Annotated in this window: 57 protein-coding genes; 19 read left to right on the top strand and 38 right to left on the bottom strand. The window is 64.1% G+C overall.

Features of this window, described 5'->3' with window-relative positions:
- Window positions 1–6: 6 nt before the first annotated feature.
- Entirely contained in the window at window positions 7–852 is an 846-nt protein-coding gene (locus C8E02_RS15405) for a universal stress protein (RefSeq protein ID WP_120812184.1), read from the top strand.
- A 103-nt stretch (window positions 853–955) separates the two neighbouring features.
- On the opposite strand, the gene ntrC is transcribed toward C8E02_RS15405, so the two are convergent.
- The 4 genes from ntrC to glnA form a co-directional block, all read right to left on the bottom strand.
- Complete coding sequence (gene ntrC / locus C8E02_RS15400) at window positions 956–2,407, bottom strand: nitrogen regulation protein NR(I) (RefSeq protein WP_120812182.1); 1,452 nt, start codon at window positions 2,405–2,407, stop codon at window positions 956–958.
- Between the two features lie 22 nt (window positions 2,408–2,429).
- Entirely contained in the window at window positions 2,430–3,494 is a 1,065-nt protein-coding gene (glnL, locus tag C8E02_RS15395; protein ID WP_082133840.1) for a nitrogen regulation protein NR(II), read from the bottom strand.
- 120 nt (window positions 3,495–3,614) lie between these two features.
- Complete coding sequence (locus C8E02_RS15390; RefSeq protein ID WP_120812178.1) at window positions 3,615–4,082, bottom strand: DUF4124 domain-containing protein; 468 nt, start codon at window positions 4,080–4,082, stop codon at window positions 3,615–3,617.
- 211 nt (window positions 4,083–4,293) lie between these two features.
- A complete protein-coding gene (gene glnA / locus C8E02_RS15385) occupies window positions 4,294–5,712 on the bottom strand; it encodes a type I glutamate--ammonia ligase (RefSeq protein WP_047966240.1) in 1,419 nt (472 codons plus the stop codon).
- A 316-nt stretch (window positions 5,713–6,028) separates the two neighbouring features.
- Here glnA and C8E02_RS15380 point away from each other — a divergent pair, with 316 nt between their 5' ends.
- From C8E02_RS15380 to C8E02_RS15355, 6 genes are all read left to right on the top strand, one after another.
- On the top strand, window positions 6,029–6,478 hold the full coding sequence (locus tag C8E02_RS15380; protein WP_047966239.1) for a rhodanese-like domain-containing protein: 450 nt from the start codon (window positions 6,029–6,031) through the stop codon (window positions 6,476–6,478).
- Window positions 6,479–6,578: 100 nt separating this feature from the next.
- Entirely contained in the window at window positions 6,579–7,400 is an 822-nt protein-coding gene (gene aroE / locus C8E02_RS15375; protein ID WP_120812175.1) for a shikimate dehydrogenase, read from the top strand.
- 3 nt (window positions 7,401–7,403) lie between these two features.
- Window positions 7,404–8,087: a monofunctional biosynthetic peptidoglycan transglycosylase gene (mtgA, locus tag C8E02_RS15370; RefSeq protein WP_120812173.1), complete on the top strand. Its 684-nt coding sequence runs from the start codon at window positions 7,404–7,406 to the stop codon at window positions 8,085–8,087.
- 205 nt (window positions 8,088–8,292) lie between these two features.
- Window positions 8,293–9,735, top strand: coding sequence for a magnesium transporter (gene mgtE / locus C8E02_RS15365; RefSeq protein ID WP_047966236.1), 1,443 nt, complete (start codon window positions 8,293–8,295; stop codon window positions 9,733–9,735).
- A gap of 3 nt (window positions 9,736–9,738) precedes the next feature.
- A complete protein-coding gene (gene prmC, locus C8E02_RS15360) occupies window positions 9,739–10,554 on the top strand; it encodes a peptide chain release factor N(5)-glutamine methyltransferase (RefSeq protein WP_120812170.1) in 816 nt (271 codons plus the stop codon).
- Window positions 10,555–10,583: 29 nt separating this feature from the next.
- Window positions 10,584–11,276 (top strand): phosphatase PAP2 family protein, encoded by a 693-nt coding sequence (locus C8E02_RS15355; protein ID WP_120812167.1) that lies wholly within the window; start codon window positions 10,584–10,586, stop codon window positions 11,274–11,276.
- A gap of 31 nt (window positions 11,277–11,307) precedes the next feature.
- Here C8E02_RS15355 and C8E02_RS15350 read toward each other — a convergent pair whose 3' ends face one another.
- Window positions 11,308–11,787, bottom strand: coding sequence for an FKBP-type peptidyl-prolyl cis-trans isomerase (locus tag C8E02_RS15350; protein WP_047966234.1), 480 nt, complete (start codon window positions 11,785–11,787; stop codon window positions 11,308–11,310).
- A 128-nt stretch (window positions 11,788–11,915) separates the two neighbouring features.
- On the opposite strand from C8E02_RS15350, the gene C8E02_RS15345 reads away from it, so the two are divergent.
- Together C8E02_RS15345 and C8E02_RS15340 are read left to right on the top strand one after the other, a co-directional pair.
- Entirely contained in the window at window positions 11,916–13,043 is a 1,128-nt protein-coding gene (locus C8E02_RS15345; protein WP_120812164.1) for a cupin domain-containing protein, read from the top strand.
- Window positions 13,044–13,306: 263 nt separating this feature from the next.
- A complete protein-coding gene (locus C8E02_RS15340) occupies window positions 13,307–13,501 on the top strand; it encodes a hypothetical protein (RefSeq protein ID WP_082133648.1) in 195 nt (64 codons plus the stop codon).
- 123 nt (window positions 13,502–13,624) lie between these two features.
- Here the strand turns inward: C8E02_RS15340 and bamC are convergent, their stop codons facing one another.
- The gene (gene bamC, locus C8E02_RS15335) at window positions 13,625–14,767 is read right to left on the bottom strand and encodes an outer membrane protein assembly factor BamC (protein WP_211329263.1); all 1,143 of its coding nucleotides are present in this window, start codon (window positions 14,765–14,767) and stop codon (window positions 13,625–13,627) included.
- A gap of 12 nt (window positions 14,768–14,779) precedes the next feature.
- On the bottom strand, window positions 14,780–15,655 hold the full coding sequence (gene dapA / locus C8E02_RS15330; RefSeq protein ID WP_120812162.1) for a 4-hydroxy-tetrahydrodipicolinate synthase: 876 nt from the start codon (window positions 15,653–15,655) through the stop codon (window positions 14,780–14,782).
- A gap of 170 nt (window positions 15,656–15,825) precedes the next feature.
- Between dapA and C8E02_RS15325 the strand changes: the two genes are divergently transcribed.
- A complete protein-coding gene (locus tag C8E02_RS15325) occupies window positions 15,826–17,457 on the top strand; it encodes an ABC-F family ATPase (protein WP_047966230.1) in 1,632 nt (543 codons plus the stop codon).
- Between the two features lie 297 nt (window positions 17,458–17,754).
- On the top strand, window positions 17,755–18,495 hold the full coding sequence (gene fabG / locus C8E02_RS15320; protein WP_120812159.1) for a 3-oxoacyl-ACP reductase FabG: 741 nt from the start codon (window positions 17,755–17,757) through the stop codon (window positions 18,493–18,495).
- Between the two features lie 93 nt (window positions 18,496–18,588).
- Here the strand turns inward: fabG and C8E02_RS15315 are convergent, their stop codons facing one another.
- Genes C8E02_RS15315 through minC form a run of 4 tightly spaced genes read right to left on the bottom strand, consistent with a single transcriptional unit; the run spans window position 18,589 to window position 21,338 of the window.
- Window positions 18,589–19,518, bottom strand: a complete 930-nt coding sequence (locus tag C8E02_RS15315; RefSeq protein WP_120812156.1) for a LysR substrate-binding domain-containing protein — start codon at window positions 19,516–19,518, stop codon at window positions 18,589–18,591.
- Between the two features lie 4 nt (window positions 19,519–19,522).
- A complete protein-coding gene (minE, locus tag C8E02_RS15310) occupies window positions 19,523–19,783 on the bottom strand; it encodes a cell division topological specificity factor MinE (protein WP_047966227.1) in 261 nt (86 codons plus the stop codon).
- Window positions 19,784–19,785: 2 nt separating this feature from the next.
- Window positions 19,786–20,598: a septum site-determining protein MinD gene (minD, locus tag C8E02_RS15305; protein ID WP_047966226.1), complete on the bottom strand. Its 813-nt coding sequence runs from the start codon at window positions 20,596–20,598 to the stop codon at window positions 19,786–19,788.
- Window positions 20,599–20,627: 29 nt separating this feature from the next.
- Window positions 20,628–21,338 (bottom strand): septum site-determining protein MinC, encoded by a 711-nt coding sequence (minC, locus tag C8E02_RS15300; RefSeq protein WP_120812154.1) that lies wholly within the window; start codon window positions 21,336–21,338, stop codon window positions 20,628–20,630.
- 372 nt (window positions 21,339–21,710) lie between these two features.
- On the opposite strand from minC, the gene C8E02_RS15295 reads away from it, so the two are divergent.
- Both C8E02_RS15295 and C8E02_RS17685 read left to right on the top strand, forming a co-directional pair.
- Window positions 21,711–22,283, top strand: coding sequence for a phasin family protein (locus C8E02_RS15295; protein ID WP_047966224.1), 573 nt, complete (start codon window positions 21,711–21,713; stop codon window positions 22,281–22,283).
- 823 nt (window positions 22,284–23,106) lie between these two features.
- Window positions 23,107–23,622, top strand: coding sequence for a hypothetical protein (locus C8E02_RS17685; RefSeq protein ID WP_245961174.1), 516 nt, complete (start codon window positions 23,107–23,109; stop codon window positions 23,620–23,622).
- Between the two features lie 71 nt (window positions 23,623–23,693).
- Here C8E02_RS17685 and ettA read toward each other — a convergent pair whose 3' ends face one another.
- The 10 genes from ettA to xseA form a co-directional block, all read right to left on the bottom strand.
- Window positions 23,694–25,361 carry an energy-dependent translational throttle protein EttA gene (ettA, locus tag C8E02_RS15285; RefSeq protein ID WP_047966222.1) on the bottom strand — a complete coding sequence of 556 codons (1,668 nt, stop codon included), beginning with the start codon at window positions 25,359–25,361 and terminating at the stop codon, window positions 23,694–23,696.
- 103 nt (window positions 25,362–25,464) lie between these two features.
- Entirely contained in the window at window positions 25,465–25,950 is a 486-nt protein-coding gene (locus tag C8E02_RS15280) for a DUF456 domain-containing protein (RefSeq protein WP_047966221.1), read from the bottom strand.
- A 101-nt stretch (window positions 25,951–26,051) separates the two neighbouring features.
- Complete coding sequence (gene ppk1 / locus C8E02_RS15275) at window positions 26,052–28,109, bottom strand: polyphosphate kinase 1 (protein WP_120812149.1); 2,058 nt, start codon at window positions 28,107–28,109, stop codon at window positions 26,052–26,054.
- A gap of 63 nt (window positions 28,110–28,172) precedes the next feature.
- On the bottom strand, window positions 28,173–28,442 hold the full coding sequence (locus C8E02_RS15270; protein ID WP_047966219.1) for an oxidative damage protection protein: 270 nt from the start codon (window positions 28,440–28,442) through the stop codon (window positions 28,173–28,175).
- 88 nt (window positions 28,443–28,530) lie between these two features.
- A complete protein-coding gene (gene argA / locus C8E02_RS15265; RefSeq protein ID WP_047966218.1) occupies window positions 28,531–29,838 on the bottom strand; it encodes an amino-acid N-acetyltransferase in 1,308 nt (435 codons plus the stop codon).
- Window positions 29,839–30,045: 207 nt separating this feature from the next.
- Entirely contained in the window at window positions 30,046–31,449 is a 1,404-nt protein-coding gene (locus tag C8E02_RS15260) for a S41 family peptidase (RefSeq protein ID WP_120812147.1), read from the bottom strand.
- Window positions 31,450–31,472: 23 nt separating this feature from the next.
- Entirely contained in the window at window positions 31,473–32,771 is a 1,299-nt protein-coding gene (locus tag C8E02_RS15255) for a murein hydrolase activator EnvC family protein (protein ID WP_120812145.1), read from the bottom strand.
- On the bottom strand, window positions 32,768–34,294 hold the full coding sequence (gene gpmI, locus C8E02_RS15250) for a 2,3-bisphosphoglycerate-independent phosphoglycerate mutase (RefSeq protein WP_120812232.1): 1,527 nt from the start codon (window positions 34,292–34,294) through the stop codon (window positions 32,768–32,770). The genes C8E02_RS15255 and gpmI overlap by 4 nt, the downstream gene beginning before the upstream one ends.
- Before the next feature lie 107 nt (window positions 34,295–34,401).
- Complete coding sequence (locus tag C8E02_RS15245) at window positions 34,402–34,872, bottom strand: DUF4442 domain-containing protein (protein ID WP_120812140.1); 471 nt, start codon at window positions 34,870–34,872, stop codon at window positions 34,402–34,404.
- A 142-nt stretch (window positions 34,873–35,014) separates the two neighbouring features.
- Window positions 35,015–36,370, bottom strand: coding sequence for an exodeoxyribonuclease VII large subunit (gene xseA, locus C8E02_RS15240; protein WP_120812138.1), 1,356 nt, complete (start codon window positions 36,368–36,370; stop codon window positions 35,015–35,017).
- Window positions 36,371–36,733: 363 nt separating this feature from the next.
- On the opposite strand from xseA, the gene C8E02_RS15235 reads away from it, so the two are divergent.
- The 6 genes from C8E02_RS15235 to adk are packed head-to-tail and all read left to right on the top strand — an operon-like array spanning window position 36,734 to window position 40,411.
- Window positions 36,734–37,345, top strand: coding sequence for a MotA/TolQ/ExbB proton channel family protein (locus C8E02_RS15235; protein ID WP_120812135.1), 612 nt, complete (start codon window positions 36,734–36,736; stop codon window positions 37,343–37,345).
- 11 nt (window positions 37,346–37,356) lie between these two features.
- A complete protein-coding gene (locus C8E02_RS15230; RefSeq protein WP_120812132.1) occupies window positions 37,357–37,779 on the top strand; it encodes an ExbD/TolR family protein in 423 nt (140 codons plus the stop codon).
- A gap of 38 nt (window positions 37,780–37,817) precedes the next feature.
- Window positions 37,818–38,792, top strand: coding sequence for a tetraacyldisaccharide 4'-kinase (lpxK, locus tag C8E02_RS15225; RefSeq protein WP_245961173.1), 975 nt, complete (start codon window positions 37,818–37,820; stop codon window positions 38,790–38,792).
- On the top strand, window positions 38,773–38,955 hold the full coding sequence (locus tag C8E02_RS15220; RefSeq protein ID WP_047966211.1) for a Trm112 family protein: 183 nt from the start codon (window positions 38,773–38,775) through the stop codon (window positions 38,953–38,955). The genes lpxK and C8E02_RS15220 overlap by 20 nt, the downstream gene beginning before the upstream one ends.
- The gene (gene kdsB / locus C8E02_RS15215; protein WP_120812127.1) at window positions 38,952–39,722 is read left to right on the top strand and encodes a 3-deoxy-manno-octulosonate cytidylyltransferase; all 771 of its coding nucleotides are present in this window, start codon (window positions 38,952–38,954) and stop codon (window positions 39,720–39,722) included. Before C8E02_RS15220 ends, kdsB begins: the two co-directional genes overlap by 4 nt.
- Window positions 39,723–39,754: 32 nt before the next feature.
- Window positions 39,755–40,411 (top strand): adenylate kinase, encoded by a 657-nt coding sequence (adk, locus tag C8E02_RS15210; RefSeq protein WP_047966209.1) that lies wholly within the window; start codon window positions 39,755–39,757, stop codon window positions 40,409–40,411.
- Between the two features lie 70 nt (window positions 40,412–40,481).
- On the opposite strand, the gene C8E02_RS15205 is transcribed toward adk, so the two are convergent.
- The 17 genes from C8E02_RS15205 to C8E02_RS15125 all read right to left on the bottom strand — a co-directional run bounded on the left by C8E02_RS15205 (window position 40,482) and on the right by C8E02_RS15125 (window position 55,105).
- A complete protein-coding gene (locus C8E02_RS15205; protein ID WP_120812124.1) occupies window positions 40,482–42,062 on the bottom strand; it encodes a DUF3369 domain-containing protein in 1,581 nt (526 codons plus the stop codon).
- 15 nt (window positions 42,063–42,077) lie between these two features.
- Window positions 42,078–43,607 carry a sensor histidine kinase gene (locus C8E02_RS15200; RefSeq protein WP_170152175.1) on the bottom strand — a complete coding sequence of 510 codons (1,530 nt, stop codon included), beginning with the start codon at window positions 43,605–43,607 and terminating at the stop codon, window positions 42,078–42,080.
- Window positions 43,608–43,685: 78 nt separating this feature from the next.
- Window positions 43,686–44,585 carry a DMT family transporter gene (locus C8E02_RS15195; RefSeq protein WP_120812118.1) on the bottom strand — a complete coding sequence of 300 codons (900 nt, stop codon included), beginning with the start codon at window positions 44,583–44,585 and terminating at the stop codon, window positions 43,686–43,688.
- Window positions 44,582–46,099 (bottom strand): NAD(P)H-hydrate dehydratase, encoded by a 1,518-nt coding sequence (locus C8E02_RS15190; protein WP_120812115.1) that lies wholly within the window; start codon window positions 46,097–46,099, stop codon window positions 44,582–44,584. The genes C8E02_RS15195 and C8E02_RS15190 overlap by 4 nt, the downstream gene beginning before the upstream one ends.
- Window positions 46,086–46,712, bottom strand: coding sequence for a flavin prenyltransferase UbiX (locus C8E02_RS15185; protein WP_120812112.1), 627 nt, complete (start codon window positions 46,710–46,712; stop codon window positions 46,086–46,088). Before C8E02_RS15185 ends, C8E02_RS15190 begins: the two co-directional genes overlap by 14 nt.
- Window positions 46,699–47,226 carry a Gx transporter family protein gene (locus tag C8E02_RS15180; protein WP_120812110.1) on the bottom strand — a complete coding sequence of 176 codons (528 nt, stop codon included), beginning with the start codon at window positions 47,224–47,226 and terminating at the stop codon, window positions 46,699–46,701. Before C8E02_RS15180 ends, C8E02_RS15185 begins: the two co-directional genes overlap by 14 nt.
- On the bottom strand, window positions 47,207–47,569 hold the full coding sequence (locus tag C8E02_RS15175) for a NusG domain II-containing protein (RefSeq protein WP_120812107.1): 363 nt from the start codon (window positions 47,567–47,569) through the stop codon (window positions 47,207–47,209). The genes C8E02_RS15180 and C8E02_RS15175 overlap by 20 nt, the downstream gene beginning before the upstream one ends.
- 7 nt (window positions 47,570–47,576) lie before the next feature.
- The gene (gene rapZ / locus C8E02_RS15170; RefSeq protein WP_120812104.1) at window positions 47,577–48,419 is read right to left on the bottom strand and encodes an RNase adapter RapZ; all 843 of its coding nucleotides are present in this window, start codon (window positions 48,417–48,419) and stop codon (window positions 47,577–47,579) included.
- Entirely contained in the window at window positions 48,400–49,356 is a 957-nt protein-coding gene (hprK, locus tag C8E02_RS15165) for an HPr(Ser) kinase/phosphatase (protein WP_047966200.1), read from the bottom strand. The genes rapZ and hprK overlap by 20 nt, the downstream gene beginning before the upstream one ends.
- Window positions 49,349–49,813 (bottom strand): PTS IIA-like nitrogen regulatory protein PtsN, encoded by a 465-nt coding sequence (ptsN, locus tag C8E02_RS15160; RefSeq protein WP_047966199.1) that lies wholly within the window; start codon window positions 49,811–49,813, stop codon window positions 49,349–49,351. The genes hprK and ptsN overlap by 8 nt, the downstream gene beginning before the upstream one ends.
- Before the next feature lie 162 nt (window positions 49,814–49,975).
- Window positions 49,976–50,296, bottom strand: coding sequence for a ribosome hibernation-promoting factor, HPF/YfiA family (gene hpf, locus C8E02_RS15155; RefSeq protein ID WP_047966198.1), 321 nt, complete (start codon window positions 50,294–50,296; stop codon window positions 49,976–49,978).
- Window positions 50,297–50,358: 62 nt separating this feature from the next.
- On the bottom strand, window positions 50,359–51,804 hold the full coding sequence (locus C8E02_RS15150) for an RNA polymerase factor sigma-54 (RefSeq protein ID WP_120812102.1): 1,446 nt from the start codon (window positions 51,802–51,804) through the stop codon (window positions 50,359–50,361).
- 3 nt (window positions 51,805–51,807) lie between these two features.
- Window positions 51,808–52,536, bottom strand: coding sequence for an LPS export ABC transporter ATP-binding protein (gene lptB, locus C8E02_RS15145; RefSeq protein ID WP_047966196.1), 729 nt, complete (start codon window positions 52,534–52,536; stop codon window positions 51,808–51,810).
- Window positions 52,533–53,042 carry a lipopolysaccharide transport periplasmic protein LptA gene (lptA, locus tag C8E02_RS15140; protein WP_047966195.1) on the bottom strand — a complete coding sequence of 170 codons (510 nt, stop codon included), beginning with the start codon at window positions 53,040–53,042 and terminating at the stop codon, window positions 52,533–52,535. Before lptA ends, lptB begins: the two co-directional genes overlap by 4 nt.
- Complete coding sequence (gene lptC / locus C8E02_RS15135; RefSeq protein WP_120812099.1) at window positions 53,032–53,595, bottom strand: LPS export ABC transporter periplasmic protein LptC; 564 nt, start codon at window positions 53,593–53,595, stop codon at window positions 53,032–53,034. Before lptC ends, lptA begins: the two co-directional genes overlap by 11 nt.
- Entirely contained in the window at window positions 53,592–54,116 is a 525-nt protein-coding gene (gene kdsC / locus C8E02_RS15130; protein ID WP_047966193.1) for a 3-deoxy-manno-octulosonate-8-phosphatase KdsC, read from the bottom strand. The genes lptC and kdsC overlap by 4 nt, the downstream gene beginning before the upstream one ends.
- 8 nt (window positions 54,117–54,124) lie before the next feature.
- Entirely contained in the window at window positions 54,125–55,105 is a 981-nt protein-coding gene (locus C8E02_RS15125; protein WP_120812098.1) for a KpsF/GutQ family sugar-phosphate isomerase, read from the bottom strand.
- Between the last annotated feature and the right edge of the window lie 25 nt (window positions 55,106–55,130).

Genomic DNA, 55,130 nt, shown 5'->3' with positions numbered 1-55,130 from the left:
GCGGTGATGATGAAAAAAATTCTGCTGGTGCTGGATAGCGGCGACAGCGCGCTGCTGGCGCGTGACTATGCGCTGCAGCTGGCCAAACGGCACCAGTGCGCACTGACGGCGCTGGCGCTGATCGACGGTGCCCCGCTGCTGGAAGGCGAGGCGATGCCGCCGGGGGGCTTTGCCTACCGCATGGCGCGCGACGCCAGCATGGAGCAGCGCTGGCTGGACAATGCCCGTGGCCTGCTGGACGGGGTGCGCGATCAGGCTGGCGAGCTGGATGTGGCGCTGGCCAGCGTGCTGGCCGAGGATGGCCGCCCGGAAGACGAGCTGGTCCGGCATGCGCCGCTGCACGATCTGCTGGTGGTGTCCACCGACAGTCACCTCGGCGAGAGCGAGCGCCCGCACGACAGCCGCTGGCTGGAAAACTACCTGCTGAACCCGGCGCGGCCGATGCTGCTGTTCTCGGCCGATACCGTGCTGCCAGAGCATCCGCGTTGCGTGGTGCTGGCCTACGACGGCAGCCCGTGCGCCGCCCGTGCGCTGCAGCAGTTCGTGTTCCTCGGCCTCGCGCATGACCTGCCGCGCAAGGTGATCGCCAATCACACCGATCCACAGGAAGCCGAGCGTCTGGCCTGCGAAGGCGCCGCCTATCTCGCCGGCCACGGCCTGCCGTCGGAGCCGGTGGCGCTGACCGCGCGCGGTTCCAATTCGCAGATCCTGATTGCCGCTGCAGACAGCCACGGTGCCGCGCTGCTGGTGATGGGCGCCTTCGGCCACAACAGCTGGAAGGAGCGCCTGTTCGGCTCCACCACCCGCACGCTGATGAAACACTGCCACGTGCCGCTGCTGATGTTCCACTGAGCGGCTGCCGCGGCAACGAAAAAGCCACCGTCAACGACGGTGGCTTTTTTCATGCGCGGGTGGGCTGCGGCTGGCGGCCGCCGTCAGCGCGGCGGCAAACGGCTCATTCGCCGTGTTCCAGCCCCAGTTCCTGGATCTTGCGCGTCAGCGTGTTGCGGCCCCAGCCCAGCAGGTTGGCCGCTTCCACCTTGCGCCCGCCGGTGTGGGCGAGGCCGCTCCGGATGCAGGTGCTTTCAAAGCGGGCGGTGAGGTCGTCGATGATGCCGGTTTCGCCTGCGGCCAACCTTTGTGCCACCTCGCGCGCCAGCAGCATGGTCCAGTCGCCCGCAAGCGTCGGCAGCACGCCGCTGCCATCGCCGGCGGGCGGCAGCTCGATGGCGCCGCCGCTGCCGGCGACCAGCTCGGGGCGGAATTCCGGCGGCAGGTCCTGCATTTCCACCGACTGCCCCGGTGCCATCACCGTGATCCACTGGCACAGGTTTTCCAGCTGGCGCACGTTGCCGGGGAAGGCGTAGTGCTGTACCAGCGCCATCGCCGCCTCGGACAGTCGCTTCGGCTCCACGCCAAGGTTGGCCGCACTGCGCGCCAGGAAGTGGCGCACCAGCAGCGGGATGTCCTCGCTGCGCTCGCGTAGCGGCGGCAGGCGCAGGCGGATCACGTTGAGGCGGTGGAACAGGTCCTCGCGGAACTGGCCGAGCTTGACGCGCTCTTCCAGGTGCTGGTGGGTGGCGGCGATCACGCGCACATTGGCCTTGATCGGGGTGTGGCCGCCGACGCGGTAGAAGTGGCCGTCGGACAGCACGCGCAAGAGCCGCGTCTGCAGTTCGGTCGGCATGTCGCCGATCTCGTCGAGGAACAGGGTGCCGCCTTCCGCTTCCTCGAAGCGGCCGCGGCGGGTGCCCAGCGCGCCGGTGAAGGCGCCTTTCTCGTGGCCGAACAGCTCCGACTCCAGCAAGTCCTTCGGAATGGCCGCGGTGTTGAGCGCGATGAAGGGCTTGGCCGAGCGCACCGAGTGGCGGTGCAGCGCCTCGGCGACGCGCTCCTTGCCGGTACCGGATTCGCCGGTGATCAGCACGGTGACGCTGGATTGCGACAGGCGGCCGATGGCGCGGAACACGTCCTGCATCGCCGGTGCCTGGCCCAGCAGCGCCGGCATCGCCTCGGCGTCCTCGCTGGCCGCCTCGCTGCTGCGGCTCTCCGCCAGCGCGCGCTCGATCAGCGCTACCGCCTGGTCGACGTCGAAGGGCTTGGGCAGGTATTCGAAGGCACCGCCCTGGAACGCCGCCACCGCCGAGTCGAGATCGGAGTGTGCGGTCATGATGATCACCGGCAGTGCCGAATGCTCCTGCTTGACCTTGCCGAGGAATTTCAGGCCGTCGGTGCCCGGCATGCGGATGTCGCTGATGATCACGCTGGGGGTGGCGTCGTACAGCGCGTTGAGCGCGTCGTCCGCGCTGGAGAAGCTCTGGTAGGCGATACCGCTGCGCGCCAGCGATTTTTCCAGTACCCAGCGAATCGCCTTGTCGTCGTCAATGATCCAGACCGCTTGCGTCATGCTTGTTCGCCTTGAAGTAGTTTTATTGGTCCGGGCCGAATGGCATCAGTACCGTAAAGCAGGTGTTGCCCGGACGGGATTCGAATTCGATGGTGCCGCCGTGCTGGTGTACGAAGGTCTGCGCCAGCGTCAGGCCAAGGCCGGTGCCCTCGGCGCGGCCGGTGACCAGCGGGTAGAACACGTGGTCGCGGATGTCGTCGGGGATGCCGGGGCCGTTGTCGATGACTTGCAATTTCAGTGCCAGGTTGTGGCGCTTGCGGGCGAGGGTGACCTGGCGCGCGACGCGGGTGCGCAGGATGATCTCGCCGTTGCCCTTCATCGCCTGTACCGCGTTCTTGGCGATGTTGAGTACCACCTGGATCAGCTGTTCCTTGTCGGCGGCCAGCATCGGCAGGCTGACGTCGTAGTCGCGGCGTACCGTCAGCCCCTGCGGGTACTCGGCCAGCAGGATGCTGCGCACCCGCTCCAGCACTTCGTGGATGTTGACGTCGCTTGCGATGTGGCGGCGGTGCGGTGCCAGTAGGCGGTCGACCAGATGCTGCAAGCGCAGCGCTTCTTCGCGGATCACGCCGGTGTATTCCAGCAGCTCGGGGCGGTCGGCGATCTCGTGCTCCAGCAATTGCGCCGCGCCGCGAATGCCGCCGAGTGGGTTCTTGATCTCGTGCGCCAGGTTGCGGATCAGCTCGCGGTTGGCCTGTTGCTGCAGCAGCAGCCGCTCCTCGTTGGCGATGCGCAGCTGCTGGTCGATCGGGCGCAACTCGACCAGTGCCAGCCGAGGCGGGCTGTCGATCGGGGTCACGGTGAGGCCGATGTGTAGCGGGATGTCGCCTTCCGGCATCAGCTCCAGGTCGTGCTCGATATAGCTGCCGGCATGATCCAGCGCCATCTGCACCGCGTTTTTCAGTGCGCGCGCGTCATGGAACAGCGCGTACAGCGAGTGCTTCTGCAGCTCCTTGCGGCCAACCTTGAGCAGGCTTTCGCAGGCCGGGTTGGCGAACAGCAGCTGGCCGTTGCGTTCGACGATCATCACCGGCGTTTCCAGCAATTCCAGACCGGCGTACTGCTGCGGATAGTTTTGGTAGGTCATGGTGGGCATTCCACGTTGCTTGTACTGGCTTTAGCAAGAAACAAGCCCGGATGGGCGCGGTCTGGCGACCGCAATGCGGAATAGTTTGCCCTGTTTTGGTGCGTTCGTGTCGCTTTGGTGCTAGTTGCCGTCGCCGGCGTTGCCCAGCTCCTGTTTCAGCGCCGCAATATTGCGCTCGCGGTCGGTGACCGCGTCGCGCAGGCGCTGAAGTTGGGCAGGCGTGGTGCCGGCTTTTTTGCCGGCGTCCTGCAGGCTTTGCCGCGCCTCGCCCAGCGCGCGCTGCTCGTTATCGAGCTCGGTCTGCAGGATGCGGCGGCGGCCGGCGTCGCGCTGGCGCTGGGTGCCGCTGTCGACCGATGGAATGTGCGCCGGGGCGGCGGCGCTGGCCGGGCGCGGGCTGCTGGCGCGGGGCGTCGCCGGTGGCGCGTCATCGGTGGCGGGGGTGACCAGCACCGCGCGCGCGCCGCGCATCGGCACGTTGGTGAAGGTGACGTGGCCATCCTTGTCGACGTGTTTGTAGATGGTGGCGGCGCTGGCCGTCGTGGCAGCGCTGCACAGCAGCAGGGAAGCGAGAAGCGGGCGCAGCATGGCGTCACCAGGTAAGAACGGACCAGCGCCGATGATAGTGAAAGTTGCGCGTCGCGTCAGCGCGGCGGCGCATTAAATTGCCGGCGGCGGTGGCCACGGCGTGCGGCCAACGTTGGCCGCAATCCTTGACCGCCGCAATGAAAAACCCGCAGCGCCAAAGGCACTGCGGGTCGGTGCGACGGTTCCGGATTGCACCGGAACGGGTGTCAGCTTACAGCGAGTAGTACATCGCGAATTCTACCGGGTGGGTAGTCATGCGAGTCAGGTTCACTTCCTTCATCTTCAACTCGATGTAGGCGTCGATCCACTCGTTGGAGAACACACCGCCACGGGTCAGGAACTCGCGGTCGGCGTCCAGTGCGGCTAGAGCCTCATCCAGCGACGCGCACACGGTCGGGATCAGCTTGTCTTCTTCCGGCGGCAGGTCGTACAGGTTCTTGTCGGCAGCATCGCCCGGGTGGATCTTGTTCTGGATACCGTCCAGGCCGGCCATCATCAGCGCGGCGAAGCACAGGTACGGGTTGGCCAGCGGATCCGGGAAGCGCGCCTCGATACGACGGCCTTTCGGGTTGGCCACGTGCGGGATGCGGATGGAAGCGGAACGGTTCTTGGCGGAGTAGGCCAGTTTCACCGGTGCTTCGTAGTGCGGAACCAGACGCTTGTAGGAGTTGGTGCCCGGGTTGGTGATCGCGTTCAGTGCCTTGGCGTGCTTGATGATACCGCCGATGTAATACAGGGCGATGTCGGACAGGCCGGCGTAGCCGTCACCGGCGAACAGGTTCTTGCCGTCTTTCCAGATCGACTGGTGCACGTGCATGCCGGAACCGTTGTCGCCAACGATAGGCTTAGGCATGAAGGTCGCGGTCTTGCCGTAGCTGTGCGCCACGTTGTGTACCACGTACTTCAGGATCTGGGTCCAGTCGGCACGCTGGGTCAGGGTGCTGAACTTGGTGCCGATTTCGTTCTGGCCGGCGGTGGCCACTTCGTGGTGGTGAACTTCAACCGGTACGCCCAGTTCTTCCAGCAGCAGCACCATGGCCGAGCGGATGTCTTGCGAGGAGTCAACCGGTGGAACCGGGAAGTAGCCGCCCTTCACGCCAGGACGGTGGCCGGTGTTGCCGCCTTCGAACTCTTCAGCGGAAGCCCAGGCCGCTTCTTCGGCCTTGATCTTCACGAAGCAGCCGGACATATCGGTGCCCCAGGTGATGCTGTCGAAGATGAAGAATTCCGGTTCCGGACCGAAGTAGGCGGTGTCGCCAATGCCGGAAGCCTTCAGGTAGGCTTCGGCGCGCTTGGCCACCGAACGCGGGCAGCGGTCGTAGCCTTTGCCGTCGGCCGGGTCGATCACGTCGCAGGACATGAACACGGTCGGTTCGTCGAAGAACGGGTCGATCTTGGCAGTGGCAGGGTCAGCCATCAGCAGCATGTCGGAGGCCTGGATGCCTTTCCAGCCGGCGATGGAGGAGCCGTCGAACGCGTGGCCGTTCTCGAACCATGCGTCGGCATCGTCCAGCAGCACGTGAGCAGGAATGGTCACGTGTTGTTCTTTACCCATTGTGTCGGTAAAGCGCAGGTCGACAAATTTTACGTCGTTTTCGGTGATGAGCTTGACTACGTCTGCAACCGCCATGGTGATCTCCTAAATGAGCTAGCTAAGTGCATCAATCTGGATGGCACAAATTTATGTACCGGGGTAAAAGCATGAAGCGTGCCAGCCGTAAGCGGGCGTGGGAAAGCCCATTTTGCCACATTTGCCGGCGCCTGCCGTGCCGCTGTTGCACGACAGTGGTGCCATTATTGTGCAAATCGCACCAAGCTGGTGCCTGATGGCGCCGATGCCCGCTTTTGGACCGCGCTTGCGGTGCCGGCCGCGTGATGACAGTCGTTGAACACTGCATTACTGTAACGGTCTGATCATTATTAGCGCGTTACACAGGAGCCTCCCCATGACAGTAGAAACCATTTTGGCAACAGCACAGTCGCGCGGCAGTGAACTGGGGCTGACCTACAGCGGCGCGCTGACGCCGCCGGAGGCGTGGGCGGTGCGCCAGTCGCTGCCACAGGCGGTGATCGTCGATGTGCGCAGCGCGGCGGAATGGCAGTTTGTCGGCGTGATTCCGGAGGCGGTGCGCGTCGAGTTGCGTGCCTACCCCGGCATGGTGCCGAACGCCGCCTTTGTCAGCCAGCTGCAGCAGCAGGTCGGCAAGGACAAGACCGTGCTGTTCATCTGTCGCTCCGGCGCGCGCTCGGACGAGGCGGCAAGGTTGGCCGCAGAGGCAGGTTATGCCGAGGTTTACAATATTCTGGAAGGTTTCGAGGGCGATCGCGATGCCGAGCAGCATCGCGGCCGCGTCAATGGCTGGAAGGCGCACGGCCTGCCGTGGATTCAGGGTTGAGCCACGGCTTGCAGTTTCCGGCCTGACAAGGCAAAGTGTGTTTTTGGTCGAGCGGCTGCCACCGGCTTTGCCTTATTCCTATCCTGAAGAGATGTAAATCATGACTGATCGTTACGCCGTGATCGGCAATCCCATATCGCACAGCCAGTCGCCGTTCATTCATGCCGAATTCGCCCAGGCCACCGGGCAGGACATGAATTACGAAAAGCTGTTTGCCGAGCTCGGCCAGTTCGTGCCGGTGGTGCAGGCCTTCTTCGCCAATGGCGGCAAGGGCCTCAATGTGACGCTGCCGTTCAAGGGTGACGCGTTCCGCTTTGCCGACGAGGTGACCGAGGCGGCGCGTCTGGCCGAGGCGGTCAACACCCTGACGCTGCGCGATGGCCGGATCTATGGCGACAATACCGACGGCACCGGCCTGGTGCGCGACATCGTCGACAACCTCGACGTGCCGGTGACCGGCCAGCGCGTGCTGCTGCTGGGTGCCGGTGGCGCGGTGCGCGGCGTGCTGCAGCCGCTGCTGGCGCAGCAGCCGCAGGCGCTGACCATTGCCAACCGCACCGTGATCAAGGCGGAATCGCTGGCCTACCAGTTCCGCGCGCTGGGCGACATCGAGGCGGTCGGTTACGATGCGCTGCAAGGCCGCCAGTTCGACATCGTCATCAACGGCACCTCGACCAGCCTGTCCAACGAGCTGCCGCCGATCCCGGCCGGCATCTTCAGTGGCCGCTCGCTGGCCTACGACATGGTGTACAGCCGCGGCCTGACGCCGTTCCTGCGTCGCGCGCAGTCCGAGAATGCCGGCATGCTGGCCGACGGCCTCGGCATGCTGGTGGAGCAGGCGGCGGAATCGTTCCGCATCTGGCGCGACATCCAGCCGGCCACGCGCAAGGTCACCAATATGCTGCGCGAGGTGCTGGCCTGAGTCATGCGCTGGTTCCTTAAGATCGGAGCGGTCGTACTGACCGCTCTTTTTTTGTACTACCTGTGGATCTTCGGCCATATCGTCTACTGGCGGCATGCCAATCCGTCGAGCAGCTCGTTCATGGACGCGCAGCTGTCGCGGCTGCAGGAAGACGATCCCGATGCCGAACTGCGCCATCGCTGGGTTGCGTATGACCGCATCTCCGGCAACCTGAAGCGGGCGGTGATCGCGGCCGAGGACGCCAAGTTTGTCGACCACGAAGGCTTCGACTGGGAAGGCATCGAGGTCGCCTTCGAAAAGAACCTGAAGCAGGGGCGCATCGTCGCCGGTGGTTCCACCATCAGCCAGCAGCTGGCGAAGAACCTGTTCCTGTCCAGCAAGAAGACACCGTGGCGCAAGATAGACGAGGCGTTCATCACCGTGATGCTGGAGGCGGTGCTCGACAAGCGCCGCATCCTGGAAATCTACCTCAACGTGATCGAGTGGGGTGACGGCGTGTTCGGCGCCGAGGCCGCCGCGCGTCACTACTACCGCACCTCTGCTGCCCGGCTGTCGAGCGGACAGGCGGCCAAGCTGGCGGCGATGGTGCCAAACCCGCGCTACTACGACAGCCACCGCAATGCCCAGGGTCTGGCCCGCAAGACCCGCATCATCCAGCGCCGCATGTCGCAGGCGCTCGCTCCCTGAGCCGGTGACGGCCGGCCGTCGCGGTGGCTGGCTGTCACATTCGCATGCTACAATTTCGGCTTCTTTCGTGATCGCTGCGATACGCGCAGCTGAAACGCATGGACTTACCCAGTTATCTCATAACCACCACTACCTTTTTGGCTAGTCAATAACCCCGCCTGTTACCGGATTGCACTCGCTCCGCCACGGGCGGCAGGAGACGTGCATGACGGTTATCGACAAAAAACAACCAACCGATCGTCTGCAGGATAACCTCAACCAGGTACAGCGCCTCATCGAGCGCCAGCGACTGGTCGAGGACCTCGTACATCGCCAGGACATGCCCAAGCATGACCTGGTGGAATCGCTCGTCCACAAGCAGAACCTGGTCGAGCTGGAACACAAGCTCGAATCGTTGCACCCGGCGGATATCGCCTACATCCTCGAAGCCCTGCCGCTGGACGACCGCCTGCTGGTGTGGGATCTGGTCGACAGCGAGGATGAAGGCGAAATCCTGCTGGAAGTGTCCGACGCGGTACGCGAATCGCTGATCGAGTCGATGGAGCAGCACGAGCTGGTCGCCGCCGCCGAACAGCTGGACGCCGACGACCTCGCCGACCTAGCACCGGACCTGCCGCGGCAGGTGGTGTACGAGGTGATGGGCGGCCTCGACGAAGAAGAGCGCCAGCAGCTGCAATCGGCACTATCCTATGAAGAGGGACAGGTCGGCGCGCTGATGGACTACGAGCTGGTCAAGATCCGCCCGGACGTCAGCTGCGAAGTGGTGCTGCGCTACCTGCGCCGCTTCGACGAATTGCCGAGCCAGACCGACAAGATTTTCGTGGTCGACGAAGACGGCGTGCTCAAGGGCGTGCTGCCGGTGCGCCGCCTGCTGGTGTGCGATCCGGAGCGGCTGGTGGAGGAGGTGATGGCGACCGAGGTGGTCAGCTTCCATCCCGACGAGGACGCCGCCGATGCCGCACTGGCGTTCGAGCGCTATGACCTGGTGACCGCGCCGGTGGTCGATGAGCACGGCGTGCTGGTCGGCCGCCTCACCGTCGACGAGATGGTGGATGTGATCCGCGAGGAGTCGGAGACCGAGGCGTTGAACCTCGCCGGCCTGAAGGAAGAGGAAGACCTGTTCGCGCCGGTGATCGATTCGGTGAAAAACCGCTGGGCGTGGCTGGCGATCAACCTGTGTACCGCCTTCGTTGCCAGCCGCGTGATCGGCGCTTTCGAAGGCTCGATCGAGAGGCTGGTGGCGCTGGCGGCGCTGATGCCGATCGTCGCCGGCATCGGCGGCAACTCCGGCAACCAGACCATCACCATGATCGTGCGGGCGCTGGCGATGGGGCAGTTGCAGCCGGGGCAGGCGCAGCGCCTGTGGCGCAAGGAGCTGGGCGTCAGCGTCATCAACGGCCTGGTGTGGGGCTCGGCGCTGGGCGTGCTGGCGTGGCTGCTGTACGGCAATTTCTCGCTGGGGCTGGTGATGCTGGCGGCCACCACCCTCAACCTGATGCTGGCGGCGTCGATGGGGGTGCTGATCCCGACCATGATGGAGCGTTTCGGCAAGGATCCGGCGGTCGGCTCCAGCGTGCTGATTACCGCCTGTACCGATTCCGGCGGCTTTTTCATTTTTCTCGGCCTCGCCAGCCTGTTCCTGCTCTAGACCATGAAGACGATCAACGAGGCCTTGCGCCATTTCGAACTGCCCCGCCTGGAGGCGCGGTTGTTGCTGTCGGCGGTGACCGGTTTCAGTCACGCCGAGCTGGTGTCGTTCGCCCCCGATGAGCTGACCGCGCAGCAGTGGCAGGCGTTTGCCGCGCTGGCGCAGCGGCGGCTGGCCGGCGAGCCGGTGGCCTACCTGCTCGGCGAACGCGAGTTCTACGGCCGCCCGTTCAGCGTCAGCCCGGCGGTGCTGATCCCGCGCCCGGAAACCGAACACCTGGTCGACGCGGCACTGCACAAGGTTGGCCGCAACCGTCGTGCGCGGGTAGTCGATCTCGGTACCGGCAGTGGCGCCATCGCGGTGACGCTGGCTCTGGAGGCGCCGCAGTGGCAAGTCAGTGCTGTGGACCTGTCGCCGGCGGCGCTGGCGGTGGCGCAGCACAATGCGGCCAACCTTGGCGCCACAGTCAGCTTCCATCTGGGCAGCTGGCTGGCGCCGCTGCCGGCGGATGCGGTGTTCGATGCCATCGTCAGCAATCCGCCGTATATCGATGCACAGGATCACCATCTGGACGAGGGCGATGTCCGTTTCGAGCCGCGCATGGCGCTGACCGACGGCAACGACGGCCTCGATTGCCTGCGCGAGATTGCGGCGCAGGCACCGGCGCGGCTGGTCGCCGGCGGCTGGCTGCTGGTGGAGCATGGCTACGACCAGGGTGCGGCCTGCCGTGCACTGTTTGCCGCTGCCGGGCTGCAGCAGGTGGCGACGTTGCCGGATCTGGCTGGCAATGATCGTGTGACGCTGGGCTGCCGCGCGTGAGTCGCGGCTTTGTCGCCACATGCACACTGTTGGCGCTGCTGCTATTGCTGAGTGGCGGCAACCAGGCGCTGTTTTTGCAGTTGCACCACGCCGGCGCGGTGTTGCCGGCGCCGCTATGGCGTTTGCTCAGCATGCTCGGTGAGTGGTCGCTGGTGATCGCCGCCTTGCTACTGCTGGTGCAGCGGCGCCCGCAACTGTTGCCGGCGCTGGTGGCGGCGGTGCTGCTTGGTATTGCTAGCGCCATCTTGCTCAAGGCGGCGTTCGCCGTGCCGCGTCCGTTTCTGGTGTTGCCGGCGGGCAGCGTGCAGTTGCTGGATGTGCTGCCGGCCAACGGTGCCTTTCCCTCCGGCCATGCCATGGCCAGCGCGCTGCTGGCCGGGGTGCTGGCGCAGGGGCGGCGCTGGTGGTGGCAGGCGGGGCTGATGGCCCTGGTATTGCTGGTGTGCTGGTCGCGTATCGCCATCGGCGTGCACTGGCCGCTGGATGTGCTGGTCGGCGCCGCATTGGGCTGGGTCATTGCACGGGTTTGCGTGCGACGGCAGTGGCCGGCCTGGCCGCGGACATGGACGCCGCAGCTGTTGCGCGGACTGGGACTGGTGCTGCTGCTGTATAGTGGCTGGAAACTGTGGCGCCAGCCACCGAACGAGGCCTACGTGCTGTTCAATCTGTTGGCATTGCTGGCCGCATTGCAGTTGCTGCGGCCAATGAAAAACGGAGCCTGAGCCCCGTTTTGTCGTGTACGTCAGCAACGGCTTAGTGGTGGTGACCGTGCTCGCCGTGGGCGTGGCCGTGGGCCACTTCTTCCGCCGATGCCGGGCGTACTTCGGCCACGGTGGCAACGAAGCGGATGGTCAGGCCGGCCAGCGGGTGGTTGCCATCCAGTACCGCCTTGCCGTCGGCAACGTCGGTCACGCGGAACAGGATCACGTCGCCGGTTTCCGGATCGTCGGCTTCGAACATCATGCCGACTTCGACTTCTTCCGGCAGCACGTCCAGCGGCTCGACACGGACCAGCTCTTCTTCCGGTTCGCCAAATGCGTCGTCAGGTGTCATGGTGACGGTGATGGACTCGCCCACGTTCTTGCCGTGCAGCGCTTCTTCCACCATCGGGAAAATGCCATCGTAGCCGCCATGCAGGTAGGCGATCGGCTCTTCCGTCTTGTCGAGCAGGTTGTTGTCAGCGTCGTACATTTCGTAGTGGATGGTGACAACGGAGTTTTTGACGATTTGCATGTGGCGGTACCGTAAAGATAAAGAATGATAACGATGTTTGACCCAGAGCCGGGCGCTGCCGGCATGAGGGGCCATAATCGGCATCCCCTATTGTAAACCATTGCCAGATGGCACAACGAGATTCTGACATGAAAGCGATTGATCTGTTGGGCGGCATGACTGCCGAAACCTTTTTGCAGGACTACTGGCACAAGAAGCCGCTGCTGATCCGCGGCGCGCTGACCGATGTCGGGGCGCCGGTTGATCTGGCATGGCTGACCGAGCTGTCGCGCAGCGAGGATGTCGAGTCGCGGCTGATCGAGTTCAAGCAGGGCAAGTGGTCGCTGGAGCGTGGCCCGTTCCGCCCCGGCCGCCTGCGGCGCCTGCCGGAAAGCGACTGGACCATCCTGGTGCAGAACGTCAACCATCACCTGCCGCATATTGCCGACATCCTGTGGCGTTTCGATTTCATGCCCTATGCCCGGCTGGACGACCTGATGATCAGCTATGCGCCGCCCGGCGGTACCGTCGGCCCGCATTTCGATTCCTACGACGTGTTCCTGCTGCAGGTTGGCGGTCGCAAGCACTGGCAGATCTCCTCGCAGCAGGACGAGGCCTTCATCGAGGATGCGCCGATCAAGGTGCTGAAGGACTTCCGCATGGAAGAGGAGTTCGTGCTGGAGCATGGCGACATGCTGTACCTGCCGCCGCGCTACGCCCATTACGGCGTGGCGCTGGAACCGGGCATGACTTACTCGATCGGCTTCAGGGCGCCATCCGCGCAGGAGTTGGCGACAGAATTCCTTGTTTACCTGCAGGACAGAATTTGTATTGATGGCAGATATGCCGACCCCGAGCTGCGGCCGCCGCAGGAGCCGGCACGGCTGGACGACAGCATGGTGGAGCAGGTTGGCCGCATCCTGTCGCGGATCAGCTGGGATCGCCACACGGTGACCGATTTTCTCGGCCATTACCTGACGGAGCCGAAGCCGCACGTGTTCTACGAGGCGCCGGAAGAAGAGCTGGACGAAGACGAGTTCGCTGCTGCGGTGGCGGCAACAGGGGTGGAGCTGGATCTGAAGACGCTGATTCTTTACGCCGATGACATGCTGTACTGCAACGGAGAAGCTCTGCCGGTGCTGGCGGACGATGTCGCGGCGTGGCAACAGTTGGCCAACCGGCGCCGTATGTCGCCGCAGCAGCTGTCGCCGTCAATGATGCCTTTATTATTAGAGGGTTACCTTGCCGGCTGGTGGCAGCCGGCCGGCGAAAACTGAAAAAGGACATTGTCTACAATGTTGCGGATGACGGATGGGGTGCGTATATTGTTTTGACCCTAAATTATTCTGTTGTTGCATTGCCGCAGAATCATGTCCGATATTCGCAATAAATTATTGTTTACCCCCTTTTCAGCAAATTTTTTCATGCTACAATTCGCGCACTGATTAAATCTGCACTACTTCCTCATCACACTTTTCTTGCTTGAGAAAGTAGTAGTTTAAACGTCTTGTTCAACACTCGCTTTCAAAGGTATTTACAAATGAAACAGTCGCTCCTCGTTGCTGCCCTGCTGGCCGTTGCTCTGTCCGCTTGCGGCAAAAAAGAAGAGGCTCCAGTTGAAGCTTCCGCTCCAGCTGTTGAAGCTTCCGCTCCTGAAGTTGTTGAAGCTTCCGCTCCTGCAGTTGACGCTTCCGCTGCTGACGCGTCCGCTCCAGCTGCTTCCGCTGCTCAGTAATTCTGAGTTGGCAAGAAAAACCGGCGCTAGCGCCGGTTTTTTTACGCCTGTCGCCAGCTGCTGTGCTGTTGGCAGGCATGAAAAAAGCCCGCGATCGCGGGCTTTTTGCTTGCCGGGTGGGGCTTACTGCAGTTCGTTGAGCAGTTTCTGCTGCAGCGCCTGCAGCTGCTTGGCCGACAGTGGCGTGCCCTGGCTGTTGCGGATGCTGATCCGGGTCTGCTCCGCATCGGCCGGCTTCAGTTCGATGCGCAGTTGCTCGCGTAGCGGCTCGGCTGCTTTTTCCTTGTCCTGCCAGAAAGCCAGCGAAGACAAGATGCCGCCGCTGCTGTTCTCGGTCGCCTTCAGTGCCTCGTCCTGCACCGGGCTGACGAAGTAGACGCCCATCGAGCGGTCGCGGTCGACGATGGCCAGGCCCTGGCGTTCCAGTGCCAGACCGACGCGGCGCCAGCTGCGCTCGAAGCTGTCGGCAAGAATGATGTCGCCGCCTTCGCTGCGAACCTTGCTGCTGGCGACAGGATTGGCGCTGGCCTCCAGCTTGCGGGCGTTCTGTGCGACGGTGGCTTCATCCACGCCAAGACGGACCAGGAAGCGCGACAGGAACACCGCTTCCAGTTCCGGATCGGCCGGACGCGGCTGCCAGCGGGTGGCATCCTTCGCTTCGTTGATGTAGATCTCGTACATGCCGCGATGGGTGAAGAACACGTCGGTGCCGGTGGCGGACTGTTCGACGCGGATGCGGAAGCGGTCACGTTCCGGGGTCGACAGTACCGAGCCCAGACCGATGTTTTCCAGCAGGTTGCGCACCGGGTCGCGACCCAGCTTGGCGCGGTTTTCCGCCCAGTCGGTTTCCATCAGGCCGACATCCGGTTCTTCGGTCTGGATCACGAAGCCGTTATCCTGCCAGAAGGCCTTCAGCAGTGGCCAGACTTGGGCCGGGCTCTTGCCTTCCACGCTGATCCAGCGCTGGCTGCCGGCGCGTTCGATCTGCGCCTTGGCTTTCTGGTCGGCGCTGACCACCACGTTGGCCGCAACCTTGTTGTTGAGGGCGACATCGGCGGGGGCGGTGCTGTTGCCGTTGCTGTTGACCACCGGCAGCGGGTAGCGGTCTTGCTGTTGCGGTGCGCTCAGGTCCGGTGGTACTTCCAGCGAGCGTTTGGCTGCAGGGGCATCGGACTTGTAGGCGATGGCGCTGTCCGGGCCGCTGCTGGCGCAGCCGGAGATCAGTGCCGAGGAGACGACACCGGTGAGCAGGGCTTTTTTCATCATGGCATTCACGGGTTACAGCACCTCTGCTTGTTGCATCGCTTGTTCGACGAGGGGGGCGCTGGCGGCGGTGAGCGGGGTCAGCGGCAGACGCAGGCCGGCCGGCATCAGGCCGAGGCGGTGCATCGCCCATTTTGCCGGGATCGGGTTCGGCTCGGCGAACAGGAACTTGTGCAGGCCTTGCAGTTTGTCATTGATGCGGCGTGCTTCGGCGGCGTTGCCGGCGATGGCGGCCTGGCACATGGCACTCATCAGCTTGGGAGCCACGTTGGAGGTCACCGAGATCACGCCGTGGCCGCCGCACAGCATGAAAGCCATGCCGGTCGGATCGTCACCGGAGTAGAGGCCGAAGCCTTGCGGCACGCGCTTGATCAGGTCGCAGGCGCGGCCGATGTCGCCGGTAGCGTCCTTCAGGCCGACGATGTTGCCGATTTCGCTCAGGCGCAGCACGGTGTCGTTGCTCATGTCGGCCACGGTACGGCCCGGCACGTTGTACAGGATGACCGGCAGTTCCACCGCTTCGGCGATCTTGCGGAAGTGCTGGTAGATGCCTTCCTGGGTTGGTTTGTTGTAGTACGGCACGACCGACAGCGAATGGCTGGCGCCGGCCTGCTTGGCGAGGGCCGCCAGTTCGATGGCCTCACTGGTGGAGTTGCCACCCGTGCCGGCAATGACGGTAATGCGGCCGGCGGCGTGTTGGGCCACGGCCGCCACGACCTTGATATGTTCATCCACGCCCAGGGTGGCGGATTCGCCAGTGGTTCCCACGGCCACGATGCCGTCGGTACCGTTATCGATGTGGAAATCTACGAGACGTTTCAGCGATTCAAAATCGACCTGGCCGTCCTCGAACATCGGGGTGACCAGCGCAACGAGGCTACCGGTAAGCATAAGATCTGCCTATTCTGGTTAAGGGTTTAAATGGTGTTCGATTGTAGCGGAATTCCGAGGCAGCTGCGAAAGCAAAGATGTACCGGCCGCAACACCCTGATTGCAGAGGGTGTTTGTGGTAAAATGCAGGGTTTTCCGGTACATGCAGTGACTGGCTGAGGAATGATCGAGTGATTACGACAAGCAACATTACCATGCAGTTCGGCGCCAAGCCGCTTTTCGAGAAGGTTTCCGTCAAATTTGGTGAAGGCAACCGTTATGGCCTGATCGGCGCCAACGGTTCCGGCAAATCGACTTTCATGAAAATTCTCGGGGGAGACCTCGAGCAAACCAGTGGCGAAGTCGCCATTGAGAACGGCCTGCGCTTGGGTAAGTTGCGCCAGGACCAGTTCGGCTATGAAGACCAGCGCGTGATCGATGTGGTCATGATGGGGCACACCGAGATGTGGGCGGCGATGAGCGAGCGTGATGCCATCTACGCCAACCTGGAAGCCACCGAAGACGACTACATGCACGCGGCCGAACTGGAAGCCAAGTTTGCCGAATACGACGGCTACACCGCCGAGGCACGTGCCGGCGAACTGCTGATGGGGGTTGGCATTGCCACCGAGCAGCACTTCGGCCCGATGAGTGAAGTGGCACCGGGCTGGAAGCTGCGCGTGCTGCTGGCGCAGGCGCTGTTCTCCAATCCGGACATCCTGTTGCTGGACGAACCGACCAACAACCTGGACATCAACACCATCCGCTGGCTGGAGCATGTGCTGAACGAGCGCAACTCCACCATGATCATCATCTCGCACGACCGTCACTTCCTGAACTCGGTCTGCACCCACATGGCGGATCTGGACTACAACACCATCCGTATCTACCCGGGTAGCTACGATGACTACATGATCGCCTCCACCCAGGCGCGCGAACGCCAGCTCAGCTCCAATGCCAAGGCCAAGGAGCGCATCCAGGACCTGCAGGAATTTGCCGCCCGCTTCTCCGCCAACAAGTCCAAGGCCCGTCAGGCCACCTCGCGCCTGAAGCAGGTCGACAAGCTGAAGTCGGAAATGGTGGAAGTGAAGCCTTCCAGCCGCCAGAGCCCGTTCATCCGCTTCGAGATGGACGAGCGCTTCAAGCTGCACCGTCAGGCGGTGGAAGTGCAGTCGCTGAGCAAGGCCTACGACAACAAGGTGCTGTTCAAGGACATGAACTTCATCCTGGAGGCCGGCGCGCGGCTGGCCATCATCGGCCCTAACGGTGCCGGTAAAACCTCGCTGGTGAAAATGCTGGCCGGCGCCTTCGATCCGGTGCTGGCGGAAGGCCTGACCGCGGATTACGGCACGGTGAAATGGGCGGAAAAGGCGCAGATCGGCTACTTTGCCCAGGATCACGAGGCCGAGTTCGACAGCGACCGCACGCTGACGGAGTGGATGCGCGAGTGGGGCCAGGAAGGCGATGACGAGCAGGTGATCCGCGGTACCCTCGGCCGCCTGCTGTTCGGCGGCAACGATGTGGAAAAGGCGGTGCGCGTGCTGTCCGGTGGTGAAAAGGGCCGCATGCTGTACGGCAAGCTGCTGCTGCAGAAGCCGAACGTGATGATCATGGACGAACCGACCAACCACATGGACATGGAGTCGATCGAAGCCCTGAACATGGCGCTGGAAAAGTACAAGGGCACGCTGATTTTCGTGTCGCACGACCGCCAGTTCGTCAGCTCGCTGGCCACCCAGATCCTGGAGCTGGACGGCAAGGGCGGTTACGACTACTACACCGGCGATTACGAGGAATACCTGTCCAGCAAGGGTCTGGAGTAATTCCCCACAATCCCATACAAAACAGGCAGCTAGCGCTGCCTGTTTTTTTATGTGCAGGTTGGCCGCAACAGCCCTTGCCGCCCACGTCAGCTTCTTAGAGCGATTGCTTTACGTTGGCGACAGCCTTGCGCTATATTGCAGCGCAAGATGTTGTGCGTTGCAAAACAGGATGCCGCAGTGCAATGTCAAAGCCATAACAAAAGACAGAGAAAAACAGGGACTTGAATCTCGAAGGTCGGTGGTGGAGGAATATCCGTTCGACAATCGGGTTGCCTGCAACCTAGCAAAGGAAAAATCATGCGCTTGAAAGGGAAAGTCTCCATCATCACCGGTGGTGCCAGTGGTATCGGTAAGGCTACTGCAGAGAAATTCATCAAGGAAGGCGCCATCGTAGCGGTTTGCGACATCAACATGGATGCCGTCAATGCCGTAGTGGAAGAGCTGAAAGCGCTGGGTGGCGAAGCCGTCGGCTATCAGGTGGACGTGACCAACAAGGCGCAGATCGCCGACATGGTTGGCGCACTGAAAACACAGTTCGGCCGCATCGACGTGCTGGTCAACAACGCCGGCATCGTGATGGATGCGCAGCTGATCAAGATGAGCGAAGACCAGTTCGACAAGGTGATCGACATCAACCTGAAGGGCGTTTACAACTGTACCAAGGCCGTGGTCGACACCATGATCGAGCAGGGGGCCGGTGTGATCCTCAACGCGTCTTCCGTGGTTGGTGTGTACGGCAACTTCGGCCAGACCAACTACGCCGCCTCCAAGTTCGGCGTGATCGGTTTTGTGAAGACCTGGGCCAAGGAACTGGGCAAGAAGGGCATTCGTGCCAACGCGGTGTGCCCGGGCTTTGTCGCCACCCCGATCCTGAAGTCGATGCCGGAAAAGGTGATCCAGGCGATGGAAGACAAGGTGCCGATGAAGCGCATGGCGCAGCCGGAAGAAATCGCCAACGTCTACGCCTGGCTGGCTTCCGACGAAGCCAGCTACATCAACGGTGCCGCCATCGAAGTGACCGGTGGCCTGACGCTGTAAGCTGCCTGCTGCGGCAGCTTGCCGCACGCAAAAAAGGTTGGCCGCAATTGCGGCCAACCTTTTTTCATGCCTGTTGCCATTACGGGAAGCGGCTCAGGCTTCGTGCTCCAGCATGGTGACGCCGTTCAGGCCGGAGCGGAACACCGCCTGCTGCAAGGTGTGGATCGCCTGCTTGCGGAAAAACTGCTTGCGGGTAACCAGCAGCACGCGCCGCTGCGGCACCGGAGCGGCAAACGGGATGATGGACAGCAGGCCTTCATCCGCCGCCGACACCGAGGTCTGCGGCAGCACGGTGACGCCCATGCCGCTGGCCACCATGTGACGGATGGTGTTGAGCGAGCTGCCCTGCAGCGACGCGGCCAGACCGTTGTTCTGGTGCTGGCGGCTGGCGACCTCGCTGCAGGCCTGCAGCACGTGATCGCGGAAGCAGTTGCCCTGCGACAGCAGCAGCACGCTTTCGCTGGCCAGATCGGACGAGCGCACCGCGTCGCGCTTCTCCCACGGATGGCCCTTGGGGGTGGCGACGACGAATTCTTCGTCGTACAGCGGCACCGCCACCGTGCCCGGCTCGTCGAACGGGTCGGCGACGATGATGGCGTCGACTTCGCCGCGCTTGAGCATTTCGGCCAGCCGCGCGGTGTAGTTTTCTTCCAGGATCAGCGGCATTTCCGGCGCCAGGATGCGCAGCGCCGGGATCAGCTTCGGCAGCAGGTAGGGGCTGATGGTGAAGATCACCCCCAGCTTCAGCGGCCCGGCCAGCTCGTTCTGGTGCTCGCCGGCAAGGCGCTTCACCGTCTCCGCCTCTTCCAGCACCCGTTGCGACTGTTCGATGATGCGTTCGCCGATTTCGGTGACGCTCACCTCCTGGCCGCCACGCTCGAACAGGGTGACGCCCAGCTCGTCTTCCAGTTTCTTGATCGCGATCGACAGCGTCGGCTGGCTGACGAAGCAGCTTTGGGCTGCCCGCCCGAAGTGACGCTCGCGCGCCACCGCGACGATATAACGCAGTTCGGTCAGAGTCATGGTGTCAGCGCTGGTGTTCCGGCAGGACGATGTTCACTTCCAGTACCTCGAAGTTGTCCTGGCGCTCCAGGTGCACCTTGATGTCGTCCTGGTTCACCGCCACGTACTTGGAGATCACTTCCATCAGCTCGCGCTGCAGCGCCGGCAGGTAGTCCGGCGCGCCGGTCTTGCCGTCGCGTTCGTGCGCCAGGATGATCTGCAGGCGTTCACGGGCGATGGAGGCCGTTTTCTGGCGCTTGCCAAAAATCATATCGATCAGGGACATGGCTAGCCTCCAAACAGTCGTTTCAGGAAGCCGATTTTTTCCGCTTCCACAAAGCGCATCGGACGGTCCTCGCCAAGGAAGCGGGCCACCACATCGCCGTAAGCTTCGGCGGCGTCGGAACCCTTGATGTGGATCGCCGGGGTGCCGGAGTTGGACGCCTGCAGGATGGCCTGCGATTCCGGGATCACGCCGATCAGCGGAATGCGCAGGATTTCCTTCACGTCTTCCACCGACAGCATCTCGCCCTTGTCGACGCGGGCCGGCGAGTAGCGGGTGATCAGCAGGTGTTCCTTCACCGGCTCGCGGCCTTCTTCGGCGCGGCGCGATTTCGACGACAGGATGCCGAGAATGCGGTCGGAGTCGCGTACCGACGACACTTCCGGGTTGGTGACCACGATGGCTTCGTCGGCAAAGTACAGCGACATCAGCGCGCCTTTTTCGATGCCGGCCGGCGAATCGCAGACGATGAACTCGAAGCCCATCTCGTCCAGGTTCTTCAGCACCGTTTCCACACCTTCGCGGCTGAGCGAGTCCTTGTCGCGGGTCTGCGACGCCGGCATCACGTACAGGTTGTCGCAGTGCTTGTCCTTGATCAGCGCCTGGTTGAGGCTGGCTTCACCATTGATCACGTTGATCAGGTCATACACCACGCGACGCTCGCAGCCCATGATCAGGTCCAGGTTGCGCAGGCCGACGTCGAAGTCGATCACGGCGGTCTTGTGGCCGCGCAGGGCGAGGCCGGATGCAAAGCTGGCGCTGGTGGTGGTTTTGCCGACACCACCCTTGCCGGAGGTCACAACGATGATTTTTGCCACGATATCGATCCTTGGAATAACGATGCTGGTTACTTGTCGAGCGGGATCATGACCACGCGCTCTTGTTCGAGATAAATCTGGGTCGGCTTGCCCTTGATGCTCTGCGGCAAGTCCTGTTCGATGGTGCGGTACACGCCGGCGATGGAAACCAGCTCGGCTTCCATGCTCTTGACGAAGATGCGCGCCGCGGTATTGCCACGGGCGCCGGCCAGTGCCCGGCCGCGCAGCGGCGCGTAGACATGGATGCTGCCGTCGGCGATCAGTTCCGCGCCGGCGCTGACCATTTCCAGTACCACCAGATCGCCACCCTTGGCGTAGATCTGCTGTCCGGCGCGCACCGGGCGGTCGATGATCATGGTCGGTGTCGGCAGGCTGCTGTCCGCGACGGGCGCCGCCGCGACTGGTGCGCTGACGCTTTCCGCGCTGCTCTTGCCGCCACCGCTGCCGCTGATGAACGGCAAACCGAGGCGGTGGGCGAGGGCGGCGTATTGCGCGTCGCGGTGACGGACGGCGGCGATGCGCAGGCCGTGCTGCTGCAGCATGGCGCAGACCGGGGCCAGCGTGTCGCTATCCGGCGCCGGCAGCTGCTCGATGTCCAGCACGAACGGCTCGGGCTCGTGGCTATTGAAACGTTGCTGGATGGCGGCTTGCAGGGCGGTCAGGTCGGTGCTGCGTAGCACGATGGCCAGCAGGTCAAGACTGGCGGATTTGATATCGAAAAGGTTGGCCGCAGAACTCATTGGATTTTATCGCCGGATAGATAGATTTATTTTATGGCTGGAGTGTATCGCTTTGTCCTGAGCCTTTCAATCAAAGGCTGGTGTCATTGCCGGTACCGCAGACAGCTACGGCTGGCACACCGGTGCCGTGCTGGCTGGCGATGCTCGTCGGTGCGCACAGCTGTCACCGGCCGGACACACTGCTGCAATGCATGACTGCCATGCTGAATGTGTTTGCTGTTGTAAAAATAGCGACTTAGCGATGTTGCGCTGCAACAAAATGGTTGACATTGCTGCGGCGCAACACAATAATGCAATCTGTTGCAATGCGGCAACGGCGAGTTTCAAGACGATATTGCTGCTGAGTGTTTCATTTTTCGAAAAGGATTAATCATGTTTACTACTGCACAAGAGTTTTCCGCTTTCGGTCAGTCGCAGTTCGACAAAGCCGTCCGTTTTTCCGGCATCCTGCTGGCCAGCGCCGAGCGCTTGGCAACCCTGCAGCTGGAAATGTCGCGCAAGCTGCTGGCCGAGAACGCCCAGACGCTGAAACAGCTGTCGGCGATCAAGGATCCGAAAGCGCTGGCCGAATTCCAGACCAGCCTGACCCAGCCTAGCCTGGACAAGGCCTTCGCCGCGGCGCGTGAAGTCTACGATGTCACGCTGGCAACCCAGACCGAGCTGACTTCCTTCGTGGAAGAGCAGGTTGCCGAAACCAACAAGAACGTACTTGATGTGATCGACCGTCTGGCGAAAAACGCGCCGACCGGTTCCGACGCTGCGGTACAGGCGCTGAAGAACATCGTGACTTCCAGCAACGCGGCCTTCGAAAGCGCTGCCAAGACCGCCAAGAAAGTCGGTTCCGAGTTTGCCGAAGCCAGCGTTGAAGCGGCCGAGACCTCGGCCAAGGCAGCCAGTGCTGCGGTCAGCCGCACCCGCAAGGCGACGCCGTCCGCTTCTGCCTGATCGACACGCATCATTCTGTTTGAGTGAAACCTCCCGTGCTAGCACGGGAGGTTTTTTCGTTTCTGCCTTCCTATTGGCCACTGGCGGCTACACTGTGCCGCGCTTGACGTGCGTCAAAGCACGATTGCCACCACCGGCTATGCTCTCGGTATGAGATGAGCGGTGCCGGCAAGCGGCGCCGTTGATCTGAGTTTGCCTGTGGCGAGCAAGCAAGGTGTCGGATCAGGGATGATTTGGCGCTGACAGACAAACGACGCTTTTCCTCTTGATGTGTGTGTTTGGGGTACGGTGGTGGGCCGTACCCCTTTTTTTTGTCTGCCATAAGCCCGTGCTGCGCTGCGCGGGCTTATTGCATTGCGGCCAACGTTGGCCACAGTGCCGCCTCTTCAGTTGCGGTTTCGCGTATCCAACGCGACGGTAAGCACTCGCCCAGCTACTTCTACCGTCTTCCTTAATATCATCGTTGCTGCATTGCAAAGCGGGCCACTGCTGCCTGCTGATGCCAGATCCGACTAGTTCGCAAAATCTGAACAAGACATTCAGTTTACTTCGCTATTAATCGAATTAGACCAGTCGTATAGTTACAGCATTGCTTCTGTTGTCGTTGCCGTTGCTGGTTGACCTGAAGCCCGTTGTTACTAGCACCACAAAATAGCTGTACAAATTATTCGAATCAAATGCTGAAACAATCAAAGCTACCAATTTAAATAAAAGGATATTGATCATGAAAAAGCTGCTAATTACCTCTATCGCTGTTGTGCTGGCTAGTGTTGTTGCTCCGGTTTACGCTGCCCCTGCTGCTGTGCAGCAGCAAGATGTAGAGATGACTGCGAAACGTGATGGCGGCGATGCTCCATACATGATTGCAGGTCGAGAAGGCGGTGACGCCCCGTACATGGTGGCGCGTCGCGAAGGTGGTGACGCCCCGTACATGGTGGCCCGTCGCGAAGGCGGTGATGCCCCGTACATGGTGGCCCGTCGCGAAGGTGGTGACGCCCCGTACATGGTGGCTCGTCGCGAAGGTGGTGACGCCCCGTATATGGTGGCCCGTCGTGAAGGTGGTGACGCACCGTACATGGTGGCCCGTCGCGAAGGCGGTGATGCCCCGTACATGGTGGCGCGTCGCGAAGGTGGTGACGCCCCGTACATGGTGGCTCGTCGCGAAGGCGGTGACGCCCCGTACATGGTGGCTCGTCGCGAAGGTGGTGACGCACCGTACATGGTGGCCCGTCGTGAAGGTGGTGACGCCCCGTACATGGTGGCCCGTCGTGAAGGCGGTGACGCCCCGTACATGGTGGCGCGTCGCGAAGGTGGTGATGCACCGTACATGGTGGCGTAAGCCACAACATGAAAAAACCCCGGTTGTTGCAACCGGGGTTTTTTTGCGACTGCTGCCAGCCGAAATCGCGCTTAGCGCACGATAGGCTTGTAGCGGATGCGCTTCGGCTTGGCGCCTTCTTCGCCGAGGCGTTTCTTCTTGTCAGCTTCGTATTCCTGATAGTTACCGTCGAAGAAGGTCCACTGCGATTCGCCTTCCGCCGCCAGGATGTGGGTGGCGATACGGTCCAGGAACCAGCGGTCGTGGGAGATCACGAACACGGTGCCGGCGAATTCCAGCAGCGCGTCTTCCAGCGCGCGCAGGGTTTCCACGTCCAGGTCGTTGGACGGTTCGTCGAGCAGCAGCACGTTGCCGCCCTTGAGCAAGGTCTTGGCCAGATGCAGGCGGCCGCGTTCGCCGCCGGACAGCATGCCGACCTTTTTCTGCTGGTCGCCGCCCTTGAAGTTGAAGCGGCCGAGGTAGGCGCGGCTGGACATCTCGAAGCGGCCAACGTTGAGGATGTCGAGGCCGCCGGAGACGTCGTCGAACACCGTCTTGTCGCCTTCCAGCGTGTCGCGGTGCTGCTCGACGAAGGCCATCTGTACCGTCTGGCCGATCTTCACCGTGCCGCTGTCCGGCTGTTCCTTGCCGGCGATCATCTTGAACAGCGTCGATTTACCGGCACCGTTGGGGCCGATGATGCCGACGATGGCGCCCGGCGGCGCCTTGAACGACAGGTTGTCGATCAGCAGGCGGTCGCCGAAGCCTTTCGACACGCCGTCGAATTCGATCACTTCGTTGCCGAGGCGCTCGGCCACCGGGATGAAGATTTCCTGGGTCTCGTTGCGTTTCTGGTGTTCAAAGCTGGACAGCTCTTCGAAGCGTGCCAGACGGGCCTTGGATTTGGCCTGGCGACCTTTCTGGTTCTGGCGTACCCACTCCAGCTCCTGCTTCATCGCCTTCATGCGCGCGCCTTCCTGCTTGCTTTCCAGCTCCAGGCGCGCTTCCTTCTGCTCCAGCCAGCTGGAGTAGTTGCCTTTCCACGGGATGCCTTCGCCGCGGTCCAGCTCCAGGATCCATTCGGCGGCGTTGTCGAGGAAGTAGCGGTCGTGGGTGACGGCGACCACGGTGCCGGGGAAGCGCACCAGGAACTGCTCCAGCCATTCCACCGATTCGGCGTCCAGGTGGTTGGTCGGTTCGTCCAGCAGCAGCATGTCCGGCTGCGACAGCAGCAGCTTGCACAGTGCCACCCGGCGTTTTTCACCGCCGGACAGCGGGCCGATCTTGGCATCCCACGGCGGCAGGCGCAGCGCGTCGGCGGCCAGTTCCAGCTGCAGCTGCACGTTGTCGCCGGCGCCGGCGGAGATGATGGCTTCCAGCTTGGCCTGTTCTTCGGCCAGCGCGTCGAAATCGGCATCTTCTTCGGCGTAGGCGGCGTACACCTCTTCCAGTCGCTTCTGCGCGCCCATCACGTCGCCCATGCCGCTTTCCACTTCCTCGCGCACGGTCTTGTCAGGGTCGAGCTTCGGCTCCTGCTCCAGGTAGCCGATCTTGACGCCGGCCAGATGCTGCACCTCGCCGTCGTATTCCTTGTCGACACCGGCCATGATGCGCAGCACGGTGGATTTGCCGGCGCCGTTGAGGCCGAGCAGGCCGATCTTGGCACCGGGGAAGAAGGACAGCGAAATGTCCTTGATGATCTGGCGTTTAGGGGGAACGATCTTGCTCACGCGGAGCATGGACATCACGTATTGAGCCATAGGGTGTGCTTGATTCCTGCTGGATTGCGATAGGGAGATTAACCGGGGAAGTGTAGCAAATTCGGCGTGTCCGTGCCGTGCGGCCAACGTTGACCGCAACGGCTCAGAACAGCAGCGCGAGGATGAACACGCCGAGCATGGCGAAGGCGCAGGCGATCTTGGCGACGGTGCCGGCCAGAAAGCCCAAGAAGGTGGCGGCACCGACGCGGCTGGCCTGCGGCAGGTTGCGGCGCGCGATCAGCTCGCCGATGACGGCGCCGAGCACCGGCCCGGCAATGGCGCCGAACAGGCCGAAGAACAGCCCGATCAGGCCGCCAAGCAGCGCGCCGATCAGCGCCTCGCGGCTGGCACCGCTTTTCCGGGCGCCGAGCAGGCTGGCGACACTCTCGATCACCATGCCGGCCACGGCGAGCAGCACGATGGTGGTCAGCGGCCAGAAGCCGACCTGTACGAAGTTGCCGTTCCACGCCGCCAGCAGGAAACCGGCGGCGAGCAGGCCGAGGCCGGGCAGGGCGGGGTAGATGGTGCCGGCGAGGCCGACCAGCACCAGCAGGATGGACAGCAGATACCAGAGCAGGGACAGGTCCATGGGGTCTCCGAAGGCAACAGGGGGAGAAGCAAAGAAAACGGCGCGAGGCAGAAGTTCCGCCCGCGCCGTGCATTGCGGCCAACCTTGCGGCTGGCAGCCGTTCAGCTGCTGTATTCCTGCAGCAGGGTTTCCTGCGCGCAGCGACCCTTGCCGCGCGCCATGCGTCGGCGATAGCTGCCGTCGGCCTGCATTTCCCAGGCGTTGGTGTTGTCGTCGAGGTAGATGCGCAGCCCTTCCTTCATGATGCGGCGCTTCAGCTTGACGTCGAGGATCGGCACGCAGGTTTCGATGCGGCGGAAGAAGTTTCGCCCCATCCAGTCGGCGCTGGCGATGTACATGTCCTCGGCCTTGTCGTTGTAGAAGTAGAACACGCGGGTGTGCTCGAGGAAGCGGCCGACGATGGAGCGCACGGTGATGTTCTCCGACAGCCCTTCCACGCCGGGACGCAACGCGCACACGCCGCGGATGATCAGGCTGATCTTGACCCCGGCCTGGCTGGCGCGGTACAGCGCCTGGATCACCTGCGGCTCCAGCAGCGCGTTCATCTTGGCGATGATCTGCGCCGGCTTGCCGGCCTGGGCGTGGTCGATCTCGCGGTCGATGGCGCTGATGATCATGTTGTGCAGTGTGAACGGCGACTGGTACAGGTGCTTCAGCTCGCCGGCGCGGCCGAGGCCGGTGATCTGCACGAACAGGTCGTTGACGTCGCTGACGATGTCCTCGTTGCAGGTCAGCAGGCCGAAGTCGGTATACAGCCGCGCGGTGCGCGGGTGGTAGTTGCCGGTGCCCAGATGCACGTAGCGCTTGAGCTGGCCTTCCTCGCGGCGTACCACCAGCAGCATCTTGGCGTGCACCTTGTAGCCGAACACGCCGTACACCACGTGCGCACCGGCGTCTTCCAGCCGCGATGCCCAGCTGATGTTGGCCTCTTCGTCGAAGCGTGCCATCAGCTCCACCACCACCGTCACCTGCTTGCCGGCGCGGGCGGCGGCGATCAGCGATTCCATCAGCACCGAGTCGGTACCGGTGCGGTACACCGTCATCTTGATCGCCACCACCTCCGGATCGGTGGCGGCGTTGACCAGCATGTCGATCACCGGCTGGAAGGACTGGAACGGGTGGTGCAGCAGGATGTCGTTCTTGCGGATGGCCTCGAACAGCGGCGTCTTCTTGGCCAGCGCCGGCGGCAGCGTGGCCTCGAACGGCGCGAATTTCAGGTCCGGGCGGTCGACCTTGTCCGGCACCTGCATCAGGCGCACCAGGTTGACCGGGCCGTCGACGCGGTAGATGTCCTGCTGCTGCAGGTTGAAGGTGTGCAGCAGGAATTCTTCCATGTGCGTCGGGCAGGTGTCGGCGATCTCCAGCCGCACCGCGTCGCCGTACTGGCGCTGGCGCAGTTCGCCCTGCAGCGCGGTGCGCAGGTTCTTGACGTCGTCGTCGTCGACGTTGAGGTCGCTGTCGCGGGTGACGCGGAACTGGTAGCAGCCCTTCACCGTCATGCCGGGGAACAGCTCCTGCACGTGCGAGTGCAGGATGGAGGACAGGAACACGAAGCTGTGCTGGTTGCCGCCGCACAGTTTGGCCGGCAGCTTGATCACGCGTGGCAGGATGCGCGGCGCCTGCACGATGGCGATGCCGGATTCGCGGCCGAAGGCGTCGGCACCTTCCAGCTCGATGATGAAGTTCAGGCTCTTGTTGAGCAATTTCGGGAACGGATGCGACGGATCCAGCCCGATCGGGGTCAGGATCGGCATCAGTTCGCGGAAGAAGTAGTCGCGGACCCAGGCTTTCTGCTCGCTGTCCCACTCGTTGCGGCGCATGAAGATGATGCCTTCGGTACGCAGCGCCGGGAAGATCTCTTCGCGCAGCAGGCGATACTGTTCGCGCACCAGCGCATGGGCGGCCTCCGACAGCCGGGTCAGCACTTCCGCCGGCTTGCTGCCGTCGGCGAGGATGCGATCCGGCGTCAGCTGCGCCGCTTCCTTCAGCCACGCCACCCGCACCTCGGCAAACTCGTCCATGTTGGACGACACGATGCAGAGGAATTTCAGGCGCTCCAGCAGTGGCAGGCGTTCCTCTTCGGCCTGCGCCATCACGCGGCGGTTGAATTCGATCAGAGCCAGTTCGCGGTTAAGCAGGTTTTCGTGTGTTGTCGGCATTTTATGCATTGGTACTAGTGCGGGAGGTAAAAAAAGCCCTCACGGGGAGGGCGCGGCCGGTGCTTATTGCTGCGGCGTGAAGCCGGCGACCTGATCGGCCCCCTGGCCGAAGAAGTAGGCTTCCAGCTGTGCGGCCAGGTACTGGCGGGCGCGGGCATCGGCCAGGCTGAGGCGGTTTTCGTTGATCAGCATGGTCTGGTAACGCAGCCAGCCCTGCCACGCCTCCTTGGAGACGTTTTCCTGAATGCGCTGACCCAGTGCGCCGGGCAGCGGCGGGAAGTCCATGCCTTCGGCTTCGCGACCGAGCTTAACGCAGTTGACCATTCGTGCCATGGTGAATTCCTTGAGAAGTGTCGAAACGATAGAGACTAATTGTGTCACAGAGATGACAGGTCACCAAACTTTGTGCCGCCGTCGCCGTTTACAAGGCTTTGATCAGCACTTTGGAGCGGCGGTTGTGGTTGTACAGCTCGCGGCGTGACTGCGGCAGCTGCTCGATGTTGGCCGCAACGAAGCCGCGCTCGGCAAACCAGTGCGCGGTCTGGGTGGTGAGGATGAACAGCGCCTTGTAGCCGTACAGCCGCGCGCGCTGCTCCACGTGCTGTACCAGCAGGTCGCCGAAGCCGCTGTTGCGGCGGTCGGCGCTGACCGCGAGGCAGGCCAGCTCGGCCATGCCGTCTTCCGGGAACGGCAGCATCGCGACGCAGGCGGCGATGCGGTCGTCGTGTTCCAGTACCGAGTAGTTGCGGATCTGCATTTCCAGGTGTTCGCGGCTGCGCTTGATCAGGATGCCCTGTTCCTGCAGCGGGCGGATCAGCGCCAGGATGTCGCCGACGTCCTCGATGCTGGCCTCGCGGATCTTGACCAGCGAATCGCGCGCGATCATGGTGCCGGTGCCGTAGTCGGTAAACAGCTCCACCAGCAGCGCGCCGTCGTCGTCGTGGCTGACCAGGTGCGAGCGCACCACGCCCTCGCGGGTGGCGCGGATGGCGTAGGGCAGGCTGAGGCGGCACTCCTCGCTGCTGATGCCGCGCTGGTAGATCGCCTCCGCCTGGTCGGCGGAGATGGCGTTGTGCAGCACGCCGTCGGCATCAACCAGGCCGTGGCCCTGCACCAGGAAGATCAGCTTCTCCGCCTTCAGCTCGATGGCGGTATGGCAGGCGACTTCTTCCATGGTCATGTTGAAGGCTTCGCCGGTCGGCGAGTAGCCGATCAGCGAGGTCAGCACCAGCTCGCCGCGGTTGAGGCGCTCGTTGATGGCCTCGGTGTCGATCTTGCGCACGCGGCCGCTGTACTGCATGTCGACGCCGTCGATCACGCCCAGCGGCTGCGCGGTGACGAAGTTGCCGCCGGCGACGCGCAGGTGGGCGCCGTGCATCGGCGAATTGGGCATCCCCATCGACAGGAAGGCTTCCAGATCATGGCGCAAGCCGCCGACCGCCGATTTCACCGCCTCCAGCGTCGGGCCGTCGGTCACGCGGCGGCCCTGGTGGAAGTGGCGCGCAATGCCGCGCAGGCGCAGTTGTTCGTCGATCTGCGGCCGCGCGCCGTGCACCAGCACGATGCGCACGCCGAGGCTGACCAGCAGGTTCAGGTCCTGCGCCAGACCGTACAGGTTGCCGCGCGCCAGGCTCTCGCCATTGACGGCGACGACGAAGGTTTTGCCACGAAAGGCGTTGATGTAAGGCGCCGCCTCGCGAAAGGCGAGCACAAAATCAGGGTGCAGCATGATGGGCCCCACAGGTAGACAGCCACAAAAACGCAAGATTAGCAGGAATGATGGCTTTATAGACAGTGCCGGCGCCGGCGGCACGGGCGCTGCCCGCAGCCGGGGCGCGCCCGCTGGCCAAGGTTGGCCGCAACGCTCGTCTGTCGCAGCAATGACAATGGCCGGGCACCTTGCGGCGACCCGGCCATGGCGGACCGTGGCAAACGCTCAGGACGGGGTCTTCTTGAGCATGATCTGCTGCACCTTGAGGATGTTCAGCGCCTGGTTCAGTTGCACGTCGTTGGCGGCATCGCCGTTGCCATTGCCGTTGCTGTCGCCGTTTTTCGGCTTGTCACCGTTGCCGGCCGGCTTGGCGGCCGGTTTGGCCACCGGCTTGGCGTTTTCCGACGGATCGTTCGGGTTCTGCAGATGGCGTTCCAGATCGGCTTCGCGCACGCGCAGCGAGGCCAGCGTCTCGTTGCCTTCCTCGACCACGATGTCCGGCACGATGCCCTTGGCCTGGATCGAGCGGCCGTTGGGGGTGAAGTAGCGCGCGGTGGTCATCTTGATGCCGCCGTTGTTGGCCAGCGGCAGTACCGACTGCACCGAGCCCTTGCCGAAGGTCTGGGTGCCGACGATCAGCGCCCGCTTGTGATCCTGCAGCGCGCCGGCGACGATCTCCGAGGCGGAGGCGGAGCCGGCGTTGACCAGCACCACCAGCGGCACGCTCTTGATCGCCGGCGGCACCTTGGTATAGTCGCTGGCACCCTTGCCGCGCTGGTAGTCGCGCGGGTTGGCGTACAGGCGCATCTTGGAGTCGCTGGCGCGGCCTTCGGTGTACACCACCAGCGCATCCTGCGGCAGGAAGGCGGCGGAGACGCCGACGGCACCGTGCAGCACGCCGCCCGGATCGTCACGCAGGTCCAGCACCATGCCCTTCAGCGGTGTCTTGTTGTCCTTGTACAGCTGGGTCAGTGCCTGCGCGAAGTTCTCGACGGTATGTTCCTGGAACTGGGCGACACGGACGTAGCCGAAGCCCGGTTCCAGCAGACGCGACTTCACGCTCTTGGTCTTGATCACCGCGCGGGTGAGGGTGAAGACCAGCGGCTTGGATTCGGTCTTGCGCGCGATGGTCAGCGTCACCTTGCTGCCCGGCGCGCCGCGCATCTTTTTCACCGCGTCATTGATCGACAGGCCGCGCACCGGGGTGTCGTCGATCTTGACGATCAGGTCGCCGCTCTTGATGCCGGCCTTCTGTGCCGGGGTGTCCTCGATCGGCGCCACCACCTTGACCAGACCGTCCTCGGTGCCGATCTCGATGCCGAGGCCGCCAAACTCGCCCTGGGTGCCTTCGCGGAATTCCTTGAACGCTTCTGGATCGTAGTAGTCGGAGTGCGGATCCAGGCCGGACAGCATGCCCTTGATCGCCTCGTTGATCAGCTTCTTGTCTTCGACCGGCTCGACATAGTCCTGCTTGATGCGGCCGAACACCTCGGCAAAGGTGCGCAGCTCGTTGAGCGGCAGGATGCCGTTATTCTTGTCGGCAAAAGCCTGGATGCTGATGGTGAGCGCACCGCCCACCAGGGCACCGGTGGTCAGCAAGGCAAGTTTGCGTAAGCGGGGAGAGCTCATGGTGTGTGTTCCGTTCGTACGGGCTATCGCGCCCAGGACTGTGGATTGATTGGCCGGCCCATATAGCGCAGCTCGAAGTAAAGCCCGGTTTCGCCGCTTTCCAGGCTGCCGCTGGCGCCGAGTACGTCGCCGCCGCGGACCGTGGCGCCGTTGCCGCGCACCATGGTGGCAAAGCCGGTATAGACCGTCATGTAGTTGCCGCCGTGATCAATGATCATCGCATTGCCGAAACCGCGCAACCAGTCGGCATAGACCACGGTGCCGTCGGCGACCACGCGGACCGGGCTGCCGGGGGCGACCTTGATGAACATGCCCTTCCAGCTGGCGCCCTCGCCGCGGCGCGCGCCGAAGCGACCGCCGATTTCGCCGGCCACCGGTAGTTTCAGCCGCCCTTGCAGGCTGCGGAAGGCATTGCCGGACAGGCTCGCATCGGCCACCTCATCCACCGTTTCGACCCTGGCCGGGGCTTTCGGTTCTGCCGGCAGCGGTTTGCCCTGTTTTTTCGCCTCGGCGACCTGCTGGCGGCGTTTCTCTGCGGCCAACCTGGTCGCCTGTTCACGGGCCTTTTTCGCCTGCGCGGCCTTGGCGGCGGCGGCGAGCTGGCGGCGGCGGATGTCGGCATTGATGCGGGCGATCAGCGCGCTCAGCTCGCGCTCGTCTTCCTTCAGCTGCTGCAGTTTCTGCTGCTGGTTGCGGATGGCGCTGTCCAGCTGGCTGACCTGCTGGCTGTGCTGGTTGCGTGCCTGCTGCAGCTGGCGTTTTTCCTGCACCTTGGCGCTGGACATTCGTCCCAGCCGCACCAGTTCGTCCTCGATGCGCTCGCTCATCGCCTGCAACTGCACTTCCTGGTCGCGCAACGTCTGGATCAGGCTTTGCTGTGCGCGGTGGATGTGGGTGTAGTAGGTGAGATCGCGCGCGCTCTGGTTCGGGTCCTGGGTGTTGAACATGATGGCCATCGCGTCCTGCTGGCCGCGCTTGTACTCCGCCGCCAGCAGGTGGCTGACACGCTGCCGCGTCTCGGCCACCTTGATGCGGATGGTCTGCAGCTCGGCCTGCAGGTTGTCCAGCTGGCTGCTGCTGGCGTCCTGCTTCTTCTCCAGCTCGTTCAGCACCTGATGCGTGGCCTGCAGCGCCTGCTCGGATTTGGCAATTTCGCCGGCGGTCTGCTGCCGCTCGGCTTCCTTGCGCGCGATGTCCTGCTGCAGGCTGCTGATTTCCTTGCGCACCGTGTTGAGGTCCTGCTGCGGCGCGGCCGCCGGTGGGGCGGCCTGCGCCACGCCGTACAGCGCGCCGAGCAGGCTGAGCGTCAGGCGTGCTTTCACTGGAGCTCAATCAGCGGGCGGCCGGTCATTTCGGCCGGTTGCGGCAGTCCCATCATCGCCAGCAGGGTCGGGGCGATGTCGCGCAGCGCGCCGCCATCCTGCAGCGTGGCGTTGCGGCCAACGTACAGCAGCGGCACCTTTTCCAGCGTGTGCTGGGTGTGCGCCTGCTGGTGGACTTCGTCGTTCATCTGCTCGCAGTTGCCGTGATCGGCGGTGATCAGCACTTCGCCGCCGATGGCCTGCATCGCGTCGACACAGCGCTTGACGCAGGCATCCAGCGTTTCCACCGCCTTGACCGCGGCTTCGAAAATACCGGTGTGGCCGACCATGTCGCAGTTGGCGTAGTTACAGATGATGGCGGCGTACTGGCGGCTGTTGATCGCTTCGACGATCTTGTCGGTCACTTCCGGCGCGCTCATTTCCGGCTGCAGATCGTAGGTGGCCACTTTCGGCGACGGCACCAGGATGCGGTCCTCGCCGGGGTAGACCTGCTCTTCGCCTCCGTTGAAGAAGTAGGTGACGTGCGGGTATTTCTCGGTTTCGGCGATGCGCAGCTGTTTCAGGCCGAGGCCGGACAGGTATTCGCCGAGGCCGTTGCGGATCTTCTGCGGCGCGTAGGCGACCGGGTGGCTGTAGGCCTCGCCGTAGGAGGTCAGGCTGGTGAACAGCGCCAGCTTCGGCTGGCGCGCGCTGAAGCCGTCAAAGGCCGGATCGGTCAGTGCGGTGGTCAGCTGGCGGGCGCGGTCGGCGCGGAAGTTCATGAACACCACCACGTCGCCGTCCTGCATCTTCAGCGCTTCGCCGATGATGGTGGCCTTGACGAATTCGTCGTTCTCGTCACGGGCGTAGGCGGCGGCCAGTGCGTCGTGGCTGCTGGCGGCGTGATATTCGGCTTCGCCTTCCACCAGTGCCTGGTACGGTGCCGCCATGCGCTCCCAGCGCTTGTCGCGGTCCATCGCCCAGTAGCGGCCGCAGACGGTGGCGACGCGCGCATTTGGGCAGCGCGCCAGCACCGCGTCGAGACGATTGAGGTAGGTCCCGGCGCTGCGCGGCGGCGTGTCGCGGCCGTCGAGGAAGGCGTGCAGGGCGATGCGGCCAACGCCGGCCGCCTGTGCGCCTTCGATCAGTGCGTGAATGTGGTTCTCATGGCTGTGCACGCCGCCATCGGACAGCAGGCCGATCAGGTGCAGGGTGCTGCCCTGTTGCTTGGCGGTCGCGATCGCCTGCGCCAACACCGGGTTGGCGGCCAGCGTGCCGGCCTCGACGTCGCAGTCGATGCGGCTGATGTCCTGTTGCACGATGCGGCCGGCGCCGATATTGAGGTGGCCGACTTCGGAGTTGCCGAACTGGCCGGCTGGCAGGCCGACATTGTGCTCGGAGGCGTCCAGCGTACTGTAGGGATAGCGCGCTTTCAGCGCGTCCCAGTTCGGGGTGTTTGCTGCCAGAATGGCATTATCGTCGCCTTCGAGGCGGTGACCGAAACCGTCAAGGATGAGTAGCAAAACCGGCGTAACAGTAGCCATGATGTCCAATTATCTGTGGTGAGAGCAGGAAAACCCGAGGCCGTGGCAGCAGGCGGCCACGGCGAGCAATCAAGATAGTAAAGCATCGGACGCTGGCTGTCAGTGCCTCAGCTTGTAGCCTGGCGACTACTGCGCGGCGGCTTGCGGCGGATGTACAGCGTCTTGTTGATACGCGCCACTTCGGCTCCTTCGGCGTCGTAGACGCTGACGTGCAGCGCCGGCAGATGCTTGTCGCCGCCGGCGGTGGCATCGCGAACACGCTGCAGCAGGTCGTCATCGATGCGGAAGCGGGCGCAGACCACGCCGCGGCCGGGCTTGAGGTAGTCGATGCTGCCGGCCTTGTCCCACACGATGTAGTCCTTGCCGAGGTTTTTCAGCAGCATCAGCATGTAGAACGGGTCGGTCATCGAATACAGGCTGCCGCCGAAGTGGACGCCGACATAGTTGCGGTTGGTCAGCCCCAGCCGCAGCTGGACGTCGACTTCCTTCCAGTCCGGGCTGATGCGGCGCACCTTGACTCCGGCGCCGAGAAAGGGCGGCCACAGATTGAAGACGAGCTTGGCGAGACGATGGTTCATGGTGAGGGTAAAACGATTGTTTTAATCAGGCTATCGTCGCGGCAACGGCCGCCGCCGTCAAGCCGTCGCCCACGAGCCCTGCCTGCATGTGCCCGCCACAGGACGCCCGGTCACGGCCGGGCGCCGCGGCAGCGAGTCCGCTTCAGAACGGCAGCTCGCTTTGCCGGCCCTGCTGCTGGCCGACCACGGCCGTGGTTTCGCCTTCCGCCAGCCGGATGTGCAGCAGCTCGCCGGCGCGCAGCTGCGCCGCGGAGCGCACCACCGTGCCATCCTGCTGCTGAACGATGGCGTAGCCGCGCTGCAGCACCGCCTCCGGATTGATGGCGGCCAGCGTCGCCTGATGCCGCGCCAGCACCAGTTGCCGCTGCTGCCAGTGCTGGTGTATCAGCTGTCGCAGCTGGTCGCCGCGCCGGGCCAGCACTTGCTGCCAGCGCGCGAGGTCAGGACGGATGCGCTGCAGCCGGTGCTGACACTGCTCCAGCCGTCGCTGCCGCGCTTGCAGCAGCTGGGCGCTGGCGCGTGCCAGGCGTTGTTGCTGCACCTGCAACAGCTGGCGCTGGCGCTGCAGGCGCTCGCCGGGGTGCTGCAGGCGGCGGCCGAGGAAATCCAGCTGTTGCGACTTGTCGGTCAGCAGCCGTCCCAGCGCCCGTTCCAGCCGGCGCTGCGCATAGTCGACGCCTTGCTGCAGCGCCTCGCGGCTGGGTGAGGCCAGCTCGGCGGCGGCGGTCGGGGTCGGCGCGCGGTGGTCGGCAACGAAATCGGCGATGGTGGTATCGGTTTCGTGGCCGACGCCGCTGATCACCGGTAGCGTGGAGCGGGCGATGGCGCGGGCGACCACTTCCTCGTTGAACGCCCACAGGTCCTCAATGCTGCCGCCGCCACGGCAGACGATCAGCAGCTCGACCTCCTGGCGCAGGTTGGCCGCATCGATGGCGGCGGCGATCTGCGCCGCAGCGCTGTCGCCCTGTACCGGCGTCGGGTACAGGATCAGCGGGATGCTGGGCATGCGCCGGCGCAGGGTGGTGACCACGTCGCGCAGCGCGGCGGCGGCCGGCGAGGTGACGATGCCGATGGCGGCGGGGTGGCCGGGTAGCGCTTTCTTGTGGCGATTGTCGAACAATCCTTCCACCGCCAGTTTTGCCTTCAGCTGTTCGAAGGCCTCGTACAGGCGGCCGAGACCGGCCGAACGCATCATGTCGACGTTGATCTGGTAGTCGCCGCGCGCCTCGTACAGCGACACCGTGCCGCGCAGTTCGACCTGCATGCCTTCCTGCAGCCGGAATCCCAGTCCGCTCAAACGGTTACGGAACATCACGCAGCGGATTTGCGCGCGCTCGTCCTTCAGCGAGAAGTAGGCGTGACCGGATGCGGCCAGGGTCAGATTGGAAATTTCGCCGGCAATCCACATCGGTGGCAGGCCGCTTTCAAGCAGATCCCGCGCCATGCGGTTGAGCGAGGTGACGCTAATGACGTCGTTTTGGTGTTGGCTGAAAAGCATGCTTGTCAAGTCATCCACAGGCAGGTTGGGGCAGCGGCTGGCGTCGATTGTTTATCTTAATACGCAGCCGGCACATAAATAGATAAACTAAAAATTGTTGTTAATCAGTGGTTTAGTGATTTTGTGGCAATAATGTTGCCGTAATGTCCGGCCAGTAACGGCAAGGCTTTGCCGTGCCGGCGGCGGGGTTGTCCACAAAGTTATGCACAGGCGCTGTGGGCGGGCGGGTAATTCCCTTGTAAATTCGCGACTTAGCGCTTTTGTTTAAAGCGCAACATCATGGCGCCGGCCAAGCGTGGCGGTTGCAGGCGGCAGCCTGAGCCGATAAAGTCTCGGCCTTGGATAACGCCTGAGGAATTGCCCGTGTGGTCAATCATTGAAGCGGCCGGCTGGCCGATCTGGACCATCATTCTCGCGTCGGTGGTGGCATCGACCATCGTACTGGAGCGTTTTTACAGTCTGCGCGCGGCGCTGATCATACCGCCAAACCTGCTGTCGCAGACGTTGCAAGAATATCGCCGTGCCGCGGTGAGCCAGAGCATGTTGACCGAACTGCGCGACCATTCGCCGCTGGGCCGGCTGTTCGCCGCCGGGCTGCGTCAGTTTGGCAGCAGCCGTGACGTGATGAAAGAGGCGATCGAGGACGAGGGCCGCGTGGTGGCGCATCTGCTGGAGCGCTACCTGACCATGCTGGGCACCATCGCCGCGATGGCGCCGCTGCTGGGCCTGCTCGGTACCGTGATCGGCATGATCGAGATCTTCGGCTCGCAGGCGCCGGGCGGCACCGACCCGCGCGCGCTGGCGCACGGCATTTCCGTGGCGCTGTACAACACCGCCTTCGGCCTGATCGTGGCCATCCCCAGCATGTTCTTCTATCGCCACTTCCGCGCCAAGATCGACGGCCTGCTGGTCGAGATGGAAGCGCAGGCGGTGCACCTGCTGGAAGCGGTGCACGGCGAGCGTCGCGGCGACTGAGGCGGACGATCATGAACTTTCGCCGCCACCGTCATCGCGAAGAGCCGGAAATCAACTTCATCCCGCTGATCGACTTGCTGCTGGTCATCCTCATCTTCCTGATGGTGACCACCACCTACGCCCGTTTTTCCGAACTCGAAGTCAATCTGCCGCAGGCCAGCGGACCGGCGGAGATGCAGAAGGATAGCCGCCTGCGCGTCGACATCAGCGCCAGCGGCAGTTACGCGGTCGATGGCGAGGCCGTGGCCGGCAGCGACGTGACGCAACTCGGCGAGCGCCTGAAGCACCAGGCCAGTGGCAAGTCCCCGGCACCGGTGGTGGTGATCAATGCCGACGCCAAGGCCAGCCACCAGGCAGTGGTGACGGTGATGGAGGCGGCCCGCCTCGCCGGGCTGCTGCAGCTGACCTTTGCCACCCAGCAGGGGGCGCCGTGACCCGGCTGGAGCGGCACTGGTATCAGCCGACCTGGTGGATGACAGCCCTTCTGGCCTTGCCGGAAGGGCTGTTTGCGCTGCTGGCGGCCTTGCGTCGCACGGCCTATCGGCTGGGCTGGTGTCGTACGAATCGCTTGCCGGTGCCGGTGGTGGTGATCGGCAACATCAATGTCGGCGGCGTCGGCAAGACGCCGCTGACGCTGGCGCTGCTGCAGGACTTTGCCCGCCTGGGCGTGCCGGTGGGGGTGATCAGCCGCGGCTACGGCGGCGCGCACCGGCAGCCGACGCTGGTGACGCCGCTCAGTAGCGCCGCCGAGGTCGGCGACGAGCCTTTGCTGCTGGCCGCCAGCGGTGCGCCGGTGGTGGTCGGGCGCGATCGCGTCGCTGCCGGCCGCCTGCTGCTGGCCTTGCATCCGCAGACCCGTTTCCTCCTCAGTGACGACGGGCTGCAGCACTACGCGCTGGCGCGCACGTTGGAGATCGTCGTGCTCGACGGCGCTCGCGGCGTCGGCAATGGTCACCTGTTGCCCGGCGGCCCGCTGCGCGAACCGGTGTCAAGGTTGGCCGCAGCCGATGCCTTGGTGATCAATGGCGAGTCGCACACCGGCCTGCGCCTGCCGGCTACGGTACCGCAGTTCCGGCAGCGGCTGCAGGCTGGCGCCTTTGTGCATGCCGCCGGCCAGCTGCCGCCGCGCACTGCCGCCGATTTTGCCGGCCTGCGCGTGGTGGCGGTGGCCGGTATTGGCCATCCGGAGCGCTTCTTCCGCACCCTGCGCGAGCTGGGCGTGGAACTGGCGGCCACGCACGCCTTTCCCGACCATCACCAGTTCGTCGCTGCCGATCTGCCACAGGATGCCGATGCGGTGATCGTCACCGCCAAGGATGCGGTTAAGTTGCAGTGCATCAATCATGCTAGACTATGGGTTCTGCCGGTTTCGGCCCGGCTGGAGCCGGACCTGTCCGCGTGGATTCTGTCCCAACTGGAACGAAAAAATGGACGCAAAATTTCTTGAAATCCTGGTTTGCCCGCTGTGCAAAGGCCCGCTGGTCTACAACAAGGGCGCGCAGGAACTGATCTGCAAGGGTGACCGCCTGGCCTACCCGATCCGTGACGGCATCCCGATGATGCTGGAAGGCGAAGCCCGCGAGCTGGCCGCCGAGGAAGAAGTGAAATGAACGGTTTCGTGGTGGTGATTCCGGCGCGACTGGCTTCCAGCCGCCTGCCGGAAAAACCGCTGGCGGACATCGGCGGCAAGCCGATGGTGGTCCGCGTCGCCGAGCGTGCCGCGCAGTCGGCCGCCAGCCGCGTGATCGTGGCCACCGACGATGTCCGCATCGAGGCGGTTTGCCGCCAGCACGGCGTCGAGGTGCTGCTGACGCGCGCTGATCACCCCAGCGGCACCGACCGTCTGGCCGAGGTCGCCGCGCTGCTGGCGCTGCCGGACGACGCGATCGTGGTCAATGTGCAGGGCGACGAGCCGCTGATCGACCCGGCACTGATCGACCGCCTCGCCGCGCTGATGGCGGCGCGGGCGGTACCGATGGCCACCGTGGCGCACGCCATCCATGACGCCGCCGAGATGTTCAATCCGAATGTGGTGAAAGTGGTGCTCGACCGCCACGGCAAGGCGCTGTACTTCAGCCGCGCACCGATTCCCTATGCCCGCGATGCCTTCGCCGCCGACAAGGCGCAGCTGCCGCCCGGCCTGCCGGTGTATCGCCACATCGGCATGTATGCCTACCGCGCCAGCCTGCTGCACACCTACGGCAGCCTGGCCCCTGCGCCGCTGGAGCAGTTCGAGGCGCTGGAGCAGCTGCGCATGCTGTGGCACGGTTACGACATCGTCGTGGAGTGCGTGGCCGAGGCGCCACCTGCCGGCGTCGACACGCCGGAGGATCTGGTCCGGGTGCGCGCCTACTTTGCGGCCAACCTTTCCGGATAACACAACGAAGTTAACGATGGGAGTTTAGAGAGATGAAATTGATTCTGTTGGGCGCTCCTGGCGCCGGTAAAGGTACCCAAGCCAACTACATCCGCGAGAAATTCGGCATTCCGCAAATCTCGACCGGCGACATGCTGCGCGCCGCGGTGAAGGCCGGTACCCCGCTGGGTGTGGAAGCGAAAAAGATCATGGACGCTGGTGGCCTGGTGCGCGACGACATCATCATCGGTCTGGTCAAGGAACGCATCACCGAGGCGGATTGCGCCAACGGTTTCCTGTTCGACGGTTTCCCGCGCACCATTCCGCAGGCGGAAGCGATGAAGGAAGCCGGTGTTGATATCGACTTCGTGGTCGAAATCGACGTGCCGGATGAAAACATCATCGACCGCATGTCCGGCCGCCGCGTGCACGTGGCTTCCGGCCGTACCTACCACGTCAAGTACAATCCGCCGAAGGTGGAAGGCGTGGACGACGAAACCGGCGAAGCGCTGGTGCAGCGTGACGACGACAAGGCGGAAACCGTGAAGAAGCGTCTCGACGTTTACCACGAGCAGACCGAAGTACTGGTCGGCTTCTACTCGCAGATGGCGGCCTCCGGCGATGCCAAGGCACCGCAGTACGTGAAGATCGACGGCACCCAGGCGGTGGAAACCGTGCGCGATAACGTGCTGGCGGCTCTGGGCGCCTGAGTCCGGTCGCCTCGCAGGCAAGCAAAAAGGCAGCTCAGGCTGCCTTTTTTGTCGCCTGCCGCGCGGCAGTTTACTGTTCCGGCAGCCTGATCGGGATGCGCTTGTCGCGCACCAGCCGGTCCAGCGCCTCGATCACCAGCGGATCGAACTGGGTGCCGCAGCGGCCGTTGATGTAGCTCATGGTGTCGCCCAGCGTCCACGGCTCCTTGTACGGCCGCTTGTGCAGCAGCGCGTCGAACACGTCGACGATGGCGACGATGCGCGCCGCCAGCGGGATGTCCTGCCCCGCCAGGCGCTGCGGGTAGCCGCTGCCGTCGAAGTATTCGTGATGGCCGCCGGCGATGTCGGCGCCCAGCGACAGGTAGCTGGTACCTTCCACCAGCTTGCTGGCCTTGCGCAGGATGTTGGCGCCGATGGCGGCGTGCTGCTCCATGATGACGCGCTCTTCCGGATCCAGCTTGCCGGGCTTGAACAGGATGTGGTCGGGGGTGCCGACCTTGCCGACATCGTGCAGGATGCTGGCCATGCCGATCATCTCCATGAACTGCGGCGTCAGCAGCTCCGGATAGGCGCCCATGCGCTGCAGCTCCCTGGCGATGGCATCGCTGAGCCGCTGCACGCGCAGCACGTGTTCGCCGGTGTCGCTGTCGCGGAATTCGGCGAGGTCGGCCAGCGCCACCACCGTGGCTTCCTGGGCGCTGACCAGCTGCGAGTACAGGTACAGGTTGTCGTAGGCGGAGGAAATGCGCTGGCAGAACACCTCCAGCAGGTTGCGCTCCACGTCTTCCAGCGGCCACGGCGGCTCGAAGTGGACCACGAATTCGCGGCCGTTCTGCGCGGTGATGTACAGCACGTCGTAGGGGTGACGGTAGATGGTGCGCTTCTCCGCCAGCGCGTCGTTGATCGCTTGCTGCAGTTGCGGAAAGGTGGCCAGCGGTGCGCCGCCGAGCAGCACCTCGAACTCGCCGGTGGCGGCGAGTACCTCCAGCTTCGGCCGCCCGGCGCTGGCGGGGGTGTTTTCCATGCACAGCACGCCGTCGGTGCCGACATCGAGAATGGCGCTGATCTGTTTCAGCACCCCGGAGGCGAATTCCTTCAGCGAGCGCAGCTGGTACAGGTCGCTGGCGCCTTCCAGGATCTTGCCCAGCCCCTGGCGGTTTTTCTCAATGGCGACCAGGTTTTCATAGGCGCGCAGCGAGGCGATGACCACGGTGAACAGCTTCTGCACCGTCAGCTCGGTCTTGGTCTTGTAGTCGTTGATGTCGTAATTGAGGATCACGTCCTGTTCCGGCGCCTGCCCCGGCTGGCCGGTGCGCAGCACGATGCGCGCCAGGGTGTTGCCCAGCTCCTCGCGGATGCGCCGTACCAGCTTGAGGCCGGCATTGTCGGTTTCCATCACCACGTCGAGCAGGATCAGCGCGACGTCGGGATGCTCGCGCACCAGCTCGAAGCCTTGCTGCGCGCTGTAGGCATTGAGCAGCGTCAGCGGCCGCTCCTTGTAGCGCAGGTCCTGGATCGCCAGCCGGGTGGCGGTGTGGACATCCTTTTCGTCGTCGACGATCAGCACTTTCCATGGTCGCAGTGCCGGATGGCTGTCCTGCAGGCTGCTGCTGTCGTCGATCAGCCAGTCATTGTTATTGTCGAGATTCATCACGTGCCGCCCCCTTCAGTTGGCCGTTTCCGGTGCCGTGCATGGCAGCACCAGAATAAAAGATGTGCCTTCCCCGACGGTGCTGTCAACCCGAATCGTGCCGCCCAGGCGTTTGAACACGATATTGAACACGATGTGCAGGCCCAGACCGCTGCCGCCATTGCCGCGGCGGGTGGTGAAGAACGGCTCGAAGATGCGTTTCAGGTTTTCCGGCGGAATGCCCTTGCCGTCGTCGGTCACCGACAGCCGGATTTTCTGCTCGGCCATCGCGTCGACGCGGATCTGGATGCTGCCCTCGGCACCGTCGTCGTAGCCGTGCAGCAGCGCATTCATCAGCAGGTTGGTCAGCACCTGCGACAAGGCGCCGGGGTAGCTGTCCATCTGCAGCTCCGGCGGGCAGTCGACATCGATCACCACCTTGCTGTGGCGCAGCTTGGGACGCAGGCTGGTGATGATTTCGCCGATGTAGTGCGCGATGTCGAACTGGCGGCGCGCCTCGCTGGTCTGGTCGACGGCGACCTGCTTGAAACTCTGGATCAGGTTGGCCGCACGCTCGGTATTGCTCAGGATCAGCGCCGTGGATTCGCGGGCGTCGTCGAGATAGCGTTCCAGCTCGCTTTTCCTGATCTGGCCGCTCTGGAACTGCTGCCCGACCTGGCCGGTGATCAGCGCCAGGTGCGAGGCGGCGGTGAGGGTGATGCCGACCGGGGTGTTGATCTCGTGCGCCACGCCGGCCACCAGGCTGCCCAGCGACGCCAGTTTTTCGGTTTCCACCAGCGTGTTCTGGGTGTCCAGCAGTTGCCGGTAGGCGACTTCGGCGCGTTCCTTTTCCGCAATGGCGGTCCGCTCCGCGTCACGGCGCAGGCCCAGCTCGCGGCTGATCTTGTGGATGATCAGGTTGACGCCGCCGACCAGCTCGGCGTATTCGCTGAAGCGGCTTTTCGGCAGCTGCAGGTCGGCCTCCGCTTCCAGCCGGGCGGCGCCGTACAGCGCCTGCTGCAGCTCGCGCAGCGGCGAGAACACGTAGCGTTTGAGACCGGCGATCAGGATGATGAACAGCAGCAGGTTGATCAGCAGCACCTGCACGATCTGGCGCGTCAGCTCGTGGGCAAGCCGGGTGGTGATCTTGTCGCGCGACAGATACACCGTGATCTGGCCGAGGTTGTTGCGCTGCTGGTAAAGGATGGGCAGCAGCAGGGTTTCGTCGTGCGGCGGCGGGGCCGCCCTGGCCAGCGAGGTGATGCGGCCGTCCGCGCTGCGCATGCGGCCGAAGAACAACCCGGCATCGCCTTCCACCATCAGGCCGACCACCGCCGCCGATTTCAGCTCCGCGTCCAGCGTCAGGCGGATGAACTGGTCGTCCAGCTGCCACACCCCATGCGGCAGCGACAGCGCCAGCCGCTCCTGCAGGCCCTGCTTCAGCAGCAGGTAGTCGCGTTCCTCGGCATCGCGGGCGGCTTCGTAGCTGAGAAAACCGGTCAGCCCCATCACGACGGACAGCACCGAAATGATCCAGATCGCCAGCCGGCTTTTTATGCTGCTCATGTCGTCACCCTGCACAGATAAGGCATTGGTCATGGTAACGCAGCCGCTGGCGCCAGGTGTGCCGGCGCAGCGGTTTTTTCAGCCGCCGGTGGCGGGGCGACGCGGCAACGGGATTTTTTGCAGGATCAGGCCGCCCAGGATCAGCGCCAGGCCGTTGAGGGTGGAGGACAGGATCTGCTCGCCGATCAGCAGGTAGATCAGCAGCAGCGACAGCAGCGGCGCGAGGAAAATCAGGTTGGCGATGCGCGCGGTGCTGCTGGTCAGTTTCATCGCCGCCAGCCACAGTACGAAGGTGAAGCCCATCTCCAGCGCGCCGACATAGGCGGCACCGGCGATGCCTTGCCATGCCACCGGGCCCAGCTCGCCGCGCCACAGGCACCACAGCCAGGCCAGCGGCAGAGCGAACAGGAAGTTCAGCGTCAGCCCCAGCACCGGCTCGCGCTGGTCGCGGGTATTGAACAGCCAGTAGCCGGCCCACAGCACGGTGGAGACCAGCGCATAGCCGACGCCGGCGAGATTGCTGAACTCCAGCGCCAAAGGTTGGCCGCGAGTGGCGATCACCAGTACGCCGGCATAGCAGACCAGCGCCGCCAGCGCGTCCTGCGGTCGCGGTTTCTGCTTCAGCACCGGGATGGCGAGCAGGGTCATGGTCAGCGCCCAGGTGTAGTTGATCGCCTGCGCTTCCTGTGCCGGCAGCAGGTGGTAGGCCTGGAACAGGATCAGGTAGTAGACGAAGGGATTGACCGCGCCCAGTAGCAGCGAGCGCCGCCAGTGCTGGCGCAGCGCCGGCAGCAGCTCGCCGAGGCGGCCCTGCCAGGCGAGGATGGACAGCAGCGACAGCAGCGAAAAGGCGCTGGCGTACAGCACCAGCTGCGCCGGGCTGAGGTGTTGCAGGCTGATCTTGAAGGCGGTGGCCACGGTGGACCAGGCGAGTACGGCACCGAGGCCGTAGAGGTAGGCTTTTTGTTGCGAGGTCAAAACGGGGGCTTTCTGTGGGGGTGGTCGTGGTCGCTGCTGGCGAGTTGCTGGTTGAGCAGCTGCTGCATCAGCGGCAGCGTGCTGCTGGCGCGCAGGCCGATCGGGCCGCCGGCGTCGGCCAGATAGCGGTCGCCGGCGCTGGCGTGCAGCCACACCGCGTTGCCGGCGGCGGTGGTTTCGTCCTGGCCCTGTGCCAGCAGCGCGGCGATGCTGCCGCTGAGGATGTCGCCCTGGCCGGCACTGGCCAGCGCGGCGTTGCCGGCCGCACACAGCCGGTAGTAGCCGTCGGGGCCGCAGAGCAGCGAACCGGCGCCCTTGAGCACGGCGATCACGCCAAGGTCGGCTGCAAGGCGACGTACCGCGGCGAGGCGATCCTGTTGCACGGCGGCGGTGCTGCAGCCGAGCAGGCGTGCCGCCTCGGCCGGATGCGGGGTGATCACCGCCGGGCGCGGGCGCTGTCGCAGCTGTTGCTGCAAGGCACTGTCGCCGGCCAGCAGGTTGAGCGCGTCGGCGTCGAGCAGCAGCGCACCGGGATGGGCCAGCACGCTGGCGAGGATGCGGTGCGCCTGCGGACTCTGGCCGAGGCCGGGGCCGATGGCGACCACCTCGTCGGCGGCCAGGCTGCTGGTGTTGCCCAGCGGCGCAATCATCAGCTCCGGCCACAGCGGATCCAGTGACAGCCGCGCATCGAGGCTGTGGATGCGCACCTTGCCGGCCCCCAGGGCCAGCGCGGCGCGGCCGGCGAGCAGCGCCGCGCCGCCCATGCCGGCGCAGCCGCCGATGATGCTGACGCTGCCGAAGCTGCCCTTGTTGCTGTTGTGACGGCGCCGCAGCGGCGCAAGGTTGGCCGCAAGCAGTTCGCCCTGTGGTGCCGGCACCAGCGCCGGCGGGCAGTCGAGGGTCAATAGCTCGACGCGGCCGCTGTAGTCGCGGCCGTCGGCGGTGAACAGCCCCGGCTTGTGGCACAGCAGTGCCAGGGTATGGTCGACGGGGAGGGCGGCACCTTGCACGCAGCCGCTCCAGGCATCGAGGCCGCTGGGCACGTCCAGCGCCACCCGCGGGCAGGGCAGGGCGTCCAGTGCGACGATGTGCGCCTGCCAGCCGGTATCCAGCGGCCGGTTCAGTCCGGCGCCGAACAGGCCGTCGATCAGCAGCTCGGCCGGGGGGAGTGCTGCCAGCGTGCCGTCGAGCCGGCCGCCGGCGGCGAGATACTGTCCTTGTGCCGCCTGCGCGGCGGCGGTGACTGGCGGCTGCGGCTGCCACACGCTGACTGTGTAATCAGCCAGCAGCAGTCGCGCCGCGATCAGCGCGTCGCCGCCATTGTTGCCGCTACCGGCGGCAAACAGCAGCCGTCGTGGCGGCGGGTAGTGCTGGCGCAGCCAGTGCGCGATGGCAGCTCCGGCACGGGCCATCAGGTCGAGTCCGGCTTGTGCCGCCTGCTGCTCCCACTGCCGCAGCGCGGCGGCGTCGATCAGCGCGCGTTCATTGATCAGCGCGCGTTCATTCGCCGGCATGGTGACTCTCTCCCCAGCGCGGCAGCAGCTGGTGCGGCACCGCCAGCTGGTCGAGGATGCGCGCCACCACGAAGTCGACCATGTCGTCGATGGTCTGCGGGTGGGTGTAGAAGCCGGGGGATGGCGGCAGGATGCAGACGCCGAGGCGGGCCAGCTTGAGCATGTTTTCGAGGTGGATCACCGACAGCGGTGCCTCGCGCGGTACCAGCACCAGCTTGCGCTGTTCCTTCAGCATCACGTCGGCGGCGCGTTCGATCAGGTTGTCGCTCATGCCGTGCGCCACCGCGGCCAGCGTGCCCATCGAGCACGGGCAGATCACCATCGCGTCGGCCGGGTTGGAGCCGGAGGCGGGCGGTGCAAACCAGGCCTCGCGCCCGAACACCGCCAGCTGGCCGTCGGCGGCCTGGTAGCGCTCTTGCAGCCACTGCTGGAAGCCTTCCGGCCGCGACGGCAGCGTCAGGTTCATTTCCTGTTTTGCCACCACCTGCGCCGCCTGCGAATACATCACCCACACCCGCTTGCCGGCGCGCAGCAGGCATTCGATCAGGCGCAGGCCGTAGGGCAGGCCGGAGGCGCCGGTGAGGGCGACGGTAACGGTGTCAATCTTTGTCATGCGCTTGTACCAGATGGCTTGCTATCAGACCGTTGGCGATGCCGCTGAGCAGGGCGGCCAGCGCCAGCGGCGGGAACAGTAGCAGTATATTGTCGTATGGAATCAGGAACAGCCTGACCAGCAGCAATTGTCCCAGCAGATGGGCTTGCGCCGCCAGCAGGCTGTGGCTGACCAGGCTGAAATGGCGGGCGGGCAGCGCCCGGCAGGCGCCCAGCAGCAGCAGGCTGGCCAGCGCGCCGCCGAGGCTGAGCCAGAAGCCGGGCGTGAACAGGCTGCCCAGCAGCAGGCCGGCACCGACGACACGCAGCAGCGTGACCCACACCGCGGCGCGCCAGCCCAGGGTGTGCAGCGCGAACAGGGTCATGATGTTGGCCAGCCCCGGCTTGACGCCGGGCAGTGGCGACGGGATGGCGGCATCGACCATGCCCAGCGCGATGGCCAGCGCGGCAAGACTGGCGATGCGGTGATCGTCGGCGCTGGCTTGCAGCGTGCGTTCAGTAGGCGAGCGAGTCATGGGCTTGGCGCGTGCCGGCCAGCTCGATGCTGACGCGGTTGGGCAGGCACACGGCGATGTCGCCGCTGTGGCGCAGCCAGCCCTGCTGCACGCAGTACTGGCGCGGGCTCGGGTCGCGGCGGATGCGGGCCTGGCCGTTGTGGATCTCGATTTCGGTCAGCCCCAGCGGGCCGCGGGCGACATGGCGCCGGTTCAGGCGCAGCGGCAGGCGGATGGTTTCGGTGCCGTTCTGGCGCACGATGACGCTGTCGGCCTCGCCGGCGCGGCGGCCGAGCTGCAGGAAGGCGGCCAGCAGCAGCGCGCACAGTGCCAGCAGCACCAGATAGTCCCCGGCCTTGAACATGGCCGGCTTATTTTTTGGCGGGCAGCTGGCGGTGGCGCAGCAGGACCTGTTCGCCGGCAAAGGCCTTGGCCAGCTGTTCGGCGAGGTAGACCGAGCGGTGCTGGCCGCCGGTGCAGCCGATGGCGACGGTGACGTAGCTGCGGTTGTCCTGGCGGAAGCGCGGCAGCCAGTTTTGCAGGAACTGGCGGATGTCGGCCAGCATCTGCGCCACGCTGGCTTCGCCTTCGAAGAAGCTGCAGATCGCCTCATCCTGGCCGGTCAGCGGCCGCAGCGCGACTTCGTAGTAGGGGTTGGGCAGGCAGCGCACGTCGAACACGAAGTCGGCGTCCAGCGGCAGGCCGTGCTTGAAGCCGAACGATTCGAACACCAGGGTCAGGCAGTCGGCGTCGGCGTCGACCAGTACCTTGACCCAGGCGCGCAACGCGTTGGCGGACAGGTGGCTGGTGTCGATGCGGTGGCCCAGCTCGTGGATGTGCTCCAGCATCTCGCGCTCTAGGCGGATGCACTCCTCCACCGTCAGGCCGTTGCCGGACAGCGGGTGGCGGCGCCGCGTTTCCGAGAAACGCTGGACCAGCACTTCGGTGGTGGCTTCCAGATAGATCAGGCGCACGTCGACCCGCATCGCTTTCAGGCTGGCCATCACCTCCGGCAATGCGGCCAACGTTGGCGCGGAACGGGTGTCGACGCTGATGGCGACATGCTGGTAACCCTGTTCGCTATACAGCGCCACCACATCGGTGAGCATGGTGGCCGGCAGGTTGTCGACGCAGTAGTAGCCGTTGTCTTCCAGGAGGCGCAGGGCGACGGACTTGCCGGAGCCGGACAGGCCGCTAATCAGAATCAGCTGCATGTTCCTGGTCCCGTAGCAGGTTGGTGTGGCGATCGATGAATTCGCGGGTGCTGTCGATGCCGCGCAGCTGCAGGATGTAGTTCCGCACCGCGGCCTCGACCAGTACCGCCAGGTTGCGGCCGGCGGCCACCGGCAGGATCACCTTGCGCACGGTGACGCCAAGGATGTCCTGCGTCTCGGACTGGATGTTGAGCCGGTCCAGCGTCTGCATCGCCTGATCGTTGGCCTTCATCAGGTGGATGATCAGCTTCAGCACCTTTTTCGGGCGCACCGCGGTTTCGCCGAAGATGGTGCGGATATTGAGGATGCCGAGGCCGCGCACTTCGAGGAAGTCGCGCAGCAGCGCCGGGCAGCGGCCTTCCAGCGTTTCCGGGCCGATGCGGTACAGCTCGACCGCGTCATCGGCAACCATGCCGTGGCCGCGCGAGATCAGTTCCAGCGCCAGCTCGCTCTTGCCCATCGCCGAATCGCCCATGATCAGCACGCCGATTTCCAGCACGTCGAGAAACACGCCGTGCATCACGGTGGAGACCGCCAGCGCGCGCGCCAGATAGATGCGCAGCACGTCCATCAGGTACGGGCTTTCCAGCGGCGTACTCATCAGCGGCACATTGTGGCTCTGGCAGTAGTCGCGCAGCAGGTTGGGCACCGGCTGCGCATTGGCGACGATCACCACCGCCATGGTGCGGTGGAACAGCTGGTCGAGGGCGGTCCGTGCCGCGGCCTGCTCCAGCTTGTTCAGGTACTCCACCTCTGCAAGGCCGAGGACCTGCACCCGGTTGGGGTGGATGAAGTTGAGGTGACCGACCAGTGCCTGGGTTGGCCGCTGTTCATCATTCGAAATCAGGTTGTCGGAGCCGGAACGGCCGGCGACCCAGCTCAGGTTGAGCTTGTGCTGATTGTCCTGGTACAGGCGGCGAACACTGATATTAGGCATGGTCTGGGGTGTCGGAAATCAGTTCAAACAGCTTCTGCGCATCGCAGGCGGGATCGTTCATCTGTTCGCGCAGCGCCTTGCTGGAGAAGCGCTGTGCCAGCTCGGACAATACCTGCAGGTGGATGTCGGTGGCCTGCTCCGGCACCAGCAGCACGAACAGCAGCGAGACCGGTTTGCCATCGGGGGCATCGAACGGAATCGGCGCCTTCAGGCGGATGAAGATGCCGGTGGCTTCCTTCAGGCTCTTGATGCGGCCATGCGGGATGGCGACGCCTTGTCCCAGGCCGGTGGAGCCAAGTTTTTCCCGGGCAAACAAGCTGTCGAAGACATCGCTGCGCGCGATGGCGTGACTGTTTTCGACCATCAGGCCGACTTGTTCGAAGAGTCGTTTTTTGCTGGAAACGTCCATGTCAGCAATGACGTTGTCCACGGAGAGTATTTTACTGATCAAGCCCATAATGCCATTTGCCCGAAAAAATCGAGGGCCATTCTACGCCGAGTCCACGGAATACCATAGTGGAAAGCGCAGGATGATCGTCAGGAGAAAAAGCGGTAGCCAAAAAAAGAACGGATAAGCAAGCAGTGCTTGCATTATCCGTTTTTGTTCGGCAAATCCTGATCAGAGCGACGCTTGCTCTTGCGGTACCGGTGCGCGATGCTCGACCTGTTTTTCCTTGAATTTCAGTACCTGACGATCCAGTTTGTCAGTCAGCAGGTCGATGGCCGCGTACATGTCCGCTTCGGTGGCTTCGGCATGGATATCCTTGCCTGCCAGGTGAACATTGACTTCGGCTTTCTGTACCAGTTTGTCGACAGACAGTGTCACGTTGACACCGATCACATTATCGACATGGCGGGTAATGCGTTCCAGTTTGCTTTCGATGTAGTCACGAAGCGCCGGGGTAACGTCGAGGTGGAGGCCGGTAATCTTGAGGTTCATACCCTAACTCCTTCTGTTGGTGCCATATCCGGACTGGGCATGGCGATCTTGTTATGAACAACCTAAAAAGTCTTGCGCTGGCTGACCGGCGGTATCTGCATGGCTTCACGATACTTGGCTACGGTACGTCTTGCAACCTGAATACCTTGAGCGATCAGCTTGTCGGCAATGGCGCTGTCAGACAGTGGTTTGTTGTGGTCTTCCGTATCGATGATCTGCCGGATCAGTGCCTTGATTGCGGTGGCGGAACATTCGCCACCACTGTCAGTATCGACCGAACTGCCAAAGAAATATTTGAGTTCGAACAAGCCACGGCTGCACAGCAGGTATTTCTGCGTGGTGACGCGGGAGATGGTTGACTCATGCAGCCCCAGTTCTTCCGCGATGTCTCGCAGGATGAGCGGGCGCATGGCCACTTCACCTTGTTCAAAGAACGCTTGCTGTCTGTCAACAATAGATTCTGCCACTTTCAGGATGGTGTCAAACCGTTGTTGAATGTTTTTTACCAGCCAGCGCGCCTCTTGCAGCTGGCCGCCTAGATTATGGCTGCTGCCCTTCTGTTGTAGCATGCCTGCATACATCTGGTTGACGCGCAGCTTGGGCAGCGTGCCCTGGTTGAGGCGCGCCACCCAGCGCTGCTGGCGTTTCACCACCAGGATGTCGGGGGCGACGTAGTGGGTCTCGCCCTGGTCGAAACCGCTGCTGGGGCGCGGCCGCAGGCTGGCGAGCAGGGCGTGGGCGGTTTTCAGTTGCTGTTCGTCGATGGCGAGCAGCTTCTTGAGCTTGGTGAAGTCGCGGTTGCCCAGGAGCGGCAGGTGCTGCTGCACCATGTCCAGCGCCAGCTGGCGTACCGCGGCCGGTGCCGCGTGCTGCTGCAGTTGCAGACTGAGGAATTCGGTGAGGTTGCGGCTGCCGATGCCGGTCGGCTCGAACTGGGTCAGCAGCTTGCGCAGGCATTCCAGCTCGTCGCCTTCCACTTCCAGCTCCAGCGGCAGCTCGGCGGCGATGTCGTCCAGCGAGGTCGGCAGATAGCCGTCGTCATCCAGCTCGTCGATCAGCAGCGACATCAGCGCCTTGTCGCGCTGGCTGAGCTGGGTTTCGCCCATCTGCGCGGTCAGGTGCTCGCGCAGGGACGGCCGGCACGGGGTGTTGAGAATGGGGTCGAACTCGTCGTCGTCATCGTTGCGGCTGCTGCCGCTCCCGCTGCTGCCCCAGTCGCCGAGCAGCTCGCCGTCGTCGCGGTTGCTTTCCGCTTCCGCTCGCTCCGGCTCGCTGCCGCTGTCCGCCGCCGGCGTGTCACCGCTGGGCGCCAGCACCGGCAACGGGCTGTCGGACTCGTCGGGGCTGTCGCTGCTGTCCGCACGTTCCAGCAGCGGGTTTTCCAGCAGGTAGCGCTCCAGCTCGGTACTGAGATCCAGCGTCGACATCTGCAGCAGCTTGATCGATTGCTGCAACTGGGGGGTGAGCGTGAGCTGCTGGCTGGTTTTGAGCTGGAGGGTCTGTTTCATGGCTTACAGGTGGAAGTGTTCGCCCAGGTACACCTGGCGTACCTGTTCGTTCAGCACCAGCGCTTCCGGCAGGCCGGAGGCGAGCACGCTGCCTTCGGAGATGATGTAGGCACGGTCACAGATGCGCAGCGTTTCGCGCACGTTGTGGTCGGTGATCAGCACGCCGATGCCGCGTTCCTTGAGGAAGGCGATGATCTTCTGGATGTCGATCACCGCGATCGGGTCGACGCCGGCAAACGGCTCGTCCAGCAGGATGAAACGCGGACGGGTGGCCAGCACGCGGGCGATTTCCACGCGGCGGCGCTCGCCACCGGACAGTGCCAGCGCGTTGCTGTCGCGCAGGTGGCTGATGTTGAGGTCGTCCAGCAGCAGGGTCAGCTCGTTTTCCAGCTCCTCGTCCTTCAGCCCGGCAATTTCCAGTACCGCGCGGATGTTCTCGTCTACCGTCATTTTGCGGAAGATCGACGCTTCCTGCGGCAGATAGCCGAGACCGAGCCGCGCGCGCTGGTGGATCGGCAGGTGGGTGATGGTCTGGCCGTCGAGGCGGATTTCACCGGCATCGGCGGCGATCAGGCCGACCACCATGTAGAAGCTGGTGGTCTTGCCGGCGCCGTTAGGGCCGAGCAGGCCGACCACCTCGCCACTGGCGATCTCCAGCGACACGTCGCGCACCACGGTACGCTTCTTGAAGGTCTTCTTCAGGTGCTGGATGGAAAGCTGGCTCGGGGTCATGGCGTGCCCTGTGCTTTGGGCTGCAGGATCACCGTCACGCGGCCGCTGTTGCCGCTGGCGGCGGTGCCGCCGCTGGCCTGATAGGTTTCGGTGGCGGTGTTGTAGACGATGACGGCGCCGCTGACCGAATCCTGGCCGCGCTTGACGCGGGCGTTGCCGGTCAGGGTGGCAAGGTTGGCCGCAGTGTTGTAGTTGACGTTGCTGGCGCTGCCTTCGACGTATTCATTGCTGCCGTCGACTTTCTGGCGGAAGGTGACTGGGCTGCCCTGCGCCTGCAGCTGCTGGTTGCCCTGCGCGTCGCGGGTCACGGTTACGCGCTGCGCTTTCAGGTTCAGCGTGCCCTGCACCACCACGACATTGCCCTCCCATACCGTCACGCCTTTTTTCTGGTCCAGCGAGCCGCGGTCGGCAGACAGTTCGATCGGTTTTTCGCTGTCAGCCTTTTCAGCCATGACAGGGGCGCTCAGCACGAGGGCGGTCAGCGCGATCAGCACACTATGGCGCATAGGTAATCCTTACGTTGGACAGCAGGTTCAGCTGGCCGCTGTCCTGCTGGTAAATGAAGCCGGTCGATTTCAGTTGCGAGGTGCCGTAGTCGGCCACCAGCGGCGCGCGGTTGCTGGCGCTGCGCGCCACGGTGTCGACATGCAGCACCGAGGTCTGGAGCAGGATGGCCGGGGCGTCGGCGGTGGCCTTGCGTTCCCAGCGCACATTATCACTGAAGTCCGCCGTTTTCTGCTGCTTGTGGTAGCGTCCGGCCGCGGCCGTCACCGTGTAGTCGGGGATGCCCTGCAGGAAGACTTCGATGCGCGGCTTGCTGAGATAGACATTCGGATTGCGCGGCAGTTGCCACATCTGGGCCGCCTGCAGGTATTGCTGCGGCCGGCCCTGGGCGTCGAAGCGCTTTGCCGTCAGCCGGTTGATGGTGTACTCCGGGCGGCTCAGGTCTATCTTGCCCGGCGCATCGCCGCGCTGCATGGTCAGCACGTTGAGCCAGAAGGCGAGCAGGGCCATGCCCAGCATCAGGCCCAGCGGAAACAGGCGGGCGGCGCGGTTCATGCCAGGTAGCCGGCCATCAGGCGGTCGTAGTTGCCCTGCGCCTGCAGGATCAGCTCGCACAGCTCGCGCACCGCGCCCTGGCCGCCGCTGCAACCGGTGACGAAGTGGGCGTGCTGGCGCACGAAGCTGGGTGCGTCCGGTACCGCCACCGCCAGGCCGACGCGGCTCATCACCGGCAGGTCGATGACGTCGTCGCCGATGTAGGCGCAGTCTTCGGCGGTGAGGCCGGTTTTGTGCAGCAGTTCGGCAAACGCGGTGCGCTTGTCGTGTACGCCGGCGTAGTAGTGGTCGATGCCGAGGCCGCGGGCGCGGTGGGCGACGCCGGGCGCGTCGCGGCCGGTGATGATCGCCAACTGCACGCCGGTGGACTGCAGCATGCGCAGGCCGTGGCCGTCCAGGGTGTTGAACGCTTTCAGCTCTTCGCCGCTGGCGGTGATGAAGATGCGGCCGTCGGTCAGCACGCCGTCCACATCCATGATCAGCAGTCGCGTGCGTTTGGCCAGTTCGGTAATGGTTTGCATGGTGTCTCTCAGACCACGCCTGCCTTGAGCAGGTCGTGCATGTTCAGGGCGCCCACCAGATTGCCGGCGCGGTCGGTGACCAGCAGGCCGTTGATCTTGTGGTGTTCCATTTCGTTGGCCGCTTCGGTGGCCAGACGGTGTGACTCGATGGTGCGCGGCTGGCGTGCCATCACGTCGTCGATGCGCAGGCCGGCCAGATCCAGGCTCTTGTCCAGCGTGCGGCGCAGGTCGCCGTCGGTGAAGATGCCGAGCAGCTGGCCGTCGGCGGCGCAGACCGCGGTCATGCCGAGGCCCTTGCGCGTCATCTCCAGCAGCGCGTCCTTCAGGCTGCTGCCGCTGTTGACCCGCGGCAGCGCCTCGCCGCCGTGCATCAGGTCGCTGATGTGGACCAGCAGCTTGCGGCCGAGGCTGCCGCCGGGATGCGACAGCGCGAAGTCTTCCGGCTTGAAGTCGCGTGCGTCGAGCAGCGCTACCGCCAGCGCGTCGCCCAGCGCCAGCGCCGCGGTGGTGCTGGCGGTCGGCGCCAGCCCCAGCGGGCAGGCTTCCTTCTCCACACCGGCGTCGAGGTGGATGCTGGCCTCGGTCGCCAGCGTCGATTGCGAGCGCCCGGTCAGTGCGATGATCGGCACGCCCTTGCGCTTCAGCGCCGGCAGCAGCGCCAGCAATTCGTCGCTCTCGCCGGAGTTGGACAGCGCCAGCAGGATGTCGCGTTCGGTCAGCATGCCGAGGTCGCCGTGGGCGGCTTCTGCCGGATGCATGAAAAACGCCGGCGTGCCGGTGCTGGCCAGCGTGGCTGCGATCTTGTTGCCGATGTGGCCGGACTTGCCCATGCCGCTGACCACCACCCGGCCTTCGCAGGCCAGGATCAGGGCGACCGCCGCGCTGAAGCTGTCGTCCAGTCGCGACGCCAGCCGGGTAATGGCGGCGGCCTCGATGGCGAGGACGTCGCGCGCCAGCGCGAGGCAGGATTGTTTTTGGTCATTTTTCATAATGCGCAATTATATCAGCTTATAA

This window comes from Vogesella indigofera, assembly GCF_003633895.1.
GTDB lineage: Bacteria > Pseudomonadota > Gammaproteobacteria > Burkholderiales > Chromobacteriaceae > Vogesella > Vogesella indigofera.
Note: the sequence above shows the minus strand (reverse complement) of the source record. Positions and strands in the feature narration are given on the sequence as shown.

Bases quoted from the DNA above. Each gene is read 5' to 3' on its own strand.
- C8E02_RS15405 (WP_120812184.1), top strand. From the start codon at position 7: ATGATGAAAAAAATTCTGCTGGTGCTGGATAGCGGCGACAGCGCGCTG.
- ntrC (WP_120812182.1), bottom strand. From the start codon at position 2,407: ATGACGCAAGCGGTCTGGATCATTGACGACGACAAGGCGATTCGCTGG.
- glnL (WP_082133840.1), bottom strand. From the start codon at position 3,494: ATGACCTACCAAAACTATCCGCAGCAGTACGCCGGTCTGGAATTGCTG.
- C8E02_RS15390 (WP_120812178.1), bottom strand. From the start codon at position 4,082: ATGCTGCGCCCGCTTCTCGCTTCCCTGCTGCTGTGCAGCGCTGCCACG.
- glnA (WP_047966240.1), bottom strand. From the start codon at position 5,712: ATGGCGGTTGCAGACGTAGTCAAGCTCATCACCGAAAACGACGTAAAA.
- C8E02_RS15380 (WP_047966239.1), top strand. From the start codon at position 6,029: ATGACAGTAGAAACCATTTTGGCAACAGCACAGTCGCGCGGCAGTGAA.
- aroE (WP_120812175.1), top strand. From the start codon at position 6,579: ATGACTGATCGTTACGCCGTGATCGGCAATCCCATATCGCACAGCCAG.
- mtgA (WP_120812173.1), top strand. From the start codon at position 7,404: ATGCGCTGGTTCCTTAAGATCGGAGCGGTCGTACTGACCGCTCTTTTT.
- mgtE (WP_047966236.1), top strand. From the start codon at position 8,293: ATGACGGTTATCGACAAAAAACAACCAACCGATCGTCTGCAGGATAAC.
- prmC (WP_120812170.1), top strand. From the start codon at position 9,739: ATGAAGACGATCAACGAGGCCTTGCGCCATTTCGAACTGCCCCGCCTG.
- C8E02_RS15350 (WP_047966234.1), bottom strand. From the start codon at position 11,787: ATGCAAATCGTCAAAAACTCCGTTGTCACCATCCACTACGAAATGTAC.
- C8E02_RS15345 (WP_120812164.1), top strand. From the start codon at position 11,916: ATGAAAGCGATTGATCTGTTGGGCGGCATGACTGCCGAAACCTTTTTG.
- C8E02_RS15340 (WP_082133648.1), top strand. From the start codon at position 13,307: ATGAAACAGTCGCTCCTCGTTGCTGCCCTGCTGGCCGTTGCTCTGTCC.
- bamC (WP_211329263.1), bottom strand. From the start codon at position 14,767: ATGATGAAAAAAGCCCTGCTCACCGGTGTCGTCTCCTCGGCACTGATC.
- dapA (WP_120812162.1), bottom strand. From the start codon at position 15,655: ATGCTTACCGGTAGCCTCGTTGCGCTGGTCACCCCGATGTTCGAGGAC.
- fabG (WP_120812159.1), top strand. From the start codon at position 17,755: ATGCGCTTGAAAGGGAAAGTCTCCATCATCACCGGTGGTGCCAGTGGT.
- C8E02_RS15315 (WP_120812156.1), bottom strand. From the start codon at position 19,518: ATGACTCTGACCGAACTGCGTTATATCGTCGCGGTGGCGCGCGAGCGT.
- minE (WP_047966227.1), bottom strand. From the start codon at position 19,783: ATGTCCCTGATCGATATGATTTTTGGCAAGCGCCAGAAAACGGCCTCC.
- minC (WP_120812154.1), bottom strand. From the start codon at position 21,338: ATGAGTTCTGCGGCCAACCTTTTCGATATCAAATCCGCCAGTCTTGAC.
- C8E02_RS15295 (WP_047966224.1), top strand. From the start codon at position 21,711: ATGTTTACTACTGCACAAGAGTTTTCCGCTTTCGGTCAGTCGCAGTTC.
- C8E02_RS17685 (WP_245961174.1), top strand. From the start codon at position 23,107: ATGACTGCGAAACGTGATGGCGGCGATGCTCCATACATGATTGCAGGT.
- ettA (WP_047966222.1), bottom strand. From the start codon at position 25,361: ATGGCTCAATACGTGATGTCCATGCTCCGCGTGAGCAAGATCGTTCCC.
- C8E02_RS15280 (WP_047966221.1), bottom strand. From the start codon at position 25,950: ATGGACCTGTCCCTGCTCTGGTATCTGCTGTCCATCCTGCTGGTGCTG.
- ppk1 (WP_120812149.1), bottom strand. From the start codon at position 28,109: ATGCCGACAACACACGAAAACCTGCTTAACCGCGAACTGGCTCTGATC.
- C8E02_RS15270 (WP_047966219.1), bottom strand. From the start codon at position 28,442: ATGGCACGAATGGTCAACTGCGTTAAGCTCGGTCGCGAAGCCGAAGGC.
- argA (WP_047966218.1), bottom strand. From the start codon at position 29,838: ATGCTGCACCCTGATTTTGTGCTCGCCTTTCGCGAGGCGGCGCCTTAC.
- C8E02_RS15260 (WP_120812147.1), bottom strand. From the start codon at position 31,449: ATGAGCTCTCCCCGCTTACGCAAACTTGCCTTGCTGACCACCGGTGCC.
- gpmI (WP_120812232.1), bottom strand. From the start codon at position 34,294: ATGGCTACTGTTACGCCGGTTTTGCTACTCATCCTTGACGGTTTCGGT.
- C8E02_RS15245 (WP_120812140.1), bottom strand. From the start codon at position 34,872: ATGAACCATCGTCTCGCCAAGCTCGTCTTCAATCTGTGGCCGCCCTTT.
- xseA (WP_120812138.1), bottom strand. From the start codon at position 36,370: ATGCTTTTCAGCCAACACCAAAACGACGTCATTAGCGTCACCTCGCTC.
- C8E02_RS15230 (WP_120812132.1), top strand. From the start codon at position 37,357: ATGAACTTTCGCCGCCACCGTCATCGCGAAGAGCCGGAAATCAACTTC.
- lpxK (WP_245961173.1), top strand. From the start codon at position 37,818: ATGACAGCCCTTCTGGCCTTGCCGGAAGGGCTGTTTGCGCTGCTGGCG.
- C8E02_RS15220 (WP_047966211.1), top strand. From the start codon at position 38,773: ATGGACGCAAAATTTCTTGAAATCCTGGTTTGCCCGCTGTGCAAAGGC.
- kdsB (WP_120812127.1), top strand. From the start codon at position 38,952: ATGAACGGTTTCGTGGTGGTGATTCCGGCGCGACTGGCTTCCAGCCGC.
- adk (WP_047966209.1), top strand. From the start codon at position 39,755: ATGAAATTGATTCTGTTGGGCGCTCCTGGCGCCGGTAAAGGTACCCAA.
- C8E02_RS15205 (WP_120812124.1), bottom strand. From the start codon at position 42,062: ATGAATCTCGACAATAACAATGACTGGCTGATCGACGACAGCAGCAGC.
- C8E02_RS15200 (WP_170152175.1), bottom strand. From the start codon at position 43,607: ATGAGCAGCATAAAAAGCCGGCTGGCGATCTGGATCATTTCGGTGCTG.
- C8E02_RS15190 (WP_120812115.1), bottom strand. From the start codon at position 46,099: ATGCCGGCGAATGAACGCGCGCTGATCAATGAACGCGCGCTGATCGAC.
- C8E02_RS15185 (WP_120812112.1), bottom strand. From the start codon at position 46,712: ATGACAAAGATTGACACCGTTACCGTCGCCCTCACCGGCGCCTCCGGC.
- C8E02_RS15180 (WP_120812110.1), bottom strand. From the start codon at position 47,226: ATGACTCGCTCGCCTACTGAACGCACGCTGCAAGCCAGCGCCGACGAT.
- C8E02_RS15175 (WP_120812107.1), bottom strand. From the start codon at position 47,569: ATGTTCAAGGCCGGGGACTATCTGGTGCTGCTGGCACTGTGCGCGCTG.
- rapZ (WP_120812104.1), bottom strand. From the start codon at position 48,419: ATGCAGCTGATTCTGATTAGCGGCCTGTCCGGCTCCGGCAAGTCCGTC.
- hprK (WP_047966200.1), bottom strand. From the start codon at position 49,356: ATGCCTAATATCAGTGTTCGCCGCCTGTACCAGGACAATCAGCACAAG.
- ptsN (WP_047966199.1), bottom strand. From the start codon at position 49,813: ATGGGCTTGATCAGTAAAATACTCTCCGTGGACAACGTCATTGCTGAC.
- hpf (WP_047966198.1), bottom strand. From the start codon at position 50,296: ATGAACCTCAAGATTACCGGCCTCCACCTCGACGTTACCCCGGCGCTT.
- C8E02_RS15150 (WP_120812102.1), bottom strand. From the start codon at position 51,804: ATGAAACAGACCCTCCAGCTCAAAACCAGCCAGCAGCTCACGCTCACC.
- lptB (WP_047966196.1), bottom strand. From the start codon at position 52,536: ATGACCCCGAGCCAGCTTTCCATCCAGCACCTGAAGAAGACCTTCAAG.
- lptA (WP_047966195.1), bottom strand. From the start codon at position 53,042: ATGCGCCATAGTGTGCTGATCGCGCTGACCGCCCTCGTGCTGAGCGCC.
- lptC (WP_120812099.1), bottom strand. From the start codon at position 53,595: ATGAACCGCGCCGCCCGCCTGTTTCCGCTGGGCCTGATGCTGGGCATG.
- kdsC (WP_047966193.1), bottom strand. From the start codon at position 54,116: ATGCAAACCATTACCGAACTGGCCAAACGCACGCGACTGCTGATCATG.
- C8E02_RS15125 (WP_120812098.1), bottom strand. From the start codon at position 55,105: ATGAAAAATGACCAAAAACAATCCTGCCTCGCGCTGGCGCGCGACGTC.